Annotated in this window: 48 protein-coding genes (2 of these 48 cut by a window edge); 29 read left to right on the top strand and 19 right to left on the bottom strand. The window is 71.2% G+C overall.

The features are described 5' to 3' along the window. The 4 genes from ABZ795_RS00175 to ABZ795_RS00190 all read left to right on the top strand — a co-directional run. Window positions 1-515, top strand: partial view of a polyketide synthase dehydratase domain-containing protein gene (locus ABZ795_RS00175; protein WP_357527536.1) — the 3' end only. It extends 970 nt beyond the left edge of the window; 515 of the gene's 1,485 nt are visible here — the last part of the coding sequence; the start codon falls outside the window, past its left edge; its stop codon occupies window positions 513-515. Window positions 516-843: 328 nt separating this feature from the next. After that, a complete protein-coding gene (locus tag ABZ795_RS00180; RefSeq protein ID WP_357528289.1) occupies window positions 844-1,374 on the top strand; it encodes a DUF5987 family protein in 531 nt (176 codons plus the stop codon). After that, the gene (locus tag ABZ795_RS00185; protein ID WP_357527538.1) at window positions 1,371-3,026 is read left to right on the top strand and encodes a GMC family oxidoreductase; all 1,656 of its coding nucleotides are present in this window, start codon (window positions 1,371-1,373) and stop codon (window positions 3,024-3,026) included. The genes ABZ795_RS00180 and ABZ795_RS00185 overlap by 4 nt, the downstream gene beginning before the upstream one ends. Then, window positions 3,023-4,078 carry a carboxymuconolactone decarboxylase family protein gene (locus tag ABZ795_RS00190; RefSeq protein ID WP_327026328.1) on the top strand — a complete coding sequence of 352 codons (1,056 nt, stop codon included), beginning with the start codon at window positions 3,023-3,025 and terminating at the stop codon, window positions 4,076-4,078. Before ABZ795_RS00185 ends, ABZ795_RS00190 begins: the two co-directional genes overlap by 4 nt. 77 nt (window positions 4,079-4,155) lie before the next feature. Here the strand turns inward: ABZ795_RS00190 and ABZ795_RS00195 are convergent, their stop codons facing one another. The 5 genes from ABZ795_RS00195 to ABZ795_RS00215 all read right to left on the bottom strand — a co-directional run bounded on the left by ABZ795_RS00195 (window position 4,156) and on the right by ABZ795_RS00215 (window position 8,055). Beyond that, window positions 4,156-5,169: an SDR family NAD(P)-dependent oxidoreductase gene (locus tag ABZ795_RS00195; RefSeq protein WP_327026327.1), complete on the bottom strand. Its 1,014-nt coding sequence runs from the start codon at window positions 5,167-5,169 to the stop codon at window positions 4,156-4,158. An 85-nt stretch (window positions 5,170-5,254) separates the two neighbouring features. Continuing rightward, window positions 5,255-5,677 carry an SgcJ/EcaC family oxidoreductase gene (locus ABZ795_RS00200; protein WP_327026326.1) on the bottom strand — a complete coding sequence of 141 codons (423 nt, stop codon included), beginning with the start codon at window positions 5,675-5,677 and terminating at the stop codon, window positions 5,255-5,257. A gap of 291 nt (window positions 5,678-5,968) precedes the next feature. Next, window positions 5,969-6,577, bottom strand: a complete 609-nt coding sequence (locus ABZ795_RS00205; protein WP_327026325.1) for a copper resistance CopC family protein — start codon at window positions 6,575-6,577, stop codon at window positions 5,969-5,971. Between the two features lie 8 nt (window positions 6,578-6,585). Next, window positions 6,586-7,176 carry a hypothetical protein gene (locus tag ABZ795_RS00210; protein WP_357527542.1) on the bottom strand — a complete coding sequence of 197 codons (591 nt, stop codon included), beginning with the start codon at window positions 7,174-7,176 and terminating at the stop codon, window positions 6,586-6,588. 120 nt (window positions 7,177-7,296) lie between these two features. Continuing rightward, window positions 7,297-8,055 (bottom strand): SDR family NAD(P)-dependent oxidoreductase, encoded by a 759-nt coding sequence (locus ABZ795_RS00215; protein ID WP_327026323.1) that lies wholly within the window; start codon window positions 8,053-8,055, stop codon window positions 7,297-7,299. A 262-nt stretch (window positions 8,056-8,317) separates the two neighbouring features. Here ABZ795_RS00215 and ABZ795_RS00220 point away from each other — a divergent pair, with 262 nt between their 5' ends. Continuing rightward, window positions 8,318-9,544 carry a ricin-type beta-trefoil lectin domain protein gene (locus tag ABZ795_RS00220; protein ID WP_357527544.1) on the top strand — a complete coding sequence of 409 codons (1,227 nt, stop codon included), beginning with the start codon at window positions 8,318-8,320 and terminating at the stop codon, window positions 9,542-9,544. A gap of 229 nt (window positions 9,545-9,773) precedes the next feature. Continuing rightward, window positions 9,774-11,369: a hypothetical protein gene (locus ABZ795_RS00225; protein WP_357527545.1), complete on the top strand. Its 1,596-nt coding sequence runs from the start codon at window positions 9,774-9,776 to the stop codon at window positions 11,367-11,369. On the opposite strand, the gene ABZ795_RS00230 is transcribed toward ABZ795_RS00225, so the two are convergent. After that, a complete protein-coding gene (locus tag ABZ795_RS00230) occupies window positions 11,342-13,459 on the bottom strand; it encodes a hypothetical protein (protein WP_357527547.1) in 2,118 nt (705 codons plus the stop codon). The genes ABZ795_RS00225 and ABZ795_RS00230 overlap by 28 nt on opposite strands. Before the next feature lie 236 nt (window positions 13,460-13,695). Between ABZ795_RS00230 and ABZ795_RS00235 the strand changes: the two genes are divergently transcribed. Next, complete coding sequence (locus ABZ795_RS00235) at window positions 13,696-15,210, top strand: S8 family serine peptidase (protein ID WP_357527549.1); 1,515 nt, start codon at window positions 13,696-13,698, stop codon at window positions 15,208-15,210. Between the two features lie 71 nt (window positions 15,211-15,281). Here the strand turns inward: ABZ795_RS00235 and ABZ795_RS00240 are convergent, their stop codons facing one another. Next, window positions 15,282-16,928, bottom strand: a complete 1,647-nt coding sequence (locus ABZ795_RS00240; protein ID WP_357527551.1) for a ricin-type beta-trefoil lectin domain protein — start codon at window positions 16,926-16,928, stop codon at window positions 15,282-15,284. A gap of 353 nt (window positions 16,929-17,281) precedes the next feature. Here ABZ795_RS00240 and ABZ795_RS00245 point away from each other — a divergent pair, with 353 nt between their 5' ends. From ABZ795_RS00245 to ABZ795_RS00300, 12 genes are all read left to right on the top strand, one after another. Continuing rightward, complete coding sequence (locus ABZ795_RS00245; protein ID WP_357527553.1) at window positions 17,282-17,851, top strand: sigma-70 family RNA polymerase sigma factor; 570 nt, start codon at window positions 17,282-17,284, stop codon at window positions 17,849-17,851. An 89-nt stretch (window positions 17,852-17,940) separates the two neighbouring features. Continuing rightward, window positions 17,941-18,750 (top strand): zf-HC2 domain-containing protein, encoded by an 810-nt coding sequence (locus ABZ795_RS00250; RefSeq protein ID WP_357527555.1) that lies wholly within the window; start codon window positions 17,941-17,943, stop codon window positions 18,748-18,750. A 263-nt stretch (window positions 18,751-19,013) separates the two neighbouring features. Next, window positions 19,014-19,580, top strand: coding sequence for a hypothetical protein (locus tag ABZ795_RS00255; protein ID WP_327026314.1), 567 nt, complete (start codon window positions 19,014-19,016; stop codon window positions 19,578-19,580). Beyond that, window positions 19,577-20,257, top strand: coding sequence for a hypothetical protein (locus ABZ795_RS00260; protein WP_357527558.1), 681 nt, complete (start codon window positions 19,577-19,579; stop codon window positions 20,255-20,257). Before ABZ795_RS00255 ends, ABZ795_RS00260 begins: the two co-directional genes overlap by 4 nt. A gap of 54 nt (window positions 20,258-20,311) precedes the next feature. Then, window positions 20,312-20,677 carry a hypothetical protein gene (locus tag ABZ795_RS00265; protein WP_327026311.1) on the top strand — a complete coding sequence of 122 codons (366 nt, stop codon included), beginning with the start codon at window positions 20,312-20,314 and terminating at the stop codon, window positions 20,675-20,677. A 45-nt stretch (window positions 20,678-20,722) separates the two neighbouring features. Next, a complete protein-coding gene (locus tag ABZ795_RS00270) occupies window positions 20,723-21,466 on the top strand; it encodes a hypothetical protein (protein ID WP_327026310.1) in 744 nt (247 codons plus the stop codon). Between the two features lies 1 nt (window position 21,467). Then, complete coding sequence (locus tag ABZ795_RS00275) at window positions 21,468-22,703, top strand: hypothetical protein (protein WP_327026309.1); 1,236 nt, start codon at window positions 21,468-21,470, stop codon at window positions 22,701-22,703. A 29-nt stretch (window positions 22,704-22,732) separates the two neighbouring features. Next, window positions 22,733-24,232, top strand: coding sequence for an SCO6880 family protein (locus ABZ795_RS00280; RefSeq protein WP_327026308.1), 1,500 nt, complete (start codon window positions 22,733-22,735; stop codon window positions 24,230-24,232). After that, the gene (locus ABZ795_RS00285) at window positions 24,229-25,992 is read left to right on the top strand and encodes an ATP/GTP-binding protein (protein ID WP_357527561.1); all 1,764 of its coding nucleotides are present in this window, start codon (window positions 24,229-24,231) and stop codon (window positions 25,990-25,992) included. The genes ABZ795_RS00280 and ABZ795_RS00285 overlap by 4 nt, the downstream gene beginning before the upstream one ends. Continuing rightward, window positions 25,989-27,752, top strand: a complete 1,764-nt coding sequence (locus ABZ795_RS00290) for a TraM recognition domain-containing protein (RefSeq protein WP_357527563.1) — start codon at window positions 25,989-25,991, stop codon at window positions 27,750-27,752. Before ABZ795_RS00285 ends, ABZ795_RS00290 begins: the two co-directional genes overlap by 4 nt. Window positions 27,753-27,757: 5 nt before the next feature. Beyond that, complete coding sequence (locus ABZ795_RS00295) at window positions 27,758-29,227, top strand: glycoside hydrolase family 19 protein (RefSeq protein WP_357527565.1); 1,470 nt, start codon at window positions 27,758-27,760, stop codon at window positions 29,225-29,227. Between the two features lie 108 nt (window positions 29,228-29,335). Next, on the top strand, window positions 29,336-30,316 hold the full coding sequence (locus tag ABZ795_RS00300) for a hypothetical protein (protein WP_357527567.1): 981 nt from the start codon (window positions 29,336-29,338) through the stop codon (window positions 30,314-30,316). Window positions 30,317-30,366: 50 nt separating this feature from the next. On the opposite strand, the gene ABZ795_RS00305 is transcribed toward ABZ795_RS00300, so the two are convergent. Further along, complete coding sequence (locus ABZ795_RS00305; protein ID WP_357527569.1) at window positions 30,367-30,807, bottom strand: DUF4913 domain-containing protein; 441 nt, start codon at window positions 30,805-30,807, stop codon at window positions 30,367-30,369. Further along, window positions 30,804-31,538, bottom strand: a complete 735-nt coding sequence (locus ABZ795_RS00310; protein ID WP_357527570.1) for a hypothetical protein — start codon at window positions 31,536-31,538, stop codon at window positions 30,804-30,806. The genes ABZ795_RS00305 and ABZ795_RS00310 overlap by 4 nt, the downstream gene beginning before the upstream one ends. 406 nt (window positions 31,539-31,944) lie before the next feature. Between ABZ795_RS00310 and ABZ795_RS00315 the strand changes: the two genes are divergently transcribed. From ABZ795_RS00315 to ABZ795_RS00330, 4 genes are all read left to right on the top strand, one after another. Further along, entirely contained in the window at window positions 31,945-33,528 is a 1,584-nt protein-coding gene (locus ABZ795_RS00315; protein ID WP_327026300.1) for a DHA2 family efflux MFS transporter permease subunit, read from the top strand. 187 nt (window positions 33,529-33,715) lie between these two features. Beyond that, window positions 33,716-36,292 (top strand): M14 family zinc carboxypeptidase, encoded by a 2,577-nt coding sequence (locus tag ABZ795_RS00320; RefSeq protein ID WP_357527573.1) that lies wholly within the window; start codon window positions 33,716-33,718, stop codon window positions 36,290-36,292. A gap of 158 nt (window positions 36,293-36,450) precedes the next feature. After that, the gene (locus tag ABZ795_RS00325) at window positions 36,451-37,008 is read left to right on the top strand and encodes a dihydrofolate reductase family protein (protein WP_327026298.1); all 558 of its coding nucleotides are present in this window, start codon (window positions 36,451-36,453) and stop codon (window positions 37,006-37,008) included. 225 nt (window positions 37,009-37,233) lie between these two features. Beyond that, window positions 37,234-38,049, top strand: coding sequence for an SAM-dependent methyltransferase (locus tag ABZ795_RS00330; protein ID WP_357527575.1), 816 nt, complete (start codon window positions 37,234-37,236; stop codon window positions 38,047-38,049). 35 nt (window positions 38,050-38,084) lie between these two features. Here the strand turns inward: ABZ795_RS00330 and ABZ795_RS00335 are convergent, their stop codons facing one another. Continuing rightward, entirely contained in the window at window positions 38,085-39,059 is a 975-nt protein-coding gene (locus ABZ795_RS00335) for a DMT family transporter (protein ID WP_357527577.1), read from the bottom strand. Here ABZ795_RS00335 and ABZ795_RS00340 point away from each other — a divergent pair. Next, on the top strand, window positions 39,058-40,473 hold the full coding sequence (locus ABZ795_RS00340; RefSeq protein WP_357527579.1) for a PLP-dependent aminotransferase family protein: 1,416 nt from the start codon (window positions 39,058-39,060) through the stop codon (window positions 40,471-40,473). The genes ABZ795_RS00335 and ABZ795_RS00340 overlap by 2 nt on opposite strands. A 28-nt stretch (window positions 40,474-40,501) precedes the next feature. Here ABZ795_RS00340 and ABZ795_RS00345 read toward each other — a convergent pair whose 3' ends face one another. The 5 genes from ABZ795_RS00345 to katG form a co-directional block, all read right to left on the bottom strand. After that, a complete protein-coding gene (locus ABZ795_RS00345; protein ID WP_357528291.1) occupies window positions 40,502-41,350 on the bottom strand; it encodes an ABC transporter permease subunit in 849 nt (282 codons plus the stop codon). After that, entirely contained in the window at window positions 41,350-42,438 is a 1,089-nt protein-coding gene (locus tag ABZ795_RS00350) for an ABC transporter ATP-binding protein (protein ID WP_357527580.1), read from the bottom strand. Before ABZ795_RS00350 ends, ABZ795_RS00345 begins: the two co-directional genes overlap by 1 nt. Then, window positions 42,435-43,520: a hypothetical protein gene (locus ABZ795_RS00355; protein WP_357527582.1), complete on the bottom strand. Its 1,086-nt coding sequence runs from the start codon at window positions 43,518-43,520 to the stop codon at window positions 42,435-42,437. Before ABZ795_RS00355 ends, ABZ795_RS00350 begins: the two co-directional genes overlap by 4 nt. Beyond that, the gene (locus ABZ795_RS00360) at window positions 43,504-44,133 is read right to left on the bottom strand and encodes a sigma-70 family RNA polymerase sigma factor (protein ID WP_327026292.1); all 630 of its coding nucleotides are present in this window, start codon (window positions 44,131-44,133) and stop codon (window positions 43,504-43,506) included. The genes ABZ795_RS00355 and ABZ795_RS00360 overlap by 17 nt, the downstream gene beginning before the upstream one ends. 109 nt (window positions 44,134-44,242) lie before the next feature. Further along, entirely contained in the window at window positions 44,243-46,444 is a 2,202-nt protein-coding gene (katG, locus tag ABZ795_RS00365) for a catalase/peroxidase HPI (protein WP_357527585.1), read from the bottom strand. A gap of 190 nt (window positions 46,445-46,634) precedes the next feature. On the opposite strand from katG, the gene ABZ795_RS00370 reads away from it, so the two are divergent. Continuing rightward, entirely contained in the window at window positions 46,635-47,096 is a 462-nt protein-coding gene (locus ABZ795_RS00370; protein ID WP_357527587.1) for a VOC family protein, read from the top strand. A gap of 138 nt (window positions 47,097-47,234) precedes the next feature. Here ABZ795_RS00370 and ABZ795_RS00375 read toward each other — a convergent pair whose 3' ends face one another. Next, a complete protein-coding gene (locus ABZ795_RS00375; RefSeq protein ID WP_357528293.1) occupies window positions 47,235-47,972 on the bottom strand; it encodes a glyoxalase in 738 nt (245 codons plus the stop codon). A 277-nt stretch (window positions 47,973-48,249) separates the two neighbouring features. On the opposite strand from ABZ795_RS00375, the gene ABZ795_RS00380 reads away from it, so the two are divergent. The 3 genes from ABZ795_RS00380 to ABZ795_RS00390 all read left to right on the top strand — a co-directional run bounded on the left by ABZ795_RS00380 (window position 48,250) and on the right by ABZ795_RS00390 (window position 51,556). Next, window positions 48,250-49,728, top strand: a complete 1,479-nt coding sequence (locus ABZ795_RS00380; RefSeq protein WP_357527589.1) for a glycoside hydrolase family 43 protein — start codon at window positions 48,250-48,252, stop codon at window positions 49,726-49,728. 76 nt (window positions 49,729-49,804) lie between these two features. Then, window positions 49,805-50,032 carry a potassium transporter TrkA gene (locus ABZ795_RS00385; RefSeq protein WP_327026287.1) on the top strand — a complete coding sequence of 76 codons (228 nt, stop codon included), beginning with the start codon at window positions 49,805-49,807 and terminating at the stop codon, window positions 50,030-50,032. A 45-nt stretch (window positions 50,033-50,077) separates the two neighbouring features. Further along, window positions 50,078-51,556 (top strand): cation:proton antiporter, encoded by a 1,479-nt coding sequence (locus ABZ795_RS00390; protein WP_357527591.1) that lies wholly within the window; start codon window positions 50,078-50,080, stop codon window positions 51,554-51,556. 22 nt (window positions 51,557-51,578) lie between these two features. On the opposite strand, the gene ABZ795_RS00395 is transcribed toward ABZ795_RS00390, so the two are convergent. The 3 genes from ABZ795_RS00395 to ABZ795_RS00405 form a co-directional block, all read right to left on the bottom strand. Beyond that, window positions 51,579-53,297 (bottom strand): hypothetical protein, encoded by a 1,719-nt coding sequence (locus ABZ795_RS00395; protein ID WP_357528294.1) that lies wholly within the window; start codon window positions 53,295-53,297, stop codon window positions 51,579-51,581. A gap of 227 nt (window positions 53,298-53,524) precedes the next feature. After that, the gene (locus tag ABZ795_RS00400; protein WP_357527593.1) at window positions 53,525-55,120 is read right to left on the bottom strand and encodes an FGGY-family carbohydrate kinase; all 1,596 of its coding nucleotides are present in this window, start codon (window positions 55,118-55,120) and stop codon (window positions 53,525-53,527) included. A 4-nt stretch (window positions 55,121-55,124) separates the two neighbouring features. Further along, entirely contained in the window at window positions 55,125-57,371 is a 2,247-nt protein-coding gene (locus tag ABZ795_RS00405; RefSeq protein WP_357527595.1) for an aminotransferase class III-fold pyridoxal phosphate-dependent enzyme, read from the bottom strand. A gap of 121 nt (window positions 57,372-57,492) precedes the next feature. Here ABZ795_RS00405 and ABZ795_RS00410 point away from each other — a divergent pair, with 121 nt between their 5' ends. Then, on the top strand, window positions 57,493-57,671 hold the 5' end (the start) of the coding sequence (locus ABZ795_RS00410) for a helix-turn-helix domain-containing protein (RefSeq protein WP_357527598.1). It continues 997 nt past the right edge of the window; 179 of the gene's 1,176 nt are visible here — the first part of the coding sequence; the start codon lies at window positions 57,493-57,495; the stop codon falls past the right edge of the window.

Below are 57,671 nucleotides of genomic sequence, written 5' to 3' on the forward strand. Positions count from 1 at the left end.
ACGTGGGCGTCGTGCTGGAGCCGGGCCTGCGGTGGAAGTGGCGTCGGCAGCACACCGACCTGGCCGTGTCCCGGCTGCTCGGTGCGGACCCGGCCCTGCACCACCGCCGCGACGGTCGCCCCGAAGTGGGCGGCGGCTGGTGGATCTCGACCGCCCACGGCGCCGGGCACACCTTCGCGGTGGCGGCCCGCACCCCGGTCGGCTGCGACCTGGAACCGGTCCTGCGACGCGACCCCGCCGAGTGGCGTCGGTCGCTCGGCGCGCACCTGGCCTCGGCCGAGCTGATCGTCGCCCAGACCGGGGAGTCGCCGCACCGGGCGGGCACCCGGGTCTGGTCGGCCCTGGAAGCGCTGCACAAGGCCGGGGCCACCGCCTTCACCCCGTTGACCTACGACCGGGCCACCCCGGACGGCTGGCTGCTGCTCACCGCCGGCAGTTGGCAGGTGGCGACCTGTGCCACGACACTGCGTGGCGGGCCGGAGGACCTGGTGGTGGCGGTGGCGACCCCCCGATGAACCGCCGGCCGGCGACGGAGAGTGGCCGCACCGGTCACGGTCCGAACGACCGGCACCGGCCGCCGGGACCACCGGAAACATGTGTGCGTACCCCCCGCGTCGTCAGGAACAACTGCGGACAGCATCAGGCGAGATGCTGACCGGTCGATCGACGTAGACCATTGGGGTACGCCGGGCTGGATGAATGTGACGGAGGGCGCCAGCGTCTCCGGTGGTGACTTGAATTGCCTGGTCGCCGATTCGTGCCCTGCGTTTTTCTGTCAGTTCGAGTTGAGCCTCAGAGGTGATGCCCGTGCCCCCGGCAATGGAAAGCAACCAGCGACGGACAATGGTGCTGGAGGCGTACGCCGACACGATTCTGCCGGGCCACAAACGGTGGCCGGGGGATCGGGCCGTGGCCGGTGTCTCGCCCGACGGCGGGGCGGTCGCCGCCGGCGCACTGCTGACCCTGCGCTCCGAGGAGGGCGGCATGGCTCCGGCGCTGGACACCCTGGCCGACAGACTCGACGAGCACGCCCAGGAGTACGCCGCCGAGACCGGCCTGGACCTGGACCCCACGGTCCCGGCGTTCGTCTCGCTCGACTACCCCGACCGGATCCGGTTGGTGCAGCGCCTGACCGACCCCACCCACCCGGAGCGGGAGGCCTGGACCGGTCTGGCCATGTTCAGCGTCATCGCCTTCGACGCCGCCGCGCACTCGCACACCGAGGAGGCGCTGGCCGCCGGCCATGTGGGACTGAACATCATCGGCTTCCGTCGGCCCGGCCCGGACGGGCTGTGGCGGTTCGACACCTACAGCTACGGCCGCCAACTGGCCCGGCCGCATCCTGACACCACCCCCTCCGGGAGCCCCGCATGACGAGTTCCGAGAGCACCGACGTCCTGGTGATCGGTAGCGGCTTCGGCGGTGCGATCACCGCGTACCACCTGGCCGCAGGCGGCGCACGGGTGGTCGTGCTGGAGCGCGGGCCGTGGCTGTCCGGGGAGGAGTTCGAACACGACTTCAAGTTCGGCTCCTCGTCGACCCGGGTCTTCGACTTCGTCATCGGCGACGGAATGAGCGTGCTCAGCGGCAACTGCGTGGGCGGCGGCAGTGTCGTCTACTTCGCCGCGATGCCCCGCGCCCCCCGGTTCGTCTTCGACCGGCAGGGCCGGTTCGGTCACCGGATGTGGCCGGGCACGATCTCCCGGGACACCCTGGAGCCCTGGTACGACCGGGTGGCCGAGGCCCTGCCGGTCACCCAGACCAGCTGGGACACCGTGCCGTTCTCCGGTGGCCTGTTCGGCGCGGCCTGTGACCACGCCGGACGGACCGCCAACCCGGTGCCGGTGGCGTTGGACCAGGCCAAGTGCACCAACTGCAACTGGATGATGGCCGGCTGCCGGTTCGACGCCAAACGCTCCCTGCTGCTCAACTATCTGCCGGCCGCCCTGGCCCACGGCGCCCAGATCCGTCCGCTGCACGAGGTGCAGCACCTCTCCCGTACCGACGACGGTGGCTACCGGGTGCACTACACCGTGCTGGACGAGGTCGACTATCGGGTCGAGGTGGACAGCGGCACCATCGACGCGAAGATCGTGGTGATCGCCGCCGGGGCCGGCGCCACCCCGGTGATCCTCAAGCGTTCCGAGCCGACCCTCGGCCCCATGCCGCACGCCGTCGGTCGGTACTTCTCCGGCAACGGCGAGCGACTCAACACCGCCATCTTCGACGAGGGCCGCATCCGCGAGGTGCTCGGCCTCAGCCGGCCCGACGGGGTGCCCTACGAGGCGTACCAGATCGGCAAGGGCCCCTGCGTGGCCAACTGGGACAAGCTGGACGGATCCCTGCCGGAGTACGAGCGGTACTCGCTGGAGCAGTTGTACTTCCCACCCGGCTTCGGCACCATCCTGGCCCAGGTGCCGGACGCGGTCGGCCCCACCTGGTTCGGGGCGGAGAAGAAGGAACTGTTGCGCACCTGGCAGTCCTGGCTGACGGTCTTCACCATGAGCGAGGACGACAACGAGGGTGAGTTCGGTGCCCTCCCGCCCAGCGGCAACGCCGTGCGGCTGTCCCAGCAGATGCTGGCCCGGGGATCGCTGCGCTACCAGCCCACCGAGAACACCCTGCGGGGCTGGGCGCTGTCCGACGCGGAGGTACGCGACATCCTGGAACGCGACGGGCTGTCCCGGGTGATGCCGTGGACCAACGACGTGGTGGGGGCGTACACGGTGCATCCGCTGGCCTCCTGCCGCATCGGTGACAACCCGGACACCTCCGCCCTGGACGACCGGCACGAGCTGCGCGACCATCCCGGCATCTTCGTCACCGACGGCTCCGCCGTACCGGCCGGTCTGACCGTGAACCCGGCGATGACCATCGCCGCGCTGGCCGAGCGGGCGGTGCCCGGCATCGTCGCGGCGGCGCGGGAACGCGGGGTCCCGGTCCGCTACGGGGCGCCCGCCCCGGACGGGGCCACCAGTGGCCGTGCCGCCGTGCTGCCGCTGGTACGCGGCACCGTGCAACGGTGAGTGGCCTGTACGCCAGGGTGGCCCGGCGTCCCTCCCGGGGACACGTACGCCGGGTCACCCCGGTGCCCATCGAACGCGCCGAGGGCCTCACCGCGGTGGTGTACGGGCAGGTGGAACGGGACTTCGGCATGCTCGCCCCGCCGGTGAGCCTGCACTCGCCCGCCCCGCAGGTGCTGGCCGCCTGCTGGGTCGTGCTGCGCGAGACCCTGGTCGCCTCCGGCCGGGTGGATCGGGCCACCCGGGAGGCCGTGGCCGTCGCCGTCTCGGCGGAGAACTCCTGCCCGTACTGCGTGGAGGTGCACGGGGCCACCATGGCCGGCCTGCTGCCCGCCGCCGCCGACCCGGCCGGTGCCGCCCTTCGGGACCGGGTGAGCCAGTGGGCCCGGGCGGGCACCGACCGGACCCAGGCCGGCCACACCCGGCCGCCGGTCGCCGCCGACCAGGCCGTGGAACTTCTCGGGGTGGCGCTGGTCTTCCACTACCTCAACCGGATGGTGAACGTCTTCCTGGAACCGTCGCCCCTGCCGCCCGGCCTGCCCTCGGTCATGCGCGGCGGAGTACGCCGGGTCTTCGGCAAGCTGATGGCCCGGGGTACCCGCGGCGACCGTCCGCCCGGTGCCACCCGGGACCTGCTGCCGGCCGCGGCACTGCCGGCGGACCTGGCCTGGAGCAGCGGCCACCCCGTGCTGGCCGACGCACTGGCCCGGAGCAGCGCGGCCATCGAGGCCGCCGGGCAGCGGTCGGTGCCCACCTCGGTGCGGGAACTGGTCACCGCCCGGCTGGCGGGCTGGGACGGCCGGCCGGCCGGGATCAGTCGCGCCTGGGTCGGTGAGGCCATGGGTGATCTGCCCGGCGGCGACCGGGCGGCGGGGCGGCTGGCGCTGCTCACCGCCTTCGCCTCCTACCAGGTCGACGACCAGGTGGTGGCCGAGGTACGGGCCACCGGAGCCGACGACCGGGCCCTGATCGAGTTGACCGCCTGGGCCAGCATGGCCGCGGCCCGGGTGGCGGCGGCCTGGGTCCCCCTGGACCCGAACGCACCGCCGAGCTGATCGGCACGACTCCCCGGCTTCGACGGACCGCCGCCGAGCCGGGGAGCCGCCGAGCCGGGAGGCAGCCGCCGGGGGAGTCAGCGCGGGTCGACGGCCAGCCCGGCCTGCCGGCGACTGATCAGACCGGCGCGGTGCAACCAGGCCACGGTGTCCCGGATGGTCTCCGTGATCGGGCGGGTGGGGGCGGGCACCTGCGGGCCGGTACGCAGATCGCAGTGGCAGGTGTAGACCGCGCCGTACTCCACCGGGACATGCCAGGGCGAGATCCGCTGCACCGCGGATGCGGCCGCCCCCACCGGCAGCACCGCCGCCGACGGCAGGTAGCCGACCGGCAGCCGACGCCCGGTGACCTCGCGTACCGCCGCGACGAACTCCCGGGTGGACAGCCGCTGCCCCGGCGCCAGCAGCCGCCGTGGCCCCGCCCCGGCTCGCAGCGCGGCGACATGCAGGTCGGCCACGTCCCGGACGTCACCGACCGGGAATCCGCCACCGGGCCAGATGGGCAGCCACCCGCGCAGCAGGGCCCGCAGCCGGGCGAGCTGATCCCCCAGGTGCGGGTCGTGGGGGCCCAGGGTGGCCATCGGGTAGGTGATGACCACCGGGGCCCCGGCGGCCTGGTGTCGGCGGGCGACCTCTTCGGCCGCCGCCTTGGTGGCCATGTACCGCTCCCGGGGGCGGCCCACCGGCAGCTCCGTGGCCAGCGGCGCACCCCCGGTGGGGGCCAGGGCCACCACGGAGGAGACGTGCACGATCGTCTCGGCCCCGGCCGCGCGGGCCGCCTCCAGCACGATCTCGGTGCCGCCGACGTTGACCTGCCGCATCTGCGCATGGCGGCGGGTGTCGAAGGAGTAGAGGCCGGCGGCGTGCAGGACCCCGGTGCAACCCGCCATCGCCCGGGTCACCGACTCCGGGTCGGTGACGTCGCCGCGCACGGTCGCCACATCCGCGGTGGACACCCCGAGGGGGCCGAGAGCCCGTCCGACCGTGTCCGGGTCCCGAACCAGCAGCCGCACCTCGTACCCGCCGCGCAGCAGCGCCGCGACCGTGTGCGAGCCGATGAAGCCGGTGCCGCCGGTGACCAGTACCCGCACGTCGTCACTGCCCTTCGATGGAGGATGGGACGGGTGGCCGGCGCCGGCCGGGGGGTCACCAGCCGGCACCGGAGCTGTGCCGAGGTCAGCGTGCGTCGCGCGGGCTGTTCTGGTAGGCGGCCAGTCGCCAACCCTCCGGAGTACGGACCAGGAGCCAGGAGGCGCGGATGGCCCGCTCGGCGGCCACCTCGGTCTCGCCGGGGGCAAGCACACCCCCGGCGGTCAGCAGCAGGGCCACGTCCGGGCCGAGGAAGCGGACGTCGAAGGGCTGCCCGGTGACCCGGGTGCCCTTGTAGGGGCCGGCGAAGCCCTGCGCCATGAAGGCCCGGATCTCGTCGCGGCCCTTGCGGAAGTGGCCGGGCAGGATCATGGTGCCGTCCTGGACGAACACCTCGGCGAAGGCGTCGGCGTCGTTCGCCGCCCAGGCCTGCACGACACGTCCGGGCACGGCCGCGACCGCGGCCTGATCCTCGCTGGACACCTGCGGGGTGAGGTGGTTGACAGTCACGGTGGTTCCTTCCGTCCTGGGCGGTCACGTCCTGGCTGAGGAGGGGTTCGGTCCTCGGCCCTTCGGTGGCGCTCATCGGCACGTACCGGTCGGGCGACGGGCCCGCCGGAAGCGGGCGCCCCGGCCGGGGCATAGCCGCTCACCTGTGAGAATCACAGTGGTCAGCGGGGTGCCGCATCTCTGCGAGTGCCTCGAAGTCAACACCGCAGCATGCAAGACGAAAGCCGCGCGCCTCCGCCTGAACGACCAGCAGGCGGAGGTGCGCGACGGGCAGGCGAGGAGTTTCCGGCCTCAGTGGTGGGCGGGCTCGTCGGGGGACCGGTCGGCCTGACCGGAGACGGTCGGCGGCCCTCGGTGCCGGGCGGGGCGCCGCACCAGCAGGGCCAGCACGACCAGCAGCACCAGACCGTCGAGGACCAGCAGAGTCGCGCCCACCGGGTCGATGCCGTGGGCGTGGTCGGCGTCGTCCAGGATCGGGTCGGGGACCTCCGTGAGGCCCTGCGGGGGTACGCCGGTGCCGACACTGAAACGCAGGATGCCGGTGGCGTCCCGCCCGTTGGTGAAGGTGATGTGGTACGCGATGCTGTAGTCGCCCGTCCCGATCGGCTGGATCGGCTGACGCAGCCCGGCCTCGCCGTCGGTGCGTACCCGGCCCTCGTTGACCGGATTGCCGGACCGGTCCCGCACGGTGACATGGGACAGCACCGCGTCGGCGCCGGTCGAGAGCTGTAGGGTGACCGCCTCCGGGGCGGTGCTCAACACGGCACCGTCGCCCGGGTCCACCGCTAGGACCCGGGCGGGGGTGCCGTCGGACTGCCGGGTGACCGCGGCGATGGTGAGGGCCACCCCCACAGAGGCGAGGGCGATGACGATGGCCAACGTTCGGCGCCCGGCAGACATGACGACGATCAGCTGCCGGAGGTGGCGGCGGCCAGCCGTTCGCGGCCTTCGATGGTGCAGTTGCACCGCTGCAACTGCACCTCCTGGGCGTTGGGGCGCAGGTGCAGGTACATCGCCACCAGCATCGGCAGGAAGACGACCGAGTTGTAGAACAGGTGCAGCTCGACCCGGGGGATCAGCAGCTGAGCGAAGCTGGTCGGCACGCTCGTGCCGGGCAGCAGGAAGCCGATCTGCACCTGCAACAGCAGGAACAGGTGCTCGATGTGGTGCCAGAACTGGAGCGCCAGGGCGATCGTCCACCAGGTGCGGGCCCGGCCGACGAAGCCGGGACGCAGGGCGAACAGGCCGATCAGCATGACGATCGCGTACGCGTAGTGCATCCACTCGGAGCTGACCAGCCACGGGAAGGGCATCCCCAGGACCCCGCGGGCCTGTGGCCGCGCCCAGCCCAACACCCAGATCTGGTACGCCTGAACCAGGTGCTCGGCCCAGTGGGCCAGCACGATCAGCATGTACAGACCCAGCACCGCACGGTGCTGGGCTTCGTTGATCGTACTGATCACCCCACGCTGGGCGGCATGCTCCTTGGCCACTGTCATGTGGACTCCATCCAGAGGGCTGGGTAATTTAGCGAACACGCTAGGTGATGGGAGTCCGGTGCGCTTATTCCGGATTGCGCACTTTTCGATCTTCGGGTTCGGTGGCCCCAGGTTGCCTGCTCAGGCGGTGAAGCCGCCGTCTGAGGTGATTACCGCACCGTTGACATTGACCGCCTCCGCGCTGCCCAGCCAGCAGACCAGGGTGGCGATCTCCTCCGGCTGGGCGGTGCGGGTGACCCGGTGGAAGGCCTTCGACAACCGCTCGTACGCCCAGGGCACCCTCGGGGCGGCCGTACGCCCGATGTTGGTCTCCACCCCGGCCGGGCAGATCACGTTGGCCCGGATCCCCTCCTCGGCGTAGAGGACGGCGATTGACCGGGTCATGCCGACCAGGGCGTGCTTGGAGGTGACGTACGCCGTGCCGGCCACCGCGCCGGTGAGCCCGCCGATGGAGCCGACATTGACGATCGCCCCGTCCCCGGCCGCGCGCATCAGCGGCAGCACCGCCCGGGTCAGCCGCATCGGGCCGGTGACATTGACCGCCATGACCCGTTCCCAGGTCCCATCGTCCACCTCGGACACCGGCAGGAAGTGATCCATGATGCCGGCGACGTTCGCCAGCAGGTCGATCCGGTCGCCGGGCAGGGCGGCCACGATGCGGTCCACGTCCGCCTGCACACTGACGTCACCGACGACGGTCAGCACGGTCTGCCCGGCGTCGGCGATCAGCTTCTCCGTGGCGGCCAACCCCTCGGGGTCTACGTCACAGCCGAGCACCCGGGCGCCCTCGGCCGCCAGCCGTACGGCGACCGCCTGACCGATGCCGGAGCCGGCTCCGGTCACCAACGCCACTCGTCCCGCGTACCGCTGCTCGTTCATCATCGACTCCTCTGCTCCGCGGCCGCAGACCCGGCCCGCTGCTCTCAGCCTCCGCCGGGCGGACCCGGCGGCGGCAGGGCCACAGGTCCCACCCGCAGGGGCCGACCGGAGTGGACGGTGACCTGCGTAGCGGACGGCGCCGGTCGAGCTTCGTCCATCGGGGACAGATGTGATTGAACCGAGGGGTGCCGCGCTCCGTCATGCGGGCGCACGCATTCGAAAGGACCTGGTGGGTCCGTCGGTTCAGCCAACGGAGGGCAGCATGACGGTGAGTACGGGTGTCTTCGCGGGCCGCAAGGCCCGGCTGGGTGGGAAGGTGGCCCTGCTGACCATCCTGGTGCTCGCCCTGGGCCTGGTCGTGGTCCTGTCCAGCAGGTCGGAGGCGGTCATCCGGGAGCGGGTGACCTTCGTCAACGCCACCGGCGAGACGTTGTGGATAGGTGCCGGTGAGAGCGGGGACGGTTCCCGACCCATCCCCGACCTGCCGGTCCTGCGGCCCGGGGAGTCCGGGACCATCGTCATTCCCGACGACGGCGCTCCCGGTCATTGGCGCGGCCGGTTCTTCGCCCGGCAGCGGTGCAGCGGAGAACCGGGTAGCACCTTCAGCTGTCTCGTCGGCGACTGCGGGGTCTATCCGGATCGCTGCGAGCGGGGTGCGCAACCGGTCAGCCTGGCCGAGTTCAACTTCGACCAGAACGACCCGGTAGCCCCCTGGTACAACGTCAGCTACGTCGACGCCCTCTCGTTGACGATCACCATCGAGGCGCCCGGCGGGCCGCCCGCCCCGGTGACCGGAACCTGCATCAGGTGGGACTGCTCCGGTGGGCAACTGCTCGCCGCCTGCCCGGAGGCGCATGCCGTGATCGATCCCCGCCGGGGAGACCGGATCAACTGCGTCAACCCCGAACGGGACGCGGAGAGCGCCTACACCGCAGCGCTGCGCCCCTTCGGCCCACGGGCCTACCTGTGGTCCACCCACGACCGGGTGCCCGGTAACGAGACCGTCCTCGGTTGCCCCGGATGCGCCGACTTCGTGGTCACCTTCCGCAACGGCGGAACCCCGGTACCGCAGCGGGTCGAGCAGCCCGCCGTCCCGGACGACGCCGGCTTCGCCCTGCGGGGGTACGAGGGCAAGTGCATCGACGTGCCCGCCGGTGTCTCCGCCGACGGGGTGGGGTTGCAGCTCTGGAGGTGCAACGGCACCCCGGCCCAGTCCTTCTCCAAGGGCCCCAACGGATCGCTGATGCTGCTCGACAAGTGCATGGATGTCGCCTGGGGGTCCCGGGACAACGGGGCCAAGGTGCAACTGGCGCACTGCAACGGCGGCCCGGCGCAGGTCTGGGTGGTCGAGGACGGCCAGGTGCGCAACCCCCACTCGGGCAGGTGCGTCGACGTCCGCGACCGGAACTCGGCCGACGGCGCCGCCCTGCAGATCTGGCGGTGCGCTCCCGGGCAGGCCAACCAGACCTGGCAGCCGGTGGGCCGCTGAACCGACCGGGTCCAAGGGGCGGCCGGCCCCCTGCGCGTTGCGCAGGACGATGCCGGTGACTGATAGGAAGTCACACGGTGCGGCGCCGTTGACATGACGGGCACCCACCCTCCGCCGCACCGGAACGGGTGCCGCACCGCGCGAGGAAGACGGAAGGACAGCAATGCAGTCAGCTGGTCGGGGCAGGGCGTCGAGGTCGGCCCCGCAGACATCGGCGGGGTCGCACCGGATGCGCCGCTGGCGAGCGAGCCACTGGTGGACCCTGTCGCTGCTGCTGACGGTCCTGCTCGTCCCACTGGCCGGGGGGACCCCGGTGACCGCCGCGCCTCCCGACGAGACCGGCAAGTACTACGTCGTGGGGCCGCCGGTCAACGGCCAGCGTGACTATCTGTACAGCATCGCGCTGCGTACCCTCGGCAACGGCAACCGGTTCCGGGAGATCATCGAACTGAACCGGGGTCGGGAGCAGCCCGACGGGGCCACCTTCACCGACGGGGTCGAACTCGCGCCCGGCTGGGTGCTCGTACTGCCGAAGGACGCGGACGGGCCGGGAGTGCGGACCGGCCGCCTGCCGGCGATCCGCCCCCCCACCCCCTCGACCCCGCCCAGCCCGGCGACCCCCTCGCCACTCTCACCCTCGCCGCCTGCACCGCCCTCACCGACCCCTGCACCGCCCTCGCCGAGCGGCTCCCCGTCGTCCCCCGCCCGGTCGGCTCCCGCCGAGGACCCACCGGCTCCGGCCGACACCGGGCCCCCGGCCCAGGCCGCGCCGTCCCGGCTGGCCGGGGTCACCCCCGACCTGGTGCGGGTCGGGGCGGGAGCCCTGGCCCTGGGACTGGCCGTCGTAGCACTCCTGGTGCTGCCCCGACGGGTGTACCGGATGCGTGGGGTGACCCTCGATGACGGCCCGTGGCCCCCGCAGCGGCACCACACCCCCACCCCAGCCGAACTCGCCGCCAGCGCCGCCCCACCCGACCTGACTGTCCCGCAGAAGCAGAACCCGGCAGCCTCCGCTGACCCGAAACCGCCCGGCGCTCGCACCACCGAAACCTCGCCAACCTCCACCCAGGACCCGGAGCCTCCGCCAGTGGTTCCTGCGGCCCCACCCGCAGCGGCGCCTGGGCCTCCATCCTGGCCGATGATGCCCGCGGCCCCATCCCGGCCGGCGGTGTCCGTGGCGGTGCCCGAGGGCCCTGCGGCGGCGGTGCCCGCCGCTGGGACCGGGCCCGGCGCGACGGCAGCGCGGTCGGGGAGTGGGCAGGAGGACGGTGGGCCACCCCGGCCGGAGTTGCCGGCCGACGGCGAGGTGCCGTACGTCCGGACCGAACTCAGCACCGACCACGGCCCGATCCTGGTGCGGCTGGTAGGTGTCACGACCGGCCCGGCAACTGCCGCCTACGCCTGGCTGGCCGAACACGAACCGGCACCGGCCGCCGCCGTACCCCTGGTGCTGGGACGGGCCGGGCCCTGGCGGCTACAGATCGACCTGGGCCGGGCCCCGGACGTGTTCACCCTGGTCGGGGCGGTGCAGGAGTGTCGCCGGTTGGCGGCGGCGTACGCCCTTCAGTTGCTGGCGGCGGGGGTGGTCGTGGCCGTCGTCGGTGACGCCCTCGACGCCGACCTGGTCGAGGGCTGCCGCCGCCTGGCCGCCTGGCCGCAGACCCCCGAGCTGGGACCCGGGCCGTACGTCGTCATCACCACGGACGCCGCCGCGGGGGTACGTGGCCTGTCCGCCGGGTCCGCCGGGCGCGGCATTCCGCTGGTGATCGGTCCGGTCCCGTACGGCCGGTGGTCGGCTCAGCTCGGCGGTGGGGACCCGAGCTGAGGCAGGATGGCCGGCAGCGGCCCCTGCTCCAGGCGGGGTACCCGCTGCCAGGCACCGGACTCGGCCCGGTACACCCGGCGTACCCGCACCCGTGAGTAGGAGCGGCTGGGCAGGATCAGCTCCACCTGGGCGGCGCGCAGGGCCTCGGCCCGACTGCGGACCCGGTCCAGCGGGGCCAGCAGGTCGGCCGTGGCCGTCACGTCGATCGCGCGATCTCTGGGCACCCGCAGCTCCACCAGCAGCCGTCCGTCCCGTACCGCCGGCTGGTCCCGGTACAGCCGCAACCAGTGACGTGGCAGGCGTACCCGCTCGGCGGGCAGCAGGGCGTACGCCCGACGGGTGCCGAAGGCCGGCCAGCGGCGCACCTCGTGGGGCAGACCGGCGATCAACCTGGCGGGCCAGCCGCAGCGGATGGACACGGTCTCACCGGCACACTCCCCGGCCGGGGTCAGTTCCCCGGTGTGCTCCACCGCGAAGGTGTCCACCGCGAAGACCCGGTCCAGCCGGGCCGCCGGCAGCAGGTACGCCTCACGTAGACCCCGCAGGTGTTGCAGCCGGGCGGGCAGCCGAGCGTGCAGGGCGGCCATCGGGATGGCCCCACCCGGATCCACCCGCACCCGCAGCAGGCGGCGACCCTCCGGCACCGACCGGGGATCGAGGAAGGCCAGCAGGAACAGTTCGGCACCGGGCAGGCCCTCGCCCACCGCCCGAGCCTGCACCAGCGAGGCCACGAACGCCTCGAACGGCTCGGCGTTGACCTGCTGCCCCGGGGACAGCCACCCCAGGCCGTACCCCGGCGCGCGACGGTCCTCGCCGGTCAGGGCGGGCCGGGGCAGCGGGGTGGTCGGAACGGCCTGCGTCCCCGGCGCCACCTCCCCGACCCGTACCGGCTCGGCCTGTTCCTCGGCCTGACCCGCAACCGGCTCGGCCAGCTCGTCGGTCTGGTCCGCAGCCCCGTCGACCTGGTCCGTGACCGACTCGGCCTGCTGCGCTGGCTGGTCGGCCGTGGGGGCGGGTGCCGGCTCGGCGGGGGGCGGTACATCGGCGTGGGGTGCCGGTGAGTGCGGGGTCTGCTCCGGCTCGGCCTCGGGCGGGGCCGCCGCAGGTGCGGTCAGGGTGAGGGAGGTCGACATCGGCACCAGCAGGCCGGTGGGGGTGGTCCGCAGCGCCGGTGGACCGGAGGCGAAGGGCGGCCGGTACGCGTACCACTCGGCCGGTCGGCCGGCGTGGTCGAGTGCGCGCAGGTCCTGCCGGTCGTCGACGAGCTCCGCGCTGCCACCCGGCGGCGGGGTCCAGACCGTGGCACCGGTGGTCTCGGCCAGTTCCCGGGCGTGGGTGCCGAGGCTGCGTTGCTCCTCCGGGTCGGAGGGCCAGGTCAGCCAGAGGCGCAGGTCGCTGCCGTAGAGCGGCAGGTCCCCGAGCAGGGCGGCGAGCTGGTCGCCACGGTAGACCCGCTGGGTGCCGCCGTAGTCGCCGATCAGGAAGCCACCGGGTCGGGCGGTGACCGCGACGGTCACCAGTCCCTTGGCGACCGTGCCCAGCCGGTGCGCGGTGGCCCGCCGGGTGACGAAATCGGCCCGGGTGGCGAGCACGAGACCCCCGCGCAGGGGCAGACTGACCACCCCCGTACGGGGACGGACCAGGCCCCGCTCGACGGTGAACCAACCCGGCAGGGGGGTGGCCAGATCGGGCGGCTGGATCACCAGCCAGTCCCGGGCTCGGCGGGCCTGGCGGTCGACCGGTACGGCGTGCAGCGGCCCGCCGGACCCCCCGTGCTGGCGGATCTCCGCGCCCTCGGGACTGACCAGCACGTCATGGGCGAGCAGCCCGGCCACCTCGCTGAACAGTTCGGCGTGCCGGGCGCCGTCGTCGGTCAGGATCCGTACGTCGTCGGCGGCCTCACCGGAGCGTCGCACCAGTTCGGTGATGGCCCGTGCGGTCAGGGGCCGCTCGGGTCTGGTCGGCAGCACCAGCCCACCGCGGGTGCCGGAGGTCAACCAGAGATCGAACAGTCCGGGGATCCGCCGGTGTCGACGGGGGTCGAAACGGTGGGCGGTCAGCGGCTGGTCGTCGTTCGCGTCGATCGTCATGGTCGTGGCGTACATCTGCTCTCACCAACGTCCGCAGGTTTGCGCGTGCAGGTGACGGCCGGCGAACCACCACATCATCTGGTCTCGTGGCCCTTGCGTCATCATGACGATGGTCACTGGTCGTAGGTTCAGCCGAGTTCGACGTTTTTCTCGATCCGATTGAACGGATACGGTCCAGATCCGCTGTAGAGGGTGTCGCCCGGGTTTTCGGCCGGGCTCCCGAAGGAGGAAGATCAGTGCTGGCGAAGCGCCTCAACGTAGGACGCCTGCTCGCGGGAGTGGTGGCTGTCTGCTGCATGGTCGTGGCGATGGCCGGTACGGCGACAGCCCGCAAAGCGCCCCTGGACCCGCAGGCGTACGTCAAGTACTACGTCGTCACGGCGGCGTACCAGGGACAACCGGAGAACCTCACCGCGATCGCCACCCGGTTTCTCGGCAGCGGTGAGCGGTCTGCGGAGATCTACAACCTCAACGCCGGTCGGGTGCAACCCGACGGGGCCAGCCTGACCGACCCGACCCGGCTCAACCGCGGCTGGTATCTGGTGTTGCCGTGGGACGCGGTCGGCGAAGGGGTGAAGTACGGGCAGATCCCCGCCGGCCCGGGGAAGCCCACGACCTCACCCGGGCCCTCCCGTACCCCCAGACCTGCCTCCAGCCCGACCTCCGGCACCAGTCCCAGTCCCAGCCCCTCGCGCAGCCCCAGCCAGAGCCCGTCGCCCAGCGGCACCTCCGACACCGCCGGCTGCACCCCGGTCGCCGGATCCAGCAGCCGTTCCGACTGGGCCCAGCTGCGGTTGGCCATCGACGGGGCCTGGGACCTCAGCCGAGGCAACGGGGTCATGGTGGCCGTCGTCGACTCGGGGGTGGACGGTCGTCTGGAAGAACTCAGCGGACGGGTGACGGTCGGGGCGGACGTCACCGTGGGCAACGGCCGCGGCGACACCGACTGCCTGGGCACCGGCACCGCGATGGCGAGCATCATCGCGGCGAACACCGCCGTTCAGCAGACCCCGGTCGGCCTGGCCCCGGACGCCACCGTCCTGCCGATCCGGATGATCGGCAAGTCGGGCACCGCCCGGCCCACGGACGCGGCGAACGCCATCGAGGTGGCGGTGAGCGCGGGCGCCTCCGTGGTCGCCCTGGGCTCGCATGTGGACCTGTCCGCCCCGGCGGTCATCGCCTCCCTGACCACCGCCCTGAACCACGACGTGGTCGTGGTGGCGGGTGCCCCGACCAAGCCGGTCACCCTGCCCTCGCCCGGCGAGCCCGAGGCCACCGGCGCCCTGCTGCTGGTCGGCGGGGTCGGGGCCGACAACAAGCTGGTCGAGGACTACCAGCCGGAGACGGTGGAGGTGGTGGCTCCCGGAGCGGACGTGACCGGAATCGGACCCGGAAAGACCGGCCCGTTGAGCTACAGCGGCACCCGCTTCGCGGTGGCCTTCGTGGCCGGGCAGGCGGCGCTGGTGCGGGCCGCCTATCCGGAGCTGAACGCCACCCAGGTCGAGCAGCGGATCCGGGACACCGCTGATGGGCTGGGGGAGCAGACCCCGGACAGCAGGTACGGCACCGGAATGATCAATCCGGGGGTGTCGCTGGCCCGGACCCTGGACGGTGAACAGCCGACCGGAGCCGCGAGCACCGGCGGCGGTGGCGGGGGAGGCATGGCCACCCTCGTCCTGATCGGGGTGGCGCTGCTCGGCGGTGGCGCCTTCCTGGCGCTGGGTCTGCACCGTCGGCGGGCCTACAGCTGAACCAGCTACGGAGAACGGGGGTACGGACCGCGCGGTCCGTACCCCCGTTTCTGGTCGACTCGGTGTGCTGATTACCGCAGCTTCCAGGTCTGCTCGGCGTTACCGACGTAGATCCAGAGTTCCAGCGGCTTGTTCTTGGCCCCCATCTCCACGTCGACGGCCTTGCCGTTGAGGGCGCTGATGATGCCGCCCTTGTCGTTGATCCGCCAGGACTGCGCCGGATTGCCGCTGCAGATGGCCACCTGGATGGCGGTGCCGTCCTCAGAGGCACCCCAGGCGATGTCCATGCACAGCCCTTGGGAGCGGATGGTGCCGTCGTTGCGGACCACCCACCACTGCGCCGGTTCCTCCTTGCAGGTGCGCAGTTCGAGTCGGGTGCCGTCGCCGTTGCTGCCGGAGCTGACACACAGCCCGGTACGCGGATGGAAGATCTGCTTGGCCCCGGAGGGACGCTGGGGCTTGGGTGCGGTCGTCTTCGGCGCGGCGGTCGTCGGCCTGGTCTGGACCGGGTCAGGTTCCGACGGTGCGGTGGTTCCCGACTTCGGGGACGCCGACGGCGAGGTGGCCGGCGGACTCTCCTGCGGATCCTCCTCTGCCGGCGGCTCGGGAGTCTCCTCCGCCGGGGGTGCCGTGGTCGGCCCGTCGGCCGGTGCGGACCGGGCCAGTCGGGTGTCCAGCACGTAGAGGTCCGTGAGCGCCTTCACCGCCCGCAGGAAGGTCTCCGTCGGCTGGTCGAAACTACCCCCGCTCTGCCGTACTGCGGTGGGACCGTTGCGGTACGCGGCCAGGGCCAGCAGGTAGGGATCGCCGTCCAGCTTGGACAACTCGTCGATCAGGGCACACATCGCCTCTCCCACGGCCGGGATCGCGGTCTGCGGATCCCAGGCGGATCCCCGACCGGGGCCGTGGCTGCGCCACACCTCGGGCAGGAACTGGGCGATGCCCCGCTGCCCGGCGGGACCGAGCCGGTGGGGGTCGAACTCGGACAGGGCCATCACCTGGGCGGCCACCATGGCCGGGGTGACCTGCTCGCAGACCGACCCGGCGGTGACCACCAGCGGGACGTACGGCGCGGGCACCCCCTTGGTGTTGCCCGCCGGTGGGGCGGCCGGGGCCGGCGCCCCGGGCCCACCGAACTGCTTGAGCTGGCCGTAGTACCCGGCGTAGCCGCTGGCCAGATCGACGTACTCGACGGCCTCGGCGGGGACCCCCTGGGCCTGGGTGACCGCGGGCAGCCCGGTGTGGAAGGCGGCGACCGCCGTACGCCACTGGTCACCGGTGATGCCGGCCAGCCGGAGCCGGCCACTGAAGTCACACATCTGATGGGCCAGGGCGAGCACGTTGGCGGCGATGTCGGACCGGCGGGCGTCCGGCCACGGCTTCCACGCCTTCCAGTCCTCGTCGTCGAGACCGGCGATGCCCCGACCGCCGGAGGCGGTCTTGCGGGCCCGGTTGTCCAGCCCCGACTCGGCCATCAACTGCCCGGCCAGCCGGGCCGGGGTGAGCATCGGGCACGAGCGGGCCGCGGCGACGATGGCGGTCAACTGCTTGTCGGTGACCTTCGCGCCGATCACTGTGTCGTCGCGGGCGGAGGCGACCCCCCAGTTGATGGTGGCGATGACGGCGGCGAGCACCGCCAGCGCGGCCAGCAGGGCCGCGAGCACCTTGCGGGGCGTGCGGCCGAAGCTGATCTTCTTGCGTACGAGGTCGGTAGTCACGGGCCATCCCTTTCGGCGTGGCGACACCTGTCGTGACGGATCGCCACCGTCTGGCGTTCAAAGCCGACCGGGATTCTTTCAACCGATGTCGGACGGATCTGAACCGGAGGCCACCCTCATCCGTCTATCGGACGGTGTCGCCTCCGTACCAAACCGTCTGAAGTGGAGCGAATAAGGGTGCTGACCAGGATCGATTCAACTCGTCCTACTCCGGTCGATGTCGTCGTCGGCCGCCGGGCGACCTCAGCGACGTCACCCCGCAGGCGTACGACTATGCTCGCTGCCAGGGCCGCGAGGGCGAGCAACGTCCATCCGGCCGGCAGGATGCCATCCGTCCGTCAGGGAGGCGGTCTGTGTCGGCGGTGCCCAACGAGTCGATCGCGCCATCCATCCCAGACGGTGCCGTCGGCGATTCGCCCGCCGCCGAGCCCCTGCTCCGGCAGATCGTCGAGGAGTACCGTCGACCCCTGCACCGCTTCCTCACCCGCCTGCTGCTCGGTCAGCAGGAACTCGCCGAGGATCTGGTCCAGGAGACCTTCCTGCGGGCCTGGCGCAACGCCGACCGGCTCGCCGCCGACCCTTCGAAGATCGCCCCCTGGTTGTACACGGTGGCCCGGCATGTCGCGATCGACGCCATGCGGGCGCGGCAGGCCCGACCCCCCGAGGTCAGCCTGCCGGACCTGAACCGGGTCCCCACCACGGACGACGAGATGGAACGGGTGGTGAGCGTGCACGCGGTGCGGCTCGCCCTAGGAAAGATCAGCCCGGAGCATCGGGCGGTGCTGATCGAGATGTACTACCGGGGCGCCTCGGTGGCCGAGGCGGCGGTGCGGCTGGGGATACCCGAGGGTACGGTAAAATCCAGAGCCTATTACGCGGTACGCGCACTGCACGCCGCGATCGGCTCGACCGAGTCGTCCTGATCCCGAGGTCGCCCGGGCCCAGACAGACACACCGCGTGGTGCCGACCCGTTGAGGAGAGGGCTGGATGCGCGTAGGCGGGGATCACTCCGTGGCCGATCAGGAGAGGCTTGCCCTCTACCTGATGGGCGCCTTGGACGACGCCGAGCGGGAGTCGTTCGAGGCCCACCTCGCCGACTGCTGGCACTGCCTGGACGAGGCGGCCCAGGTCGGTCCCTCGATCAGCGGCCTGGCCGGCCTGGACGATGTGGACTGGTCCCTGCCCACGGACGAGTTCCCACCTCCCGTGGCCGCCACCGACGCCGCCTCCCCGTCCGCCGACTCCTCGTCCGGGTCGCCACCCGCCAGCTCGTCGCCTGTTGTGGCCGACGAATCGGTGGTTACCCGGTCGCACGGCAGCCCTTCGGGCGCCCGACCGGCCGACAATCGACCGGCTGGTAGGCGTACCTCGGGGGCGCGTCCGGCGACGACCGGCGGCTCCTGGCGGCGGCGTCGGGCCCTCTGGGCCGGGGCGGCGGCCGTGATTCTGGTGCTGGCCGGTGGCGTGGTGGTGGTCAACGAGTGGACGGCCCGTACCGATCCGGTGCTGACCGCCACCGGGGATGCCCCCGGTCATGGGGCCAGCCTCTCCGTCGTGATCACCCCCGGGGGCCAGGGCAGTGCCACGATCCGGATCACCGCCACCGGCCTGCGGCAGGGCACCCGCTATCGGCTGTTCGCGGTGACCCGCGACGGTGCCACCCATGTCGTACGGGACTGGACGGCCACCTCCGGGCCGCAGGAGGTGGCCGGTGAGACCTCCCTGCCGGTCGACGAACTCTCCTTCATCACCGTCGGGCTGACCGACGGCTCCGCGATCGTGACCGCCCCGATCGCCCGCACCCCCGCCTCGCCTCGCTGACGGTCGACCTCCGTCTCCCGGGCTCGGCTCCGCCACCCCGGCGCACCCTCCTCCGGCCGTCCGTGACCGGGCGGTGGGCCGACCAGTCGGATGCCCGTACCGCCGGGCTCGGTGGCCCGGTCCGACGCCCGGCGGAGCCGGGGCAAAAAAATCCCTGACTCGTCCTGAACCGACCGACCGCGCGCGCCGTTAAGCGGCCGTCCCCGGTGGCTGGACTGCCATCCGGTGACCGAGAAGGCGAGCAGGGAAGGGAGGCAGGGCAGATGGGCAACGGGTCCGTGGCGCTACGGCGGCCGGAGGCTTCGACCGGTCGGCCGGGCCACGTCGATCCACTGGCCGGCCCGGCCTACGGCGATGGTCCGGCCTACGACGACGGCACGGCCTGGCCGCACGACGGCCTCTCCGAGAAGGGCATCGGGTGGATCGGCGCGCACGGAGGTGCGGGCACGACCACCCTGGCCGAGCTGTTGGGCGGTACCGACATCGGCTGCCGCTGGCCGGATCCGGCCCTGGCCGAACCCGCCCGGGTGATGGTGGTCGGGCGCACCAACCTGACCGGACTGCGGGCGGTCTCCCGGGCCCTGCACGCCCTGCGGGAGGGCCGGCATCCGGCCGGAATGCGGCTGGTCGGGGTGGTGCTGATCGCCGATGCCCCCGGTCGGCTGCCGGCGCCGCTGCTCGGCCGGATCCGCCTGCTGCGGTCGATCGCCCCGGTGCACCGGGTGCCCTGGATTCCCTGCCTTCGGGTGGGGGAGGAGCCGAAACGGCTGGGCCGGCAACTCGACCGGATCGCCGCCCTGGTGGCCACCGAGGCGCGGAGGCGGTCGTGAGCAGGATCCTGCGCCTCCTCCTCGTCGCGGTCGTCGGCCTGGGGTGGGGTCTGCTGGCCCCCTCGGGCGCTGCTGCTGCGGCGGAGGACACCTACACCCTGAAGATCCACGGGGGTAAGGCCGCCTTCCTCTACACCCTCTGCCTGAAGACCGACACCACCATGAAGAACCCGCGCGGCAGTGACCGGGTCTGCTCCGGCAAGAAGGGCTCGACCCACGGGTCCTTCGACATGAGCGCCCCGTACGTGTCGGGCGACAGCGTGAAGATGGACATCGAGATGCACACCGGTCTCGCCGGTGAGTCGGTGACCAAGGACAACGTCGACATCACCGGAGCGCGCAGCTGCACCCTGTCGGGGGCGGTGCACGCCGGGAAGTTCCAGTGCGACAGCCCGATCAACTCGGTCAACTTCGAGCCGCCGGTGGTCGAGGCGTACACCGTGAACACGAATCCGAAGAAGTCGGTCTCGCAACTGCTCAATCTGATGGCGTGGCTGGTGAGCGCCGCCGCGGTGGCCGGTCTGCTGATCACCGGCGCGACCCTGGCCGCGCAGCTGCGTCGGGGCGCCATGGAAGAGCGAACCGAGTACACGAAGAGCATCGCCTTCGTCTTCACCGCCTGCCTGATCGCCACCACCGCCGGTCCGTTCGTCAGATGGCTGGCCCTCACCGACTGATCATCCGGCCGGCCCACCGCCTGAACCACCCACATCCGATTCCAAGGAGCCGCAATGTCCCTCTCCGACCTCTACTACGGCAGCCTGGCGCAGGCCACGACCCTGCTGGCGGCCCCCGGCCCGGCCCCCGACCCGACCGGCGGTGGCGGCACGGTGCCACAGCCCTCGATCAACGGAACCCTGCCGCTCGGTCTGTCCGACAAGGTCCAGCAGGTACTCGGCCTGCTCGCCTGGGCGGGTACGGCGGCCGGTGTGGTCGGTGTCCTGGTAACCGGCGCGGTGATGGCCATCTCCCACAAGCGCGGCGAGAGTTCGGAACACATGAGCCGCCTCGGCATGGTGCTGGGCGGCTGCATCCTGGTCGCCACCGCGGGGCCCATCGTCACCTGGGTGTTCGGTACGGGAACCTCCGGCACCTAGCCCTACTGGCAGGAGCAGACGGTCACCGCGATCCGGGAAGGCACCATGAGACTGAGATACACATCCGACGACGACGCGGATCAGGACAAGCCCTTCTGGCAGCACCGCCGCTGGCAGATGTCGGCCGGTTTCCTCGCCCTGGCCCTGTTCACCGGCACGGTCGCCGCGATCAACGGCGACCCGGGGGCCGGGCCCAGCGTCGCGGCCACCCCGGGTCCGGTGATCGGCACCCTGGGCCCGGACGGCAGCCGCCCGCAGGGCTGCCGCACGGACGACTCCGCGCAGCGCATCCCGACCAAGGTGCCCACCGACATCTCGTGGCGTCCGCTGAACGGGGCCAAGGTGCCGCGCTCCGCCTCGGCGGGACCCCGCAAGAGCACCGGAGCGCTGCTGTGGTGCTTCGCGCACACCCCGATGGGGGCGGTGATGGCGGCACACACCATCTCCCGGCAGATGAGCGGCCCCGACTGGCGTACGGTCAGCCGCCAGCAGCTCGTGCCCGGCCTGGGGCGGGACTACTTCGACGCGATGCGGGCCTCGATGGGCGAGACCGGGCCGGTGCAGACCGTCAACACCCTGGCCGGGTTCCTGGTGCTGCGGTACTCGCCGAGCACGGCCAGCATCCGGGTGCTGATCCGGCAGGCGAATCTGGTGTACGCCTCGGTCGACTACACCGTGGACTGGAACGGCGTCGACTGGCAGCTGCGGCCACTGAACTCCGGTGGCCTGCACACCCGGGCCGCCCCGGTCATCTCCCTCGTCGGCTTCGTGCTGTGGAACGAGGTGTGACATGGAGTGCGCCACCGGTGACGCCGTCTACATCGGCACGATCGGCCAGGTCGTCGGCTTCTTCGAACGCGGCATCGACGGCATCCTCAGCGACATCGCCGCCGCCATCATGGGCGCCGCGGTCGAACTCTTCGCCAATCTGGGGGACATTCCGACCCTGGGTGACCAGCAGCTCAACGAGAGCATTCACATGCAGACCGACTGGCTGGTCGTCACCATCGCGGTGGCCTCCCTGCTGGCGGCGGCCTTCCGGGTGGCGCTGGAACGCAAGGGCCAGCCGCTGACCGTGGCCCTGATGGGCCTGGTCCGGATGGTCCTCACGGTGGGCGCGGCGTGGACCGTGATCAACTGGCTGGCCAGCGAGGCGGACGTCTACTCCCACCATCTCTACGAAGAGGGCATCAAGGCGCAGCTCAAGCTGATCGCCAACTGCGGCACGGACGGGCTCACCGCCTTCCTGCTGATCATCGTCGGCTTGTTGCTGCTGATCGCCGGCTGCGTCCACATCATCCTGATGTACATCCGGCTGGGGGTGATGGTGCTGCTCACCGGCACCCTCCCGATGGCCGCGGCCGCCTCCATGTCCGAGTGGGGCGGGGGCTGGTGGCGCAAGCACATCGCCTGGATGGTGGCCTGGCTGGCCTTCAAACCCGTCGTCGGGCTGATCATGTATTCGGGGGCGGCGATGATCGGTGCCACCGGTGACAACGCCAAACATTACAAACTCGCCGGTGCCGCCGTGCTGCTGATGGCCGCGGTCGCCCTGCCCGCGCTGATGCGGCTGGTCGTACCGGCGATGGCTACCCTCGGCTCGCGGGACAGCAGCGGTACCGGCGTGGCCGTCGGCGGCGCCGCGGCCGGTGTGGTCGCCAGCGGCGCCAGGAAGATCGCCGGTGCTGGCGGCCGGGCCGGCTCCGCCATCTCCGGCCGGCCGAAGCCGCCGAGTGGCAACAGCACCCCCACCGGCGGCGGCTCGGCCGCCTCCTCCTCCGGCGGCTCGTCGGGCGGCTCGTCCAGCGGCGGAGCGTCCGGTGGCTCCGGCGGTGGCTCCGGTTCCGGGAGCCGGTTGGCGGCAGCCGGTACGGCGGCGCGGCGGGTCGCCGGAGGTGCCGTCGGCGCCGCCGCCTGGACGGTGGGCCAGAGCGCCACCGTCGTGCAGAAGACCGCCAGCGCGGTCAGCACCACCCACAAACACGCCAGCGATATCGCCAGCGGGGCCCTCGGGGACCGGGACTGACCGATGCCGCGACGAGGAGAAGGACCATCGTGAGTACGACCGCGGAATCCATGAAGACACCGACGTACGGAAACTGGCGTCGCCCTCGCAAAGCCGGGCTTGGCTCGCTGGGCCTGGTCGGGACCGTCGGCCTGTTCGGCGGGCTGGTGATGGTCCTGATCTCCTCCATGATCTCCCTGAACACCGCCCTGGTGGTGGGGTTGCCGCTCGCGCTGATGCTGGCACCCCTGGCGATCCGTACCGCCGACGGCCGCAACGTGTACAACATGGCCGCCGTCCGGATCGGTTGGGTGCGTCGCAGGTCGCTGGGGCGGCACCTGTACGCCTCCGGCCCGCTGTCGGCGCGACCGGGCGGGCGGTTCCGGCCACCGGGACTGCTCAGCCGGGTGACCATGCTGGAGGGGCGGGACCCCTACGACCGCCCGTTCGGGGTGCTGCACCACCGCCACCGTAACCAGTACACCGTCGTGCTCAGCTGCGAGCCGGACGGCGGGTCCCTGGTCGACTCCGATCAGGTCGACACGTGGGTGGCGCTGTGGGGGGAGTGGCTGTCCCGGCTGGCCCACGAGCCGGGGTTGCGCGGCGCGGCCGTGGTCGTGGAGACCGCACCGGATCCGGGTACCCGGCTGGCCACCGAGGTGCTGGGGCGGATCTCACCGGACGCACCCCCGGCCGCCCGGGCCGTGATGGAGGAGGTGGTGCGCAACTATCCGGACGCCTCCTCGGAGATGAACACCTTCCTCACCCTCACCTACTCGGCACCGGGTGGGGCCCGTCGGGACCACGACACCATGGTGGCCGATCTGGCGCTGCGGCTGCCGGGGGTGCTCAGCGGCCTGGTAGCGGCCGGTGGGGGGTCGGCGGAGCCGCTGTCCGCCGAGCGGATCGCCGAGGTGGTCCGGGTGGCGTACGACCCGGCGGTCGCCGCCGAGGTCCTCGACGTACGCGCCCAGCACGGTCACACCGGGCTGGACTGGGCCGACGCCGGGCCGGCCGCGGCCGTCGAGACGGTCAGCCACTACCAGCACGACTCCGGGGTCTCCCGCAGTTGGCTGCTGACCCTGGCACCTCGGGGCACCGTGCGCTCCGGGGTGCTGCGCAGCCTGCTCGACCCCGCCCTGGGCATCCGCCGTAAACGGGTCGCCCTGGTCTACCGCCCGATCGACCCGGCCACCTCGGCGAAGATCGTCGAATCGGATCGTCGGTCCGCCCAGTTCATGGCCAACTCGACCCGTGGCCTGGTCCGGGCCCGGGCGGTCTCCGAGATCGAGGCGGCCGAGCAGACCGCGGCGGAGGAGGCCTCCGGGGCGGGTCTGGTCGAGTTCTCCATGCTGGTGACCCTGACGGTCGACTCGGTGGCCGACATCCGCGATGCCGAGGTGACGATGCGCAACCTGCTCGGGGCCACCCGGATCGCGATGCGCCCGGCCGACCGGATGCAGGCCGCCGCGTTCTCCTGCGCCCTGCCGGTCGGCATCCTGCCCTGGGAGCAGACCATGGTCCCGCACGAGCTGAAGGAGGCGCTGTGAGCGCTGCCGGCCGGTTCCGCCTGGGCGCGGGGTGGCCCCGCGGTGCCGCCGGGGCCGGAAACGCGATGTCCGACCTGGTGGTGCCCCCGGTCGAGGAGCAGGACATCGAACCGGACGAGGGGGGCCGGCCATCCGCGAGGGAGTTGCGCCGCGCCCAGCGGCGGCAGGCCCAGCAGGCGGCGGCCGAACAGCGCTACCTGCGGCGACTGGCCCGGGCCAACCGGGAGGACACCGTGCCACACCGCGGCTCGTACGCCCTGGGTGGTGGTCGGGTGGCGGCGTTCGATCCGCCCACCATGTGGCGGGCCACCACCGTGCAGGCCTGCGGGCTCTGGCCCTTCGCCTCCGGTTCCGGCGCTCCGATGACCGGGGTCCCGCTGGGGCAGCACATCCACACCGGGGCCACCGTCTGTGGTGACCCCCTCAACTGGTTCACCCGGGCCCGGTACATCTCCAATCCCTCCCTGTTCATGCTCGGCATGCCCGGCCTGGGCAAGTCGACACTGATCAACCGGATGTTGATCGGGTTGAGTGCCCAGGGGGTGGTGCCGCTGGTGCTCGGTGACCTCAAACCGGACTACGCCGACACCGTCCGGGCCCTCGGCGGACAGGTCATCTCCATCTCCCGGGGCGTCGGCGGCCTGAACATCCTGGACCCGGGCGCGATGGGCGCCGCGGCAGCGAGGATCGGGGGACAAGCGGGGCAGGCCCTGGAGGCCGAGACCCACGGCCGGGTTCTGAACATGGTCGCGGCCCTGCTCACCATCGTCCGGGGTGGGCCGATCAGCGACCACGAGCAGTCCGTGCTTTCCGCCTGTCTGCGGCACCTGCGGGAACGTACCCCGCAGGGCCAGACCTTCCGGCTGCCGCAACTGCTCGCCGTGCTGGAGGAGGGACCGCCCCGGGTCCGGCAGGTCACCCTGGACCGGGGGCAGGAGTCCCGCTACCGCGACGCCGTCGATCCGCTGCACCGGTCGTTGCTCGGCATCCTCGACGGCCCGCTGGGTGACACCTTCGCCTCGGAGACCTCCACCCGCATCGACCCGGACGCCACCGCCGTCTGCATCGACATCTCCCGCATCGGCGAGGCCGACGGGCAGTTGACCGCCGCCGCGATGCTCGCCGCCTGGTCCGACGGGCTGGGTACGGTGGCCGCCTCGCACGCCCTGGCGGACGCGGGGTTGGCGCCCCGGCGCTGGTTCTTCACCGTGCTGGACGAGTTGTGGCGTCCGCTGCGGGCCGCCTCCGGCATCGTCGACCGCATCGACGCCCTCACTCGGCTCAACCGGTCGCTCGGCCTGGCCGACGCGAAGATCACCCACACCCTCAAGGACGCCGAGGCCCTCGGCAGCGAGGCCGACAAGGCCAAGGCCCGGGGCTTCGTCGAACGGGCCGGCATGGTGGCCTGCGCCGGTCTGCCCCGGGCGGAGATGGAGGAGTTGGGCCGAGTGGTCGGGCTGTCCCGCCGCGAGATCGATCTGGTGTCCTCCTGGTCCTCCCCGCCGGGCTGGGCGCAGGACGGCGGGAACGAGGAGCCACCCGGCCGGGGCCGGTTCCTGATCAAGGTAGGTGGCCGTCCGGGCATCCCGATCCGGGTGGCGATCACGGACACCGAACGCCACCTGCACGACACGAACACCCGCTGGATCGCCAACGGAGAGGCGGACCGACTGCTGGCCGAGCGGGCCGCCGCCGTACGCGCGGTGACCGGCGGGGACCTGGTAGCCCCCGCCCCGTACAGCGAATCGGGGCGGCGATGAGCCGCCCGGGGGGAGTGGGGGGCGACTGGCTGCCCTGGCTGATTCCCGGCTTCGCCCTGCTCAACCTGGTGATCTTCGTGCCGTTGTGGCTGGGCGGCACCCTGGCCGCCCTGCTCGCCGGGCACGGCTGGCAGCCGCCGCCGTTCACCCCGCAGGTCTACCTCCACCTGGTCACCGGTGCCACCGACCAGGTCTGGCCGGGCGTACCCCCGCATCTGGTCTACGGCGGGGCCGCCGCCCTGCTCCTGGTCGCCGCCTCCCCGGTGGCCCTGCTGGTACGGGGGATCGTGCGTCGCCCGCGCCGACCGCACGGCCTCGCCGGTCCCGCCGAACTCAGCGCCATGACCGGCAAGGGGATCGAGGCCCGCGCCCGGGACCTGCGCCCCGGGCTCAAGGAGGTGGCCCGGCTGCGCCCGGACGACACCGGCAACCTGCTCGGTGACCTGATGCCCGCCGGGCCGGAACTGCGCTCCTCCTACGAGGACGTGGAACTGGACCTGATGGCACCGCGGGCCGGCAAGTCCACCGGCATAGCCATCCCCCGGGTGCTGCGGGCACCCGGCCCGGTGCTGCTGACCTCGAACAAGTCCGACGTGTTCACGGTCACCCGGCAGGAGCGCACCAAGGTCGGCCGGGTGTGGACCTTCGACCCGCAGGGCATCGCCTACACCGAACGCGACATGTGGTGGGACATGCTCAGCGGCTGCGACACCATCGAGGGCGCCCGACGCCTGGCCGGCCACTTCGTCAGCTCGGTCAACGACGACTCCTCCAAGAAGGACTTCTGGATCGCCGCGGCCCAGAACACCCTGACCGCCCTCTTCCTGGCCGCCTCCCGCAGCGGGGCCACCGTCAACGACCTGCTGGCCTGGCTGGCCGACCCGGCGGACCGTACCCCGGTCGACCTGCTGCGCGATGTCGGCATGACCGCGATGGCCGAGCAGTTGCAGGGCACCGTCCGGGGGGCGGTCGAGACCCGCGACGGCATCTACGAGACCGCCCGGCAGTGCGTGGCCTGCCTGCTCGACCCGGAGATCCTGGCCTGGGTCAGCCCCGATCCGTACCTTCCGCAGTTCGTCCCGGAGCAGCACGTCCTCGGCCGGGACACCCTCTACCTGCTCTCCAAGGACGGCGGCGGCTCCGCGGCCGGGGTGATCGCCGGGCTGGCCGACGCCGTCATCCGGGCCGCGGTGGTCGCCGCCGAACGGATGGGCGGACGGCTGGATCCGCCGATGACGGCCATCCTGGACGAGGCGGCCAACGTGTGCCGCATCTCCGACCTGCCCGACCTCTACAGCCACCTGGGTTCGCGGGGGATCAGCGTGGTGACCCTGCTGCAGAGCTACCGGCAGGGGGTGCGGGTCTGGGGCGAGGCGGGGATGGACGCCCTGTGGAGCGCCGCCACCATCAAGCTGCTGGGTGCCGGGCTGGACGACGCGGACTTCGTGGACAAGGTGGCCCGCCTGGTCGGGCAGCACGATGTGCGTACCCCCAGCTACTCCCGGTCCAGGGACGGCTCCTCCCGGTCGGTGTCCTACCGACAGGAGCAGGTGCTGCCGGCCGACAAGATCCGTGCCCTGCCCAAGGGCAGCGCCCTGCTGCTGGCCACCGGGGTACGCCCGGCGCTGATCCGGCTGCGCCCCTGGTTCAAGGAGCCCGACGCCGGGCCCATCTCCGCCGCGGCCAAGGCCGAGGTGCAGGCCATCACCGACCGGGCCGCGGCACGCTGGCGCCGCCGCGAGTCCCACCGGGCCGGCTGACCGGCATGGCGTTGCGTAAGGCCCAGGCGGCCCGGCAGGCCGGTAGCTCGATCTTCAAACTGGACGCCTCCCAGCTGCTCTGGGCGGTCATCTCGGTGGTCGGGCTGTTCCCGCTGGTGGTCCTGGCGCTGCTGGCCCTGATAGTCCTGCTGGTCATCTTCGCCATGGCCGGCGGCTCGCAACTGACCTCGGCCTCGGCGGACCCCTCGGACCCCAACGGGCAGACCTCCCGGGTCAACGCCCTGATCGAACTCTCCGGCGGCGACGGCCGTGGGACCTTCGACCCGAGGAACATCCCGGACCAGGATCTGGTCGCACCGATCCGGGAGGCCGCCAAGAAGTGCGACCTGCTCACCCCGGTGATCCTGGCCGCCCAGATCGACTACGCCTCGGCCTTCGACCCGGACATGGAGGGCCCGCAGGGCCGCAAGGGGCTCTCCCAGTTGACCCCGGAGGTGTTCGACGAGTTCGGCGAGGACGACGACGACAGCGGCGAAGCCTCTGTGCTCGACCCCGAGGACTCCATCCACGCCCATGCCCGGTACTTCTGCCACCTGGCCGAGAGGACCGGGCAGCTGAGCAAGGAGAAGAAGGTGGTCGGTGACCACCTCAGCCTGACCCTGATGGCCTGGGAGATCGGCCTGGAGACCGTCGAGGCCCAGGGCGGTATGCCGGTGCTGGCCCTGGGCGCCTACCCGTTCCAGGTCCGAGGGTTGTTTGAGAAGTACACCTCCACCGGTACGGAGGAGCCCGACCCGGACCCCGTGACGGACGAACCGGATCCGGAGCCCGACGGCGATCCCGATCCCGACCCCACCCCGCCCGACGGGGACGGGCCGGACGTCGACGGGTCCACCCTGCTCAGCGAGTCGGTCTTCACGGCGATGTTTCCGAACCGGAACTCGTTCTACACCTACGCCGGGCTCCGGGACGCGATGGCGAAGTTTCCCGCCTTCGCCGCCACCGGGGACGAGCGGACCCGCAAGCGGGAACTGGCGGCCTTCCTGGCCAACGTCAACCACGAGTCCGGTGGCCTGGTGCACATCGAGGAGATCAACCAGGCCGCCTGGGGCAACTACTGCGACACCGGTCAGCCGTACGGGTGTCCGGCCGGACAGACCGCGTACCACGGACGCGGTCCGATCCAGCTCAGCTGGAACACCAACTACAAGGCCGCCGGCGACGCCCTCGGCCTGGACCTGCTCAACCAGCCGGACCTGGTACGCGACGATTCCTCGGTCGCCTGGCAGACCGCGCTGTGGTTCTGGACGACCCAGACCGGGGCGGGCACGATGACCGCCCACTCCGCGATGACCGGTGGCGGGGGCTTCGGCGAGACCATCCGCACCATCAACGGCGCCCTGGAATGCGGTGGGGGAAATCCCGCCCAGGTACAGGCCAGAGTGGCGGCCTACGAACGCTTCGCCACCAGTCTCGGCGTGGAGGTCGGAAATGAAGACAACCTCACCTGCTGAAGGACATTCTTGAAAACGGCGGCGATCGGGTGAACCGGTTGGCCGGAGCAGCCGTTGTTGCTGGTGCTGCGGCCAATCCTGCCGCAGCCGGTCAGGAGGTAGACGACAATGACTCAACCGGGGTACGGGCAAGCATCCCAGAACCGATTTGACGATCTCGCGGCGGTCGTCCCGGATGTCCGTGGGCAGACATGGCTCAAGGTGCGGGTCTACATCAACAACAAAGAGGTTGATCTGCCGCTGGCCGACGGCTCCCTACTCAGCGACCGGATCTTCAGGAGCAGGGACCACACCTACCGGAGTTCGTCCTTCTCGAACTGGCCTGGCGCCTCTGTGGATGTCGCAAACACGAGGAGCGAGGCCGAGGTCGGCGCCTGTGAGGAGACGTATCAGGCGCTGCGGAGATACGCCACTACGCACGCCGCAGGCGCTCAACGGGTCGAGTTCGAGTTCACGGCGGTGAACGGCACCTGCAATCCGTGCAAGGAACGCATTGAACGCCTGAGGGAAAGGATCAAGCCCCTGTTTCCGAACGCGCAGGTGACGCGGGGTGAAAGGTCACGGGTGACAGCCCGGGCCAACTACAGCGCCGCGTCACCGGCATCGGCGGTGCCCGGTAGGGGAGGCCTAACGACCTACGGGTTTGCGCCCGGGCAGGCCGAGCTGCGGGTGAGCGCCCCAGCGGTGGCGGCGGGGCTAACCGGTCGTCAAGCCCTCTACTACCAGGGCATCCTGAGCGACCAGAGTGGCTCCGGCCTCGTCGATCCGCAGCACCTGAGCCAGATTCCCGACCACGCGGGCCCCGCCCGTACCGACCGCAGTTCACCCTCCGGTTCACTGCGAACCCCCTCACCCACCAGCTCCGACCCGGGCAACCCCTGGCAATGGTCGGAGCGTGACGGAACCTACATCAGCCGGACAGCGGACCAGAGGGAGTGGGCCATGGATCCGGCGGAGCGCAGGCCCGTTCCGAGGGAGACCTTCGATCAACGCTACCCGTACGGTTACCAGAACCAGGCCGGCCCATCGTCGACGACTCAGGGCCAGGGTCAGGGCCAAGGCCAGGGCCAACGCCAGCGGCGCAGCTGAGGCGGGAGGGGTCTGCGGTGGCCGTGCGGACGGCCACCGCAGACCCACCCTCAGCGGTCCATCGGAAACGGTTCCACGACTGGCGTCGTCTTGGCCCGGTGTGATCCGGTCTTGCAGCCGGCGAAGGGGCCGGCCGGGTCCCGCAGCGAGTTCATCACCGGGCCCAGGTAGTCCCGGTGCCAGTTGGCCGGACCCAACGGACCGCCCGCATAGCCGGTCAATTCCTCCCAGGCCAGCCACAGCGCGTGCAGTTGGACCACCGCCTCGGCATGGTTCCACCACTGCGGACACCAGGGCGCTACCGAACTCACCTCACGGCCGTACGTGGGCAGCAGGACATGCTCCACCCAGAGGCTCAGCCGGACCATTGCCTCGTCGTACTCCTGGTCGTCGAGGAAGGAGATGAAACGCGGCCGGGGTGGCGCCGGTGGTGGCGGCGCTGGGACGGCGACCGTCGCCGGTGCTGGCGGTGAGTCGTACACGGTCGTCATTTCCTGCCCTTGGGTTTGGGTTGCTGCCATCCCTGCGCACCGCCCAGGGTGTGGGTGTACGCGGTCATCCGGGTGGACGAGGTGGCGGTCACCAGGGGGATCCGCTCCACCTCGCCACCGAGCATCTGCCGACGGCGGGCCTCGCTGGTGATGGCGCGGAGCTGGTTGCCGAGCGGGCCGTCGGCGAGGCCTGCACCCCTGAGGGAGTCGGTCAGGTCGATGGCGGTCGACTCGTTGTGGACATGCGCCGTCGCCTGCGCGTACTGGATTCGGCTGTTCACGTGGTCCCTCCATGCGGGGTCCTGGTTGACCGCCCGGTCCTGGTCCAGGGCGGTTGTCACGACGTCCCAGTTCTCCTGGATGGTCGCGAACTGCCGTTGGTAGGAGGCGACACACTCCGGATCATCCGCGCTCTGACCGGGCAGGTGCATGTTGACCCCGCGCAGGTCAGGGTCGTCGGGGTGCTGATAGACCCGGTCGGCCTGCTCGTGGCCACCCACTTCGTGCTGGAGAGTGCCGTGGGCCGTCAGGCCCGGCTGGCCCGACTGGGAATACGGGAACGAAGGGTCGTAGGTGACCGCGTTCCTGGGAGCCGCGGTAGCTACCCATTGCGCGGACTGACCGTCGCTGGTTTCGCGGAGATCGATCCGACTCAGGTTCTGCGCGGTCACATCCCGGGTGTCGGCGGTGTCGGAGTCCGAACTCGACTGCGGCGAGGTCCTTCCACCCATGGAGCGGACCGTCTGGTCATATCGCCGCCGCCGCATCCTGATGTTTTCCGTGTTGTCGCTGTGTTTGTCGACCATGTGCTGCTCTCCGGAGAAGCTCGGGGAATGTGCGGACAACCCCCTGACGAAGCGAGAGCGGAGTCGGTTCACCGCAGGCGGCAATCTCTGCCACCGCCGTGCCGGGCCTCCCGCCCCTGGTCCACACCGCTGAGTGTTGGCGGCATCTCCGAGCACCGGGTCCAGTGATGCAGAACACGTGACGTGTTTGTCTGCTGACCGTTAATTCATGGGCGTGGCGAAACAGGAGCGGGCTAATCTGCGCTGCGGGTTCGCGCCCATGGTCATGCCCGCCATCGCCGGCTGGTGCCGGCAGTGACGCCCGACGGGCACTTTCGATTCAGGAGACCTGGTGAAACAGCAGTCTGTCCCGACCTCGGACAAGCTCGACGCGGCGGTTCTCAAGGTGGCCGGCGTCGTCGTGCTCGGCGCGATCATGTCGATCCTCGACGTGACCGTGGTCAGCGTCGCCCTGCCGACCTTCCAGAGCGAGTTCGACGCCTCGTACGCCCGGGTGGCCTGGACGATGACCGGCTACACCCTCGCCCTGGCCACGGTCATCCCGCTCAGTGGGTGGGCGGCCGACCGGTTCGGCACGAAGCGCCTCTACATGCTGGCCCTGGCGCTGTTCACCATTGGGTCCGGGCTCTGCGCGACCGCCGACACCATCGGGCAGTTGATCGCCTACCGGGTGGTGCAGGGCCTGGGCGGCGGAATGCTCATGCCCCTGGGCATGACGATCATGACCCGGGCGGCCGGGCCGCACCGGATCGGTCGGCTGATGGCCGTGCTGGGCATCCCGATGCTGCTAGGCCCGATCGGCGGCCCGATCCTCGGCGGCTGGCTGATCGATGTGGCGAGCTGGCACTGGATCTTCCTGATCAACCTGCCGATCGGCTTGGTGGCCCTGGTGTACGCGCAGATGGCCCTGCCGAAGGACAACCCCGAGCCCTCGGAGTCCTTCGACTTCCTCGGCATGTTGATGCTCTCGCCCGGCCTGGCCCTGTTCCTCTACGGCGTGTCGACCCTGCCGGAGACCGGCACCTTCGCCGACAACGGGGTGTGGGTGCCCATGCTGATCGGCGCGGCCCTGGTGGTGGCCTTCGTCGTCTACTCGTTCCGGCCCCGGCACCCCCTGCTGGACCTGCGGCTGTTCCGTAACCGCCGATTGACCGTGGCGGCGGTGACGATGTTCGTGTTCATCATCGCCTTCATGGGTGCCGGGCTGCTGTTCCCCAGCTACTTCCTCCAGGTGCGGGGCGAGTCGACCCTGGCCGCCGGTCTGCTGATCGCCCCGCAGGGCATCGGGGCGATGGTGACCATGCCGATCGCCGGGATGCTCGCCGACAAGGTGCCGGTGGGCCGGACGGTGCCCTTCGCCCTGCTGCTGATCATCGCCGGGTTCGCCACCTTCACCCAGGTGGACGCGGACACCTCGTACGTGTTGATCTGTGGCTCGCTGTTCGTGATGGGTCTGGGCATGGGTGGCACCATGATGCCGATCATGACCTCGGCGTTGCGGACCCTGACCGGGCACGAGGTGGCCCGCGGCTCCACCCTGGTCAACATTCTCCAGCAGATCGGTGGCTCCATCGGAGCCGCGGTGATGTCGGTGATCCTGACCAACGAGCTGAACAAGTCCACCCCGATCCCGGGGGTGACCGACCCGAACGGGAACCCGGTCACCGAGGCCGGCCTGGCCATCGCGGCCCAGCAGCAGCCGGAACTGCTCCAGCAGTTCCCGGTCGAGCCGTCGCTGATCGAGCGGGGGCTGAACTTCGCCGCCGACGCCTTCGCCAGCACCTTCTGGGTGGCCTTCGCCCTGGTCGCGTTGACCCTCATCCCGGCGGCCTTCCTGCCCCGTCGGCGCGAGCGGTCCCACCTGCTCGACGACCAGCCCGGGGACCAGCCGAAGGCCCCGGTCGTCATCCACTGACCGGCTGTTGCGCCGGCCGTCGGGAGCCTCCCGGCGGCCGGCTCCGGCGGCTCCCCGCCGCGTGTCTGACCCGGACCGGCCCCCCTTAACTCAAGATTCGGTCAACTGGGCCCGACGCAGGCCGTCAGGCGCGACTGGCGCCGGTAGCTTCTTCCCACCCATGCCTCGAGTAAATAAGGAGGGAAGAATGCGGCGCACGCGACAACGCATCGCTCTTCTCGTAGTACCCGTGCTGGTGGGCAGCGTTCTGCTGGCCGGCCAACCGGCCGTCGCGGAGTCCGCGGCAGCGCCGGAGCCCACGGCCGAGGCCGGTCGCTCCCACCTGGAGCACGCGGACAACGCCGACGTGGTGCGGATCCACCTGACCGGGTCGGACATGCTCGACCGGGTGGTGGCTGCGGGCTTCGACCTGGAGCACGGCCTTCAGCGGGTGCCGGACGGCATCGAGGGTGAAGCCGTGGTGACCCCCGAGCAGCGCGTCGAACTTGAGGCGATGGGGGTCCGGATCCTCGCCGAGGGTGAGGGCTTCACCTGGAGCGACGAGGCCGACGGTGGGTTCCAGGCCGTCGGTGCCCGGGCCGCGACCGCCCGGTCGATGCCCGAGGCGACGACCATGTCGACCCAGAGCCACGAGGCGGCGGTACGTATCGCGCGCGCCGACTGGTTCACCACCAAGGGCCAGGGCTTCCTCTACGTCGAGGCGCGCACCACCGAGGGTGCGCAGACCGACCCGATCGTCGGCATGCAGCTGGAGAACGACTCCGGCCAGGGCACCGACTTCGCCTTCGCCCGGACGATGAGCCGGTTCATCGACTCCGGCCAGTACATGTTCCACCGGAACCTGTTCAAGCTGGACACCCGGCCGAGCCAGATCCGGGTCACCAGCTCCACCGGTGGCGTCGCGGTCGGCCCGGTGTCCGACTGGTTGGAAGACGGCGAGCCGCCGCTGACCGACAAGCCGGGCTACAAGTGGAACCTGGTCGACGGGTACAAGCACCCGCAGCAGCTGCACGACCGGATGGACGAGATCGCTCGGGAGAACCCGAAGATCGCCGAGATCGTCTACCTGCCGTACAAGACGAACGGCTACCAGCGGAAGGCGCAGGCCACCATCGGTGGCACCGGCCAGTCCGCGGTCGTCGTCACCTCCGCGGCCTGGGGCCACGAGGGCGGCAACGACATCACGGTCGAGTTCGTCGACCGGCCCGGCGCCAACCTGCCGCTGTCCGTTGAGGTCAACGGCAAGGCCGTGCGGGTCCTGCTCGCCAAGGACTCCTCCGGTGCGCTGGCCAGCACCGCCGCTGAGGTCGCGACGGCCCTGAAGACCCAGTCCAACGGGCTGATCGACCGCTCGCACCCGTACCGCACGAACGCCGGCACCGGCATCGTGGCGCCGACGGCGCCGGTGGCGCTGAGCGACTTCCTGGACGAGAAGCGTGTCGGTGCGCCCGAGGGTGACGTGCCGCGTGGCCCGAACACGGTCCGCGTGCTGCGGATCGGCAAGCACCGTGACGGCAAGAAGCCCGGTGTCCTGATCCAGGCCCAGGACCACGCCCGCGAGTGGGTGCCGGCGACGACCACCCTGGAGACCGCGGAGCGGCTGGTCGCCAACTACGCCACCGACAAGGAGACCAAGAAGATCGTCGACAACACCGACATCTTCCTGATCCCCACGAACAACCCCGACGGGGCGAACTACAGCTTCTACAACTTCGCCTCGCAGCGGCGCAACATGACCAACCACTGCCCGGACGCGGACGCCGACCCGGCTCGCCGTAACTCGTGGGGCGTGGACCTGAACCGCAACTACCGGGTGGGCTCCGCCCAGGACGGTTACGCCGGCGGTTCGTTCGTCTGCACCAGCAACACGTACCAGGGTCCGGAGAAGCTGTCGGAGCCGGAGGCGAAGAACATCGTCTGGCTCGCCGAGACCTACTCGAACATCAAGTTCTTCATGTCGGTGCACTCCAACGGTGGCCAGCTGTTCTGGCAGCCGGGCGCCTACAAGGCCGACGGTCGGGTCACCACCCCCCGTCCGCCGCTGGGTGACGAGATGTTCTACTGGCAGGCCGCCTCCCGCATCCTGTCCCAGGTGAAGGCGTACCGGGAGACCGTGGTCACCCCGGAGAACGTGGGTGGCTCCTCCGACGTGCTCTACTCGTCCGCCGGCAACGTCCGCGAGGACCTGTACCACACCTACGGCATCTACTCCTTCGGCTGGGAGGTCGGTGGCTCGGTCTACAACCCGGCGACCGGCAACTGGCAGGGCGGTTCCTTCCAGCCGCCGTGGGAGGGCAACCCCGAGCTGGTCAGCGGGCACGCCGAGACCATGGAGTACGCCAACGGCATCATGGAGATGTTCCGGATCGCGGCGGAGTGGGGCAAGGACAAGAAGGCCCCCACCTCCACGCTGGTGCCGGGCGCCGGCCGGTTCTCCGGCCCGGTGGACGTACGGTTCGAGGTCAGCGAGCCGGCGACCATCTACTACACCACCGACGGCAGCCGCCCGACCCTCGACTCGCCCCGTTACAAGGCGACCGAGTTCCGGGAGCCGGGCGAGGTGTTCCACGTGACCGAGACGACGACCTTCCACTGGTTCTCGGTCGACGCGGCGGGCAACATCGAGAAGAACTACGACCCGTCGAAGGCCGACAAGCGCAACAACTTCAACAAGGCCACGATCACCATCGGTGACGCGGACCCGGACAAGCCCAAGAAGGACAAGAAGAAGGACAAGAAGGGCAAGGGCAAGCCCAAGAAGTAGTCCGCTGAGGTATTCGGTGCCCCGTCGGTGCGAGTTGTCGCACCGACGGGGCACTGCTCGTCGGCGACGAAATTTCTCCGTCGGTTGTCGAATCCGGCCGGGCCCGTTCGACGTTGCGGTGAAGGCACCACAGCTCGTCGATGAAGGAGACCCGCACCATGCGTACGTTGATCGTCACCGAGTTCATGTCCCTGGACGGCGTGATCGATTCACCGGGCGGGGGCAGTCACCCGCACGCCGGTTGGACGTTCAAGGACGTGCCGATGGACGAGGCCGTGTGGGAGATCAAGGCCCGCGAGGAGCAGGAGGCGGGGGCGTTGCTGATCGGCCGGGTCAGCTACGACGAGTTCGCCCCGGTCTGGCCGACCATGGAGGAGTTCGCGGCGTACAACGCGATGCCGAAGTACGTGGTGTCGACCACCCTCACCGATCCCCGGTGGCACAACACCACGGTGTTGCGGTCCCTCGACGAGGTCGCCGCCCTCAAGCAGGGCGAGGGCGGCACCATCCTGGTGCACGGCAGCGCCACCCTGGCCCAAGGGCTCGCCGCGGCGGGTCTGGTCGACCGGTACCACCTGCTGGTCTTTCCGCTGCTGCTCGGCGGCGGTCGGCGGCTGTTCGCCCCGGAGGGGGCCGACAAGCAGCGGCTGACCCTTGTCGAGCACGCCACCTATGGCAACGGAGTGCAGTTGGCGATCTACGACGTCATCCACTGATCCGGCTGGGTGGGGTACCCCCCGGTCACGGGGCCGGGGGGTACCGGTACCAACCACGTCACCAGCGGGAGCCACCCTCATCTCGGACCCGGGGTCGCAGGCTGCGCGGTTGTCGACGGCAACTGTTGCCGGGAGGTGAGGGGTCGCTGAGGGTGCGGTCATCGACCCCGGTCTAGACTTCCCTTCATCTTTCGGGGTAAGTCCAGACGAGACTGAGGTGTGATCGTGGCGGACGGTGCGGCCGTGACCGGTGGCGAACGAAACAGGTCCACCTTGGACACCGGTGTGCCGCAGACCGCCCGGATCTGGAACTACCTGCTCGGCGGCAAGGACAACTTCGCCGCCGACCGCGAGGTCGGCGACCAGATCATCGCCAACCTGCCGCAGCTGGCGGAGAACGCCCGCCTCTCCCGGGCCTACCTGACCCGGGCCATCCGCTACCTGGCCGGCGACGTCGGCATCCGGCAGTTCCTCGACATCGGCACCGGCCTGCCCACCGCCGACAACACCCACGAGGTGGCCCAGTCGGTGAACCCGCAGGCGCGCATCGTCTATGTCGACAACGACCCCCTGGTGCTGACCCACGCCCGGGCGTTGCTGGTCGGCACCCCCGAGGGCGCCACCGACTACGTCGACGCGGACCTGCGGGACCCGGCGGGCATCCTTCGCCAGGCGGCCCGCATCCTGGATCTGGGCCAGCCGGTGGCGCTCATCCTGATGGGCATCCTCGGTCACATCGAGTCCGACCAGGAAGCCAAGTCGATCATCGACAGCATCATGGCCGAACTGCCCTCGGGCAGCTACCTGGCGATGTACGACGGCAGCGACACCAGTGAGGCGGTCACCGAGGCGGCACGGATCTGGAACGTCTCCGCCAACCCCAAGTACCACCTGCGCAGTCCGGAACGGATCGCCGCCCTGTTCGAGGGACTGGAACTGGTAGAGCCCGGGGTCGTCTCGGTCACCCGCTGGCGGCCCGACGGCGCCGATCCCGACCCCGCCGAGATCGACCAGTACTGCGCGGTCGGCCGCAAGCCGTAACCAGCGGGAGGCGCTGTCACCGGCGGGAGGCGTTCTCACCGGCGGGAGGCGTTCTCACCGGCGACGGTCGCCGCCGGCACCGGCACGGTCGCCGGCCTGGTGGTGCGGGTGCGTTGGACCAGCGCGATGCAGGCCAGCACCACCAGGGCGGCCGCGATCGAGGCCGGGGTGACCCGTTCGCCGAGCAGCAGTGCCGACCAGACCAGGGTGAGCACGGGCTGGGCGAGTTGGATCTGGCCGACCTGGGCGATGCCGCCCCGGGCCAGTCCGGCGTACCAGGCGAAGAAGCCGAGGAACATCGACACCACGGTGAGATAGCCGAACGCCGACCAGGCGCCGGCGTCGGCGTGCGGGGGATAGGCCAGGGCGGCGACGGCGGTGATCGGCACGGTGACGGGCAGCGAGAGCAGCAGGGCCCAGCAGATCGTCCGGGCGCCGCCCAGTTCCCGGGCGAGCGCGCCGCCCTCGGCGTACCCCAGACCGGCGAGCACGACCGCCGCGAGCAGGAACAGGTCCGCCACGGCCGGGGTGCCGAGCACCGCGCCGTTGGCGAGGAGGAAGGTGAGGATCGCCAGCAGTCCGCCCGTGCTGGCGACCCAGAACAGCGGCGGCGGGCGTTCCCCGGCGCGCAGCACGGCGAACACGGCGGTCATGGCGGGCAGCACGGCGATGACGATCGCGCCGTGCGAGGCGGTCTGGGTGGTCAGCGCCAACGAGGTGAACAGCGGAAAGCCGACGACCACGCCGAGGGCGACGAGTGACAACCGGCGCCACTGACCCGGGCTCGGCCGTGGCGCCCCGGTGACCCGCAGATAGGCCCAGCCCAGCAGCGCCGCGCCGACGCAGCGGCCGAAGGCGACGAACCACGGATCGAGTTGCTGTACGGCGATCCGGGTGGCCGGCAGCGACATGCTGAAGGCGAGCACGCCCAGCGCGCCGAGCATCAGACCGACCGCCCGATCGGGCGGCGTTACCGTCGACCGGGCAGTAGCGCTACTCTCTTCTCTCATGAATGACGGTAACGCATCGGGCCGCGTTATCCAAGATCTGCGTCGGCTGGCCGCCGTCGCCGGTCCCGGCACCCGACTGCCCTCGGTACGCGAGTTGACCGGTCGGCACCGGGCCTCGCCGGTCACCGTCGCCGAGGCGATCCGGCACCTCGTCCGGGAAGGCCTGGTCGAGACCCGGCCCGGTCGAGGCACCTATGTGGCGGCCCGGCCGGACGAGCCCCGTACCGCCGACCTGTCCTGGCAGACCGTCGCCCTCGGCGCCCGCCGTCCCGGCGAGGAGGAGATGCAGGCGTTACTGGCGTTACCGCCCGCCGGGGCGATCCCGCTGTCCGGCGGCTATCTGGAGGCGGAGTTGCAGCCCGCCGCCGCCCTCGGCGCCGCGCTCACCCGCGCCGCCCGACAGCCCGCGTCGTGGCAGCGTGGACCGGTCGAGGGACGGGCGGACCTGCGCGCCTGGTTCGCCCGCGAGGTCGGCGGCGGGCTGCGCGCCGAGGACATGGTGATCTGTCCGGGTGGCCAGGCCGCGCTGTCGACGGCCCTGCGGGCCCTCGCCACGCCCGGCGACGCACTGCTCGTCGAGTCGCCGACCTACCTGGGTGCGCTGGCCGCCGCCCAGGCGGCGGGGCTGCGGGTGGTGCCGGTGCCCGCCGACTCAGACGGAGTACGACCCGACCAGCTGGCCGCCGCGTTCGCCCGCACCGGTGCCCGGCTGTTCTACTGCCAACCCCTGCACGCCAACCCGCACGGCGCCACCCTGGCCGCCCACCGCCGAGCCCAGGTCGCCGAGGCGGTACGCGACGCCGGGGCGTTCCTGATCGAGGACGACTACGCCCGTGACCTCACCATCGACGGGTCGGCCCCGCCGCCACTGGCCGCCGAGGACCCGGACGGGCATGTCGTCTACCTGCGCTCGCTGACCAAATCCACCGCACCCGGGCTGCGGGTGGCCGCACTCGGCGCGGTCGGGCCGGCCGGTGCCCGGCTCCGCGCGGCCCGACTGCTCGACGACTTCTTCGTCGCCGGCCCACTGCAACAGGCCACGATCGAGTTCCTCACCGCCCCGGCGTGGGCGCGTCACCTCCGGGCGCTGCGTACCGCACTGCGGGCCCGGCGCGAGGCGCTGTTGACCGCGCTGCGCCGGCACCTGCCGGACCTCGTCGACCGACAGCCGGTGCCACGCGGCGGCCTGCACCTGTGGCTCCGGCTGCCCGAGGGCACCGACGACCTGACGTTGGCCGCCGCCGCGGCTGCCGAGGGCGTCGTCGTCTTCCCCGGTCGTCCCTGGTACGCCGCCGAAGCACCGGCGGCGCACCTGCGCCTCACCTACGCCGCCGCCGGGCCCGACCTGATGGACGAGGCCGTCCGGCGCCTGTCCCGTGCCCTGGACCAGCAGGGCCGCGCCCCTCGACGGTGACGGTGCCACCGGTGCCGCTGCCGACGAATCACAGGTCACGGCGGCGGAACACCAGCCCGGTGAGGCCTAGCACGAGCGCCACCCAGAGGACCGCCCAGGCCAGGTAGGTGAGGGTCAGCGAGGCGTCACTGAGGAACGGGTGGCCCTGCATGGCCGGGCCGAACTGCATCAGCACGGTCGGATCCTGGAAGGCGTTCATCGCCCCCCGCCACAGCCCGTCGGTGGGCAGCAGCATCCGGGACACCGTACCGACCCGGGCCACCCCCTCGTTGTCCAGCGCGGTGCCGAACGCGCCGACCACCCCCGCGATCCAGGTGGCACCGAACAGGCCGACGGCCACCACCCCGGAGGCCATCGGTGAACTGACGCTGGAGAGCAGCAGCCCCAGGGTCAGCAGTACGACGGTCTGCGCGGCGAGCAGCGCCAGGCCGGTCACCGGCTGCGGCGGCCAGTAGCCGACCGTGACCCGTACGACCAGTAGTTGAGCCAGGCCGGCCAGGGCGACGAAGCCGGCGCCGAAGGCGATCAGCCCGAGCCACTTGCCCACCAGCACCGCGAACCGGTGCACCGGTCGGGCCAGGATCGCCAGGGCCGCCCCGGACTCGATGTCACTGGCCAGGGTGGGACCGGCGAGGAACGCCGTACCCAGGGCGGCGATCAGGCTCAGGCCGAACATCACCAGGTTGAGCACCATGGCCGCGACCAGCCGGGCCTCGCCGCTGGTCAGCCCGCCGAACTCGGCGTCGATCCGGGAGAACCCCCAGGCGCTGAGCGCCAGCAGCACCACCGTCAGTGCGCCCAGGGAGCGCAGCACCCGCCGCCGGGCGGCCTCCTGGAGGGTCAGGGCGGCCATGGTGAGTACGGTCCGAAAGATCATCACCGGTCGCCTCCGGCACGCAGGATGGCCAGCAGCCGCTCCTCGAGACTGACCCGCCCCGGCTCGACCGCGTGTACCCGCACCCCCAGGCCGACCAGGTCGGCCACCAGCTCCGGTACGGCGGTCGGCTCGGTGTCCAACAGCCGGACGGTGAACAGGTTCCCCTCCTGGGTCAGGGCACCGGCGGCGGCCAGCCGGTCACGGGCCCGCTCGTCCACCCCGTCGAGCCGCAGCCGCAGCTCACCCTGGCCGAGCAGGTCGGCCAGGGTACCGGCGGCGGCCACCCGCCCGGAGTCGAGGATGACCACCCGGTCACAGACCCGTTCCACCTCGCCGATGAGGTGCGAGTTCAGCAGGACGGCCACCCCCCGAGCCTTGAGGGAGAGCAGCAGGTCCCGTACGTCGGCCCGGCCCAGTGGATCCAGGGCGCTGGTCGGCTCGTCCAGGACGACGAGTTCCGGGCGGGCCACCAGCGCCACCGCCAATCCCAGGCGCTGCTGCATGCCCTTGGAGAAGCCCCCCACCCGGTCCTCGGCCCGGTCGGCCAGCCCGACGGCGGCGAGGCACTCCTGCCGCTGTCGTGGCGGCACCTGCGTCCCGGCCAGCCGGACGTGCAGGGTCAGCACCTCCGCGGCGGTCAGCCACGGCTGATACCGGAACAGCTCCGGCAGATAGCCGACCCGAGCCCGCGAGCGCGGATCACCCGCCGGTCGTCCGAGCAACTGCACCTCGCCCCCGTCCGGTCGGACCAGTCCCAGCAGGATCTTGATGATGGTGGTCTTGCCGGCGCCGTTGGGGCCCAGCAGCCCCACCACCTCACCCCGGTCGACCGTGAAGGAGACACCGTCGACTGCGGTGCGTCGCCGGTACCTCTTGCGCAACTGCGAGCACCACACCGCCGGGGTGGGTGGCAGTTCGGCCAGCAGTCGCTCCGCCGCTTCGACCGATCCGCCGTCCTGCACCCCGGCAGGCGTGCCGTCCCGCTCGACGAGGAGGTCCCGCTGGGCGAGGTGCCGACCGCCGTTCCGGGTGACCGGGCCCTTCTCTGCGGCTACCCGGCCGCTCGGCCGGGCCTCCGGGCCGGTCACCGGTCCCACCGCAGGCCGCGCGCCACCGACAGCACCTCGTCGGCGGTCAACGGCCCGGCCACCGCGGTGACCGTCCCGGCGTCGACCCAGACCACCCCGGCCAGTACCCCGTCCCGCGAGGTGAGCACCGTGGCGGACTTCCCGTGCACCTCGGTGGTGCCGGCGGTCAGATACCGGGCGTTGACCGGCAGCGGCAAGGTCGTACCGTCGCCGGTGAACTGCCGCAACTGGGCGGCGAGGTTCTCCGGCAGGCCCGGCAGCGACAGCAGGTAGTCGACCGCCGTGGACAGCTCGATGCCGGAGGAGTACGCGGTCGGGGCGGCCATCCGCGCCACGATCAGGTTCGGCACCCCCCGCTCGGCCGCCCACACCGCGGCGACTCCGGGGCCGGCGGTCAGCCGGAACTGGTTGCCGTCCAGACCGGCGGGCGGCTGCGGCAGCGGCTCACCGGCCGCCGCGGCCACCTGCTCGGCCTTGGCCGCCGAGAAGGTGAACACGGCGCTGGTGCGGTCCCCGACCTGGAAGGTCGGCTCACCGCTCACCCCCCGGGGCAGTCGGTCGACCCGGGGCAGGGGCAGGCCGGTGACCCGCTGCGCCTCGGCGGCGTCGCCGACCTGACGGACATTCGCCGCCTCGGTCATCTCCACCTCGCCGTACGCCGACAGGTCCGGCAGGGCGACCAGGTCGGCCTGGGCGATCGTGACCGGGGCGATCCGCTCGGTGTGGAAGATCTGCAACCAGTTCCCGGCCGCCGCGGCCCCGGCCCCACCCACCAAGGCGACAACGGCGACGGCCGCGACCACCGGGCTGCGCAGCGCGGCCCGCCACCGCCGTGCCCGGGGGGCCCGGACCCGGACCGGGTCGGGGTCGCCGATGGTACGGATCAGCCGCTGCCAGCCGGCCTCCACATCGACCTGCGGTGGCTCGGCCAGCGCCGCCGCGCTGATCGCCGCGTCCTGTCGGGCCGCGGCCAGTGCCGACAGGCAGGTAGGGCAGTTCGCCACATGTGCCCGGTCGGCGTCGGTGACACCGGCCGGCTCGTCCAGCAGCCGGCGCAGCGTGCCGTCACTCGGATGACGCATGACGGTTCAACTCCTTGCGTAGGGCGGACTCGGCCCGGCGTACGGTCGTGCCGACACTGCCGGGGGAGAGGTCTAGCGCGGCGGCGACCTCGGCGTAGCTGAGACCGCTGTGCCGCAGCAGGAGGGCGACGGCCTGTCGGCGGGGCAGTTGGGCCAGGGCGGCCCGTACCCGTCGACACTCGTCGCGGGTCACCACCGCCTCGGCGATGTCCGGGGCCGCCTCCGGGGGGCCCGCGAACTGCTCCCGGGCGGTGCGGCGGCGGCGGGACCGGACCTGGTTCAGCGCGGTGTGCGCCGCCGCGACCGACAGCCAGCCCACCGCCTGACCGGCCGGCACCGAGGAGCGCCCGAAGGCCAGGAACACCTCCTGGGCCACATCCTCGGCCTCGGCGCGGGACCCCAGGACCCGGGCGGCGACCGCGACGATCCGGGGATAGCTGGCCCGGAAGACCTGTTCGAGATCGGCCCGGATGCCGCTTTCTCCCGCTGCGATCGACCCGAGCACGCCACCCCCCTCGCGTACGGTCGGCCCGGCGGTGTGGCGGGCGGGCCCGGACACCGTCGGCGCGGGGGCCACCCCTGCCCGCCCGACTCGACCAGCTTCCTCCTCCATACCTGGTAAGCACCGTCGACCGCCCGGAAGTGACACCCTCGGCAGGAAATGTGGCGACACGAAGGGGTGGTGCGGCAACCAGTGCCGCACCACCCCCCTAACGCCACCCCTAGGCGTACCGGGTCGACGCCCTCAGGTCGAAGCGGTCCAGGTTCATCACCTTGACCCAGGCCGCGACGAAGTCCTGGAGGAACTTCTCCTGGCCGTCGGCGCTGGCGTACACCTCCGCGATGCCTCGGAGCTGGGAGTTCGCACCGAAGACCAGATCGACCGCGGTGGCCGTCCAGACCACCTTGCCGGTGGCCCGACTCCGGCCCTCGTAGACGTTCTCCGTCGAGGTGGACACCTTCCACTGGGTGTCCATGTCGAGCAGGTTGACGAAGAAGTCGTTGGTCAACATCCCGGGCCGGTCGGTGAGCACCCCTAGAGGGGTCTGTCCGGTGTTCGCGTCCAGGGCCCGCAGCCCGCCGATCAGGACGGTCATCTCGGGCGCGGTGAGGTTCAACAGGTTGGCCCGATCCAGCAGCAGGGTCTCCGGCGACAGCTTCTGCCCCTGGCGCACGTAGTTGCGGAACCCGTCGGCCCGGGGTTCGAGCACGGTGAAGGAGTTCACGTCGGTCTGTTCCTGGCTGGCGTCGGTACGACCGGGGAAGAACGGGACCGTGATGTCGTACCCGGCACTGCGGGCCGCCTGCTCGATGGCGGCGCACCCACCCAGGACGATCACATCCGCCAGGGAGATCCGCTTGCCCCCGGACTGCCCGGCGTTGAACTCCTCCTGCACCCCTTGGAGCACCGGCAGGACCTGGGCCAACTCGGCCGGGTCGTTGACCGCCCAGTTGCGCTGCGGCTCCAGCCGGATCCGGGCCCCGTTGGCGCCGCCGCGCTGGTCGGTGCCCCGGAAGCTCGCCGCGGAGGCCCACGCCGTACGGACCAGTTGGGCCACGGACAGGCCGGCGGCCAGCAGGGCCGCCTTCAGGCTCTCCAGGTCGGCGACGTCGACCAGTTCGTGATCCACCGGCGGCACCGGGTCCTGCCACAGCTGCGGCTCGGGCACCCACGGCCCCAGGTAACGCGACACCGGACCCATGTCCCGGTGCAGCAGCTTGTACCAGGCCTTCGCGAACGCCTCCGCGAGCTGGTCCGGGTGCTCATGGAAACGCCGCGAGATCTGCTCGTAGATCGGATCGGCGCGCAGCGCGATGTCGCTGGTGGCCATCATCGGGGCGTACCGGATCGAGGGGTCGTGGGCGGAGGGAACGGCGTCGGAGGCGGCACCGTTCTTCGGCCGCCACTGCTTCGCCCCGGCCGGGCTGTCGTGCACCTCCCACTCGTACCCGAAAAGGGTGTCGAAGTAGCTGTTGTCCCAGGTGATCGGGGTGGGGGTCCAGGCGCCCTCCAGGCCGCTGGTGATGGTGTCGTTGCCCATGCCGGTGCCGAAGCTGTTACGCCAGCCCAGCCCCTGCTCCTCCAGGGGGGCGCCCTCGGGCTCCGGGCCCAGGTAGCTGGCGGGGGCGGCCCCGTGGGTCTTGCCGAAGGTGTGCCCACCGGCGATGAGGGCCACGGTCTCCTCGTCGTCCATCGCCATCCGCCGGAAGGTCTCCCGGATGTCCCGGGCCGAGGCCAACGGATCCGGAACCCCGTTGGGACCCTCCGGGTTGACGTAGATCAGTCCCATCTGCACCGCACCCAGCGGGCCGGAGAGTTCCCGGTCACCGCTGTAGCGTTCGTCGCCGAGCCAGGTGTCCTCCGGCCCCCAGAAGATCTCCTCCGGCTCCCAGACGTCCTCGCGCCCGAAACCGAAGCCGAAGGTCTTGAAACCCATCGACTCCAGGGCACAGTTGCCGGCGAAGACCAGCAGGTCGGCCCAGGAGATCTTCCGACCGTACTTCTGCTTGACCGGCCAGAGCAGGCGGCGGGCCTTGTCCAGGTTGGCGTTGTCCGGCCAACTGTTGAGGGGGGCGAAGCGTTGCGCGCCGTCGCCGGCACCGCCCCGACCATCCTCGATCCGGTACGTGCCGGCGGAGTGCCAGCTCATTCGGATGAACAGCGGACCGTAGTGGCCGTAGTCCGCCGGCCACCACTCCTGCGAGGTGGTCATCACCTCGAAGACGTCACGTCTGAGGGCCTCGACATCCAGACCGGCGAACTCGGTCGCATAGTCGTATGTCGCACCCATCGGGTTGGCCCGGGGTGAGTGCTGGTGCAGCACCTGAAGGTTGAGCTGGTTGGGCCACCAGTCCTGGTTCGTCTTCGGTCGACCCGGCTTGGGAGCCGGGGAGGGGATTGCCGGGTTCTCGCTTTCGGACACGTCTCTCCTCTGCAAACGGATTCTCGCCTATGTCAACTGAACGTCCCGCTTCCGGGACACTGCGTGACGCGCCAGGATGCGTCCGCTGGGGCTACCGCCCTCAGTAGCGTGGCGTACACCGAGCCCGTACCGCCGGTGGTCGCCGAAATCGGCGGACCGGCGTTCACCCCGATGCGTAGGAGACTGAAACGTGAATCCGTCTGAGCTGCCCACGTCGCCGGTACGCCAACTGCGGCTGGTCGTCGAGGCCGAGGACTACGAGGCGGCGGTCCGGTTCTACCGCGACGTGCTGGGCCTACCCGAGCAGGCGGCCTACAACGGTGACGGCGACGCCCGGGTGGTGATCCTGGACGCCGGCCGGGCCACCCTGGAGATCGCCAACCCGGCGCAGAAGCGAATGATCGACGAGGTGGAGGTCGGGCAGCAGGTCGCGCCGAGATTGCGAGTGGCCTTCGAGGTCGACGACACCCCCGCCGCCACCGACCGCCTGGTCGCCGGAGGCGCCACCCAGGTCGCCCCACCCACCACCACCCCATGGCACTCCGTCAACGCCCGCCTGGACGCCCCCGCCGGCCTGCACATCACCCTCTTCCAAGAACTGCACACCCCCGAAACCCGCACCACCCTGGACGGCTTCACCACCAACCCCTAACCCGGAAGTGTCCTGTCGCCCAGCCCTGCCCACGCCCTGTTGATCAAGAAGTCTCGAAATCGCGTTCTGGAGACCACAACCTCTTGATCAACAGGGCGGGGGAGGGGCGGGGGCAGCCGGGCGGAGGCGGGTGGGTGGTCAGGGGTGGGGGAGCCAGGGGGTCAGGATGTCGGGGGTGGCGATGGACTGGCGGATCTGGTCGCGTTCCGGGGCGGTCAGCGGCAGCGCGCGGAGTCGGTCGCCCCAGGCGGGCACCAGGTCCACCTTGCCCAGCGCGGTCGACAGTTCGATCAGGGCGGCGAGTGCCAACGCCTGCTCCACGGCCGGGGCCTGGTCGCCGTGCCGACGCAGTCCAGAGTTGAGCGCCCGGAAGGCGGCCTGGTCGTCGTTCTTGAACTCGCGCAGGATGCTGGCGTTGTGCAGCACCCGGGCCAGACCGGAGAGCTCCTTCGACCCGCCGTACTCCAGCTCGGCCGGCTCGTCGCGGCGGATGAAGGTGATGGTGTTGCCGGACGGGTCGACGACGCTGAACCGCGACGCACCGGGCCGGTAGCGGGTGATCCGAGGCAACCCCTGGGACAGCACCTTGCCGTACGTGCCGCGCATCCCCGCTACGATCGCGGCATGGTACGGCGCGACCGCGTCGACCATCACCAGACAGCCGACGGTCTGTTCGGCCGGCTCGAACCCGCGCGGCGGACGGCCGTAGTGCAGTTCGAAGCCGCTGAACTCGAAGGCCAGGAACAGGTAAGGCTTGCGTTGCTCCCAGGTCACCGCGAAGCCGAGGGCCCGCCAGAAGGCGATCGTCTCGTCCACCGCCGCACAGGGCAGCAGCGGCACAGTGGTCTCGTTCGGCCTTATCCGTTCCTCGGTCATCTGCACCCGTACCCCCTGCTCCGGTCGATGTCCTGACCAGTGTGTCCCGCCCACGTCGTAGTACCGGGGCCCCGGGCCACAGGCCCCGATCGCCTGGTCTGATCTGCGCTCGGGCGAACCCCGCCGGCAACCGATGCACATCGATGTCTTGACAGTGCACAGGCGGCCGTAAACACTTGCGAAACAAGCCGATAACAGTGATCCCGGCGGGTCGCCGGGGTTGTTGTTAACGCTCACAAGCGTTGTCCCTGGACCCCGCCGGCGAGGAGAGCAACGGATGTCGAGAGTTCTGGGCCGGGTGGGTGCGCTGCTCGCCGCCGTCTGCCTGCTGTTGCTGCCCGCCGCGCAGGCACCCCGTGCCGAGGCCGCCGCGCAGGCGCCGGGAGCTGCCGCGCTGGATCCGTTCACCGGGTACCTGATGGCGCACTTCACCGGGGAGTCCGCCACCGGGGAACAGGTCTACCTGGCCCACAGCTCCGACGGGCTGACCTGGCGCGACCTGAACAACGGTGCCCCCGTCCTGCTCTCCACCATCGGCACCCGGGGGGTCCGCGACCCGGCCCTGGTCCGCTCACCCGCCGGGGACCGGTACTGGATCGTCGCCACCGACCTGCGCATCGCCAGCGGCACCTCGTGGAACGACGCCGCCAACCGGGGCAGCACCTCCCTGGTGGTGTGGGAGTCCCGCGACCTGGTCAACTGGTCCACCCCCTGGCTGATCAACGTCGCGGGTGGGATCCCCGGCGCGGGCAATGCCTGGGCGCCGGAGGCCATCTACAACCAGGCGACCGGCGACTACGTCGTCTACTGGGCGACGAACTCCGCCCGCAACGGGGTCACCAAGCACCGGATCTGGTACGTGCGCACGACCGACTTCCGCAGCTTCACCGCCCCGCAGCTGTACATCGAGCGTCCGGGTGGCGGTCAGGGCATCATCGACACCCAGATCATCGAGGTGCCGAACAGCGTCGGCGGCTACCGCTACTACCGGGCCTCCGCCGACGGACACATCACGATCGAGGCCAGCAACTCGATCCTGGGCTCCTGGACCAGCCTGGGCAACCTGTCCCACCTGGGCATCTCCAACGGCACCGGCGGCGGCAACGTGGTCGAGGGGCCGATGTGGATGCAGTTCAACGGCCGCAACGAGTGGGCGCTGTACCTGGACCAGTACGCCACCGGCCGCGGCTACCTGCCGATCACCTCGACCAACCTGGGCGCTGTCACCAACTTCCGCACCCGGTCCGACTTCCACATGGGGGCCAGCCGCAAACGGCACGGCTCGATCCTCAACCTGACCGCCGCCGAGGAGAGCCGGGTGCTGGCCCGCTGGCCCAGCAACGCCCCGGTCCACCGGATCCAGGCGTACACCCACCAGGACCGCTATGTGCGGCACGCCAACTACGACGTACGCATCGACGCGAACGTCAACCCCGCCCAGGACGCCCAGTTCCGGATGGTGCCCGGCCTGGCCGGCAACGCCGGTTACGTCTCCTTCGAGTCGGTCAACTATCCCGGGCACTACCTGCGGCACTACGGGTTCGACTTCGTGCTGGCGGCCAACGACGGCGGTGCGGTCTTCGCGGCCGACGCCACCTTCCGGCAGGTCCCCGGGCTGGGCAACAGCGGCTGGTCGTCGTTCCAGTCGTACAACTACCCCGACCGGTACCTGCGGCACTACGACTACCAACTGCGCCTGGACCCGATCACCGACACCCAGGCCCGCAACGACGCGACCTTCCGACTGACCTCGTGACCCCTCCGGGGTACTGGCGTCACGGCCGGTGGCTCGTAGGATTCGGACAGGACATCGCGCGGCGGCGGGAGAGGCCATGGGCAAGGGCGTCTATGTGCAGGAGTTGCCGGGCATCGGCAGACGGTACGACGTGGACCTGGGCAGCCACACCCAGCGGATCTCGATCGTGGTACGCCGGGACGGGACCCGGGACCTGTACGTCCTCGCCGCCGGGGCGGACGATCCGGTGGCCGTGATCGAGATGTCCGAGGAGCAGGCTCGCAAGGTGGGGGCTCTGCTGTCCGGCACCTACTTCACGGAGTAACCGCCCGCAGACGACCCCCTCGCGTCCACCTCAGGAGTCTCCGCCGTGCACGCTGATCTTGTGGGTTTCGGTGCCCTGGTGCTGATCGCGGGCCTGCTGGCCCGCTTCGGGAGGCGGATCAACCTGCCCACGGTGCCGTTCTTCATGCTCGCCGGCATCCTGCTGGGTCCGGGCACTCCGGGCCCGGTGCTGGTCTCCCATCCCGAGGATCTGGGCCTGCTCGCCTCGCTGGGGCTGGTCCTGCTGCTGTTCCACCTGGGGGTGGAGTTCCCGGTCGAGCAGGTGCTCGGCAGCGGCAGACGGCTGTTCGTGGCGGCCGGGGCATACATCGGCCTGAACATCGGGGCCGGGCTGATCTTCGGGTTGGCCCTGGGCTGGGGCGGCTACGAGGCGTTCGTGATAGCCGGGGCGCTGGGCATCTCCTCCTCGGCCATCGCCACCAAGCTGCTCATCGAGCTGCGTCGGCTGGCCAACGCGGAAACCCCGGTCATCCTCGGCATCATCGTGATCGAGGACCTGTTCCTGGCCCTGTACCTGGCGTTGCTGTCGCCGCTGCTGTCCGGGGCCGGATCGGCCGGAGAGCTGGCCCTGCGCATCGGGCTCAGCTTCGCGTACCTGGTGGTGCTCTTCGCCGTGGCCCGGTACGGCGCCCGACTGGTCGGCAGGATCATCGACAGCAACGAGGACGAACTGCTGGCCATCCTGATGGTCGGGCTGGTGGTGCTGGTGGCCGGCATCTCGGCCGAGATCGGTGTCTCCGACGCGATCGGCGCCCTGATGATCGGCCTGGTGGTGTCCCGTACCCCGATCCGGGAGCGGGTGGAACGGCTGGTCCTGCCGCTGCGCGACGTCTTCGCGGCGGTGTTCTTCGTGGCGTTCGGGCTCAGCATCAACGTCGGCGCGATCGGTTCGGTGGCCGTACCGGTGCTGCTGGCGGTCCTGCTGACCCTGGCCACCAACGTGCTGGCCGGTCTGATCGCCGGGCGGTTGTTCGGGCTCAACCAGCGGGGCACGGCCAATGTGGGCCTTACCGTGCTGGGGCGCGGCGAGTTCTCCCTGATCCTGGCCACCCTGGCGCTGGCCGCCGGGCTGGATTCCCGCCTGGGCCCCTTCATCGCCCTGTACGTGCTGGTGCTGGCCGTGACCAGCCCGCTGCTCGCGGCCAACTCGCGCTACCTGGCGCGGGTCATCCCCGACCGGCTGCTGCGCGGCAACTGGCGGTACGTGCGGGAGGAGACCATGAGCACCGCCTGCACCCACCTGGACCGGATCAACATCACCGAGTCCGACGCCGAGGCCTGCCCGCAGTGCGTGGCGTCCGGCGACGACTGGGTGCAGCTGCGGATGTGCCTGACCTGCGGCGCGTTGGGTTGTTGCAGCGACTCGGTGAACAGCCACGCCGAGGAGCACCACCGGCAGACCGGCCACCCCCTGATCCGGTCCCTGGCGCCCGGCGAGGACTGGCGCTACTGCTACCTCGACGGTGCCCTGGTCCGCGCGCCGATGGGCGCGGCCCGGGAGTAGCTCCCGGGCCGCAGAGGCCGGCTCAGTCCAGGCGGTACAGCACCGCCCCGTCGATCTCCTCCCGGGTGATGCCCAGACCCTCTACCGGTCGGAAGGTCACCCCGTCCCAGGGGGTGCCGGCCAGCCGATCCGGCAGGACGACCACGGACCGGATGCCGGCCTGCCGGAGGAAGGCGATGCTGCCCGGGTCGGGGAAGGACATGCTCATCGTGCGGATGTCCTGCTGGCTGGGGGGTACGAAGTTGGCGAACCCGTTGGCGACCCGGGGGAACCCCTCGGTGGACCAGAGCATGACGTGGAATTCGGAGATGCCCTCTCCGGGGAGGACCAGCAGGGGTTCGGGGGCCGCGCTGATCGCCGTGGGCGCGGGCGGCACCTCCGGGTGGGGGGTGCGGTTGACGCCCTCGGCCAGCACCAGCACCAGCGGCACCACCAGCACGATTCGCCCGGCCACCCGCTGCCACCCCGTGTCGGGCAGTTGCCGCACGAACTCCGTGATCGCACCGGCGGCCAGCACGGCCAGCAGCAGGCTGGTCCAGACCATCAGCCGCCCGGGGGTGCGCAGGGCGTCCCAGCCGGGAAGCAGCCGCGACAGGGTCAGGTAACCCGGATCGCCGCCTCCGGCGAGGTTGCTGCCCAGCCCCAGGGCGCCGCTGACCAGCACCCCCAGCCCCAGCATGAGGCGGTAGCGCAGGCGGAACGCCGAGTAGCTGAGCCCGGCCACCCCCAGCATGATCAAGGTGACGCCGGGCAGCAGGGTCATCTCCGGGGGCCAGGACAGCTGGCTGCGGGCGGTCTCGAAGTAGTCGCCCCACAGCCAGGAGTCCGCCGGGGCGACCAGGTATCCCCGCAGTGGCGGGGAGAACATCTCCGTCCAGGACAGATCGCGGCGGGCCTGCGGGTACAGCTCCACCACCTTCAGGTAGGTGGTGCCCAGCCAGATGCACACCGCCCCGAAGAGGGCGCCGCCGACCAGGTTGGCCACCACCACCCGGCGGCCCAGCACCCACCGACCGCCACGCCACCGGGACCACCCCAGCCCCACCGCCACCACCACCCCGGCGGCGGCCAGGATGTAGATCAGGGGCAGGCCGATCGCCAGACCTAGGCTCACCTGCCAGGCGGCCACCAGCCAACCGGCCACGATCCAGCCGGGGCGGTGCAGGTCCGGCCGGTGACCCTCGCGCAGGGACCAGCCGTGGCCGCGGGCCAGCATGGCCAGGCAGAGGGCGATGCCGCCGGTGGAGAGGATGTTCAGGTGGCCGCTGTGGGCCATCCGCCACGGCGCGAAGGCCCAGGCGATGCCGGCGACGGCCGCCGCCGTGCGCACCCCACCCAACTGGCGGACCAGGGCGTACGCCCCGACGAAGGCCAGCGCGTAGGCGAAGACGAACAGCAGGTTGTAGCGGAACACCGCAGCCTCGACACCGCTGCCGAACAGACCGGCGGGGGCGTACCCGAGCAGGGTGTCCGTGTAGACGTAGCTGTAGGTGGCCGGCCACAAGGCGTTGGCGTGCCAGATCGCCAGCGGGTCGGTGAGCAGGGCGTGCCCGGCCCAGGCGACCTGCCAGGTCTGCAATGTGGGATCCGCCAGGTCGCCCGGGATGGTGGTCCACGGATTCTTCAGGGTCGGCCAGGTGAGGACGACGGCCAACAGCAGACCGGCCAGCGAGGCCAGGGTCCACTCGTGGCGCAGCAGGCGCGAGGCCGTCCGTCCGGCCGCCGCCAGCCGCCCGGCCACACCGGTCGACTCGGCCGGCGATTCGGGCCGGTCAACCTCGGGTTCCCGGCCCTCGACGGAAGAGGTTTCGGGCAGCTCTCGCCGTGTCGTCTCCACGTACCCTCCTGTCGGTGCCGATGTCGGCGTACCAGCCTCGCATCGTTGGCAGAGAAGCGCCATCATCGATGAGTTCTGGAACTTCCGGGACCGCCGACCGGAGCCCTGCGTCCCAACCGATGGGAGACGCCTCAGCGGGGCCGGTGCAGCCGGCGGTACACCGGGGCCAGCCGCTTGTGCAGGTCCCGGTAGACGGCGAAGATCTCGTCGTAGGTGGCCCGGTGCTGCGGGATCGGGGTGAAGACCCGATCCGTACGCATCAGGTCGGGGATGTCGCCGAAGCCGAGCCCACCGGTGCCGACCGCACCGATCCACCCCGCCCCCCGGGCGTTCACCGCCAGCGGTCCGGCGTCCCGGCGGATCTCCACCCCCAGCACGTCGGCGAAGATCTGACACCAGGAGTCCGACAGGGCCCCGCCGCCGGTGATCGCCAACGAGGTGACCGGGGTGCCCAGGAACCGGTCGACCGCCCCGGTGAGCCAGCGGGTGTTGAGGGCCACCCCCTCGAAGACCGCCCGCAGCAGGTCGGAGCGGTTGGTGTCCAGCGAGATGTTGAGGAAACCGGCGCGCAGGTTCGCGTCGTCGACCGGGGCCCGCTCGCCGTACAGCCAGGGGGTGTAGAGCACCCCGTTGGCCCCCGGCGGCACCCGGGGGATGATCAGGTCGAAGGCGTCGAAGATGGTGCCTTCGTCCCGGCTGAGGTGACCGGCGCCGAGCAGGGGATCGTCGTACTCGACGACCTTGTCCCGCAGCCAGGTCAGGTTGGCCCCGGCGGTGGCCTGCAGGGCGGTCATCAGGTAGCGGTCCCCGATCGCGCAGGGCACCGAGGCGATGCCGGCCGCCACGTCGGTCTTCTTGGCGGGCACGTGGGCGGCGATCCAGGAGGAGGTGCCCAGGTAGAGGTGGGCCTGCCGGTCGCCGGTGGTGCCGGCCCCGATCGCCGCCGCGGTGGTGTCGATCGCCCCGGCCACCACCTGGACCGACTCGGGCAGCCCCAGGTGTGCGGCGGCGGCCGGGGTCAGCGGGCCCAGCACCTGGGTGCAGGCCACGATCGGCGGCAACTTGTCGGCGTCGATGCCGCAGTCGGCGACCAGGGCAGGGGAGTACCGGACCTGGCCGGGGCGGCGGTTGTCGGTCACCCAGGAGGTGAGGATCGAGTCGACAGTGGCCACCGTCTGACCGGTGAGCTTCAGGTTGATCCAGTCCAGCACGTTGAGGAAGGCGGTGGTGCGGGCGTACACCCGGGGCAGTTCGTCGCGGACGAACAGCATGTGGGCCGCGGGGTCCTTGCCGGTGGGGGAGGGCATCCCCCCGGTGAGCCGCAGCCACCGCGCGATGCGGCGCACGGACATTCCCTGGTACGCGGGGAAGCCGCCGAACTGTCGACGCAGGTGGGGTGCTCCCCGCATGTCCAGCCAGGAGATGCACGGGGTCAGGGGTTCCCCGGCGGAGTCCACCGCGATGGTGCCCTCACCCTGGGTGGAGGCACAGACCGTGGTCACCGCCCGCATCTGGTCGGGATGGGCCCGACCCAGGTCGGCGGCGACCGCCCCGAGCGCGGCCCACCAGGTCGCCGGATCCTGTTCGGCGCCGCCCCCGGGCAGCACCCGCAGCGGCAGGGACCGCTGCGCCCAGCCGGTGACGGTGCCGTCGGCGGCGACCAGGGCTGCCTTCAACGCCGAGGTGCCCAGGTCGACCGCGAACACCTGAGGGGCGGTGGCGGCCACCGGCTCAGACCCCCTCGACCAGGGCGAAGACCTGATCGAAGCGGGTCAGGGCGTCATCGATGACCGCGTCCGTGTCCGCCATCGAGGTGTACATCCGGGAACCGGCCAGGGTGATGATGCCGTGCGCGGTGTACGCCGCCCCCATCTGCTCCATCAGCCGCTTGCGGGCCTTGTTCTCCTTGAGCAGCTTCACCGGGTGCCGCATGTCCAGCAGCATCACCCCGCTGCACTCCAGGTGCACGATCGAACCCTGGTTGTACGCGACATACGGCAGCCCGTACGAGTCGATCAGTCGTTGCAGTCCCCGGGTCAGCCGGTCACCGGCCCGTCCGGCGATGACCGGCGCGTTGGTTCGGGCCATCTCCTCGATGGCGAAGTAGCCGGCCGCGCAGGACAGCGGGTTGGCCGACAGGGTCCCGCCGACCTGGATGTGCGCCCCGCTCTTACCGTCCAGGCCGGAACCGAAGACCGCCATCACCTCCGCGCGACCACCCACCCCACCGGCCATCGGGTAGCCCCCGGAGACCGCCTTGCCGAGCACGGTCAGATCCGGGGTGACCCCGAAGTAGCCGGCCGCCCCGCCCAGACCCAGCCGGAACCCGGTGACCACCTCGTCGAAGATCAGCAACGCGCCGAACTCGTCACACAACTCGCGGACCTTCGCGTTGAAGTCCCGGGGTGCGGGCCGGGTGCCGGATTCCGGGCCGACCGGCTCGACCACCACGGCCGCCGTGCCGCCGCGCAGCCGGTTCTCGATCAGCTTGCGTCTGAGCTGCCCGAGGTCGTGCGGAAACGCCTCCCGGGTGCGGGCGGTGGCCCCGAAGGGGATGCCCTTGGCGTTCATCCGGTACGTGCCGGGCACCCGCAGCCCGTAGACCATCGTGTCGGACCAGCCGTGGTACGCCCCACCGACCTTGATCACCATCTTCTTGCCGGTGAAGGCCCGCGCGCCGCGTACCGCGGCCATCACCGCCTCCGTGCCGGAGCCCAGGGCGCGGTACATCTCGATGTGCGGCATGTACCGGTGGATGATCTCGGCGAGTTTGAGTTCGTACTCGTGGAACAGGCCGGTCACCGGGCCGCACTCGCGGACCACCTCGGCCACCCGCTCGTTGACCGGGCCGTAGTTGCTGCCCAGGATGGTCGGCCCACCGGCCTGGAGGAAGTCGATGTAGGTGTTGCCGTCCCGGTCGACCAGGTACGCCCCCTCGGCCTTCTCGATGGCCAGCGGGAAGGGGTAGTTGAAGGCCAGGTTGTGCTGCACCCCGCCGGGGATGCGCCGTTTGGCCCGGTCGGTGATCTCCTTGCTGGCCCGACACTTGGTGTCGAAGTAGTTCAGCACGTCGAGCAGGGCGTCGTGCCGCAGCCCGCGGATCGGCTGGGCGGTCAGGGCCTTCAACCGCCGCAGCACGTCCTCGACGTCCGGGTAGGTGCTGATCGCATACCCCAACCGGGCGGCCTCGTCTCCGCTCGCCTCCGGGTCGACCGCCTCCGCCGTGGTTTCCGCGGCGACCGCGTCCGCGCTGGGCAGCGGCTCGTCGGCCGGCACCCGCAGCGGCTCCACCGCCTCGGTGATCTGGGCGGCGATGCGCTTCTCGTCGGCACGCAACTTGCCGAAGGCGATCTCCCGGATCGCGGTGGGGATGGTGAAGACCCGACCCGCCTCGCTGGTCAACGCCAGCAGGTACGCGATGCAGACCTTCTCCAGCAGGGCCATGTTGAACACCGCCCGATCCGGGTCGGTGCCCACCGCCACCACCCCGTGGTTGGCGATGATGAAGGCGTTGTCCCCGCTGGCCACCTTCTTCTGCACGTTGCGGGCCAGCAACGAGGTGCCCGAGGGGGCGTAGTCGATGATCGCCACCTCCCGGCCGAGGAACCGCACCTGCTCGTCGGTGAGGGCCGGGATCGGCTTGCGCAGAAAGGCCAGGGCCGAGGCGTACGGCTGGTGGGTGTGCACGATCGCGTTCACGTCCGGGCGTTCCCGGTAGATGTTGGCGTGCATCCCGCACTCGATGGAGGGCTTGAGTTCCACCCCGGAGTCGTCGGGCACGTGCTTGCCGTCGAAGTCGACGATGCAGATGTCCTCGACCCGCATCCGGTCGTAGTCGTAGTTGCTCGGGGTCACCGCGTACAACCGGTGACCGGGCACCCGCACGGACACGTTGCCCTCGGTGGCCTTGAGGTAGCCACGGTCCAGCATGGTGCGGCACATGTCGACCACATGCTGGCGGGACCGGCGATGCTGCACGGCACTCTCCTCGGTCGGGTCGGCGGTGGGGTCCATGGTGACCCGGAGCGCGCGTCGAAACACCGTCCCGCCGGCAGCGACATTTCCCGGCTTTTTCATCCCGGCGTGACAAAATCGCCGGGTGACCGTGCCCGGGTCCGCGCCCGCCTGGCGACGCCTCTCCGCCGATCTGGCCACCGCCATGCGTCCGCACCTGCCGGTGACGGTGGACGCCGTGGCGGTCGCGGTCACCGAGGCCACCCCGGCCTTCGCCGGCATCGTCGACGACAAGTTCGCCCGGGACGTGCGGCACGCCGTCCA

The sequence above is a fragment of the Micromonospora sp. NPDC047134 genome, from assembly GCF_040643455.1.
Taxonomy (GTDB): Bacteria; Actinomycetota; Actinomycetes; order Mycobacteriales; family Micromonosporaceae; genus Micromonospora.

What these genes read in the sequence shown, in the direction of transcription:
- ABZ795_RS00325 (WP_327026298.1), top strand. Translation starts at nt 36,451, where the DNA reads ATGCGTACGTTGATCGTCACCGAGTTCATGTCCCTGGACGGCGTGATC.
- ABZ795_RS00340 (WP_357527579.1), top strand. Translation starts at nt 39,058, where the DNA reads ATGAATGACGGTAACGCATCGGGCCGCGTTATCCAAGATCTGCGTCGG.
- ABZ795_RS00215 (WP_327026323.1), bottom strand. Translation starts at nt 8,055, where the DNA reads ATGAACGAGCAGCGGTACGCGGGACGAGTGGCGTTGGTGACCGGAGCC.
- ABZ795_RS00380 (WP_357527589.1), top strand. Translation starts at nt 48,250, where the DNA reads ATGTCGAGAGTTCTGGGCCGGGTGGGTGCGCTGCTCGCCGCCGTCTGC.
- ABZ795_RS00355 (WP_357527582.1), bottom strand. Translation starts at nt 43,520, where the DNA reads ATGCGTCATCCGAGTGACGGCACGCTGCGCCGGCTGCTGGACGAGCCG.
- ABZ795_RS00345 (WP_357528291.1), bottom strand. Translation starts at nt 41,350, where the DNA reads ATGATCTTTCGGACCGTACTCACCATGGCCGCCCTGACCCTCCAGGAG.
- ABZ795_RS00290 (WP_357527563.1), top strand. Translation starts at nt 25,989, where the DNA reads ATGAGCCGCCCGGGGGGAGTGGGGGGCGACTGGCTGCCCTGGCTGATT.
- ABZ795_RS00270 (WP_327026310.1), top strand. Translation starts at nt 20,723, where the DNA reads ATGAGACTGAGATACACATCCGACGACGACGCGGATCAGGACAAGCCC.
- ABZ795_RS00255 (WP_327026314.1), top strand. Translation starts at nt 19,014, where the DNA reads ATGGGCAACGGGTCCGTGGCGCTACGGCGGCCGGAGGCTTCGACCGGT.
- ABZ795_RS00295 (WP_357527565.1), top strand. Translation starts at nt 27,758, where the DNA reads ATGGCGTTGCGTAAGGCCCAGGCGGCCCGGCAGGCCGGTAGCTCGATC.
- ABZ795_RS00220 (WP_357527544.1), top strand. Translation starts at nt 8,318, where the DNA reads ATGACGGTGAGTACGGGTGTCTTCGCGGGCCGCAAGGCCCGGCTGGGT.
- ABZ795_RS00225 (WP_357527545.1), top strand. Translation starts at nt 9,774, where the DNA reads ATGCGCCGCTGGCGAGCGAGCCACTGGTGGACCCTGTCGCTGCTGCTG.
- ABZ795_RS00360 (WP_327026292.1), bottom strand. Translation starts at nt 44,133, where the DNA reads ATGGAGGAGGAAGCTGGTCGAGTCGGGCGGGCAGGGGTGGCCCCCGCG.
- ABZ795_RS00265 (WP_327026311.1), top strand. Translation starts at nt 20,312, where the DNA reads ATGTCCCTCTCCGACCTCTACTACGGCAGCCTGGCGCAGGCCACGACC.
- ABZ795_RS00275 (WP_327026309.1), top strand. Translation starts at nt 21,468, where the DNA reads ATGGAGTGCGCCACCGGTGACGCCGTCTACATCGGCACGATCGGCCAG.
- ABZ795_RS00300 (WP_357527567.1), top strand. Translation starts at nt 29,336, where the DNA reads ATGACTCAACCGGGGTACGGGCAAGCATCCCAGAACCGATTTGACGAT.
- ABZ795_RS00320 (WP_357527573.1), top strand. Translation starts at nt 33,716, where the DNA reads ATGCGGCGCACGCGACAACGCATCGCTCTTCTCGTAGTACCCGTGCTG.
- ABZ795_RS00310 (WP_357527570.1), bottom strand. Translation starts at nt 31,538, where the DNA reads ATGGGTGGAAGGACCTCGCCGCAGTCGAGTTCGGACTCCGACACCGCC.
- ABZ795_RS00185 (WP_357527538.1), top strand. Translation starts at nt 1,371, where the DNA reads ATGACGAGTTCCGAGAGCACCGACGTCCTGGTGATCGGTAGCGGCTTC.
- ABZ795_RS00210 (WP_357527542.1), bottom strand. Translation starts at nt 7,176, where the DNA reads ATGACAGTGGCCAAGGAGCATGCCGCCCAGCGTGGGGTGATCAGTACG.
- ABZ795_RS00230 (WP_357527547.1), bottom strand. Translation starts at nt 13,459, where the DNA reads ATGACGATCGACGCGAACGACGACCAGCCGCTGACCGCCCACCGTTTC.
- ABZ795_RS00335 (WP_357527577.1), bottom strand. Translation starts at nt 39,059, where the DNA reads ATGAGAGAAGAGAGTAGCGCTACTGCCCGGTCGACGGTAACGCCGCCC.
- ABZ795_RS00375 (WP_357528293.1), bottom strand. Translation starts at nt 47,972, where the DNA reads ATGACCGAGGAACGGATAAGGCCGAACGAGACCACTGTGCCGCTGCTG.
- ABZ795_RS00205 (WP_327026325.1), bottom strand. Translation starts at nt 6,577, where the DNA reads ATGTCTGCCGGGCGCCGAACGTTGGCCATCGTCATCGCCCTCGCCTCT.
- ABZ795_RS00385 (WP_327026287.1), top strand. Translation starts at nt 49,805, where the DNA reads ATGGGCAAGGGCGTCTATGTGCAGGAGTTGCCGGGCATCGGCAGACGG.
- ABZ795_RS00180 (WP_357528289.1), top strand. Translation starts at nt 844, where the DNA reads ATGGTGCTGGAGGCGTACGCCGACACGATTCTGCCGGGCCACAAACGG.
- ABZ795_RS00305 (WP_357527569.1), bottom strand. Translation starts at nt 30,807, where the DNA reads ATGACGACCGTGTACGACTCACCGCCAGCACCGGCGACGGTCGCCGTC.